Source organism: Methylobacterium sp. 22177 (assembly GCF_052045615.1).
In the GTDB taxonomy this organism is placed as follows: domain Bacteria; phylum Pseudomonadota; class Alphaproteobacteria; order Rhizobiales; family Beijerinckiaceae; genus Methylobacterium; species Methylobacterium radiotolerans.
Window position 1 is genome coordinate 56784 of the sequence record NZ_JBQEPK010000006.1, and the last position, 54943, is coordinate 111726.

Sequence of the window (54943 nt, forward strand, 5' to 3'; positions counted from 1 at the left end):
GCTCATCGCCCATGTCCAGATCGCCGACGACCCCGGGCGGCACGAGCCCGGGACCGGCACGATCGCCTTCGACCCGATCTTCGCCGCCCTGGAGGAGGTCGGCTATTCCGGCTTCGTCGGCTGCGAGTACCATCCCGCGGCCGGCACCGAGGCGGGGCTCGGCTGGATGAGGGCGGACGCGGCGTAGGCCGGGGGCTCAGAACCGGGCCGCGACGCCGCCGATGATCGTGCGCGGCTGCCCCGGCGTCGCGTAGCGGTTCTGGAATGCCCGGTCGTAGAACGTCGCGTCGAACACGTTGTCGACGTTCAGGTAGATCCGCACGCCCGGCGCGATCTGGTAGTACGAGATCAGGTTGACCAGCGTGTATTGCGGCAGGTTGAAGGTCGCGAGCGCCGTCCCCGCGGCGCGACGACCGACGAAGTCGAGGCCGCCGCCGAGCCCCAGACCCTTCAGCTCGCCGCTCTGGAACTCGTAGACCGTCTGGAACGCGAGGCTGTTGGCGGGCACGTTGGCGATGCGCGTGCCGACCGGAAGGGTGTTGTCGCGGGCGACGGCCGCGTCGACGCGCGTGTAGGTCCCGATCACGCGCCAGCCCGGTGCGAGGTAGCCCGCCGCGGTCAGATCGAAGCCGCGGCTGCGGATTGCGCCGGTGGCGACGCTGAAGTTCGGATCGACCGGGTCGGTGCTGAGGACGTTGGACCGCCGGATCTCGAACAGGGCGGCGGTGGCGTCGAAGCGGCCGTCGAGGAGGCTGACCTTCGCGCCGGCCTCGTAGCCCTCACCCTCCTCGAACGCGAAGGGCCGGCCGCTGCGATCCGTGCCGATATTGGGCCGGAAGGAGCGGGCGTAATTGCCGTAGACCGAGACCGTGTCGGTCAGGTCGTAGAGCAGGCCGAAGCGCGGCGTCGCCACCAGGCCCTGCAGGCTGGTGGTGCCCTTCGTGAGGTTGTTCGTCGAGACCAGCCCGAGATCCTCGACCCGCACACCCAGGAGCGCGTGGAGGCGGGGCGTCAGGTCGATCTGGTCCTGCACGTAGCCGGCGTAGCTCTCGGTCTTCTGCAGGAAGTTCGTGACCCGCGCGGTGATCGGCGGCAACGGCTGGCCGTAGCGCGGTGCGAGCAGGTCGAGGAGGAACGGGTTCGTCGCGACGTTCGAGCGGTTGAACACCTCGCGGTAGCGGTAGCTGTCGTATTCCAGCCCGAGCAGGAGCGTGTGGCGGAACGGGCCGGTCTCGAATTTGCCCGCGAGATTCGCCTGCAGGTCGAGATCGGACCACGTCAGGTCCCGCCATTCCAGGGTTCGCCGCTGGGTCCGGCCATCCGGCAGCAGGCCGATGGCGCCGACCCCGTAACCCGACAGGTTCCCGCCGAGCACCTGCGCGCCGGCGTTCAGCACCCAGTCCTGGTCGAACCGGTGCTCGACGCGCAGCTGGCCGAGGGCGTTGTCGACATGGGCCGGCGGCAGGCCCGGCTCGCCGATGAAGCGGCTGCGCGGCAGGGCGCGCACGTTGCCTCCCAACGGCACGATGCCGCGGTCGAAGGTCTGCGCCGTGCTGATGAAGTCACCCTCCAGGGTGATGGTCGTGTCCGCATTCGGCTTCCAGGCGATGACCGGGGCGAGGGCGTAGCGGTCGCTGGTGACGAAGTCCCGGAAGCTGCCGTTGTCCTCGACGGCGCCGGTGACGCGCGCCAGCACCTGCCCGCTCTCGTCGAGGGCGCCCGTGGCGTCGAAGGTGCTCCGCTTGGCGCCGAAGCTGCCGTACTGCGTGCCGATCGTGAGGGAGCGCGCCGCGAGGGGCTGCTTGGTCACGATGTTGAAGGTGCCGCCGGGATCGCCGCGGCCGTACAGGAAGGCCGAGGGGCCTTTCAGCACCTCGATGCGCTCGATGGAGACGATGTCGGGGCTGTTCGGGTAGCCGCGATTGATCGGGAATCCGTTGCGGTAATACTCGCCGGTGGCCACGCCGCGGATCGTGAACTCGGTCAGGCCGAGGCCGCCGAAATTGTTGCCGCGGCCGACACCCGCGAGGTCGAGGGCCGTGTCGATCCGCGTGGCCGCGGCGTCCTCCAGCACCTCCTGCGGTACCGCCACGATGGTCTGTGGCACCTCGCGCACGGGCGTGTCGGTCCGCGTGGCGCTCACCGCGCGCGCGACCCGGTAGCCGTCGACGCGGGTATTCCCGTCGCCGATCCCCGCCACCGAGAGTTCCTCCAGCTGGATCTCCTGGGCGCTGTCAACGGCAGTTTGTGCCGAGCCTGAGGACGGAAGAAATACCGGAGCGAGGATCAGGGAGATCTTGACTGCGCGCCCGGAAACGCCGCGCGAAGCCCGTGTGCAAGGATTTGCACAGTTACGCCGTACCACGATGTCGACCATTCTGTTTCGAGTGGCGCCAGATACGGTAGAGAAACACTCACGGTCAAGCTTGCTCTCGAGGTCATCCCGAAGGCTGGATTTCGAATAACTATAATCTGCGCGGGATCGACATCGCGCCTATGGTCTGGCGGGAGCCCGGACTCGTCGGTGCGAGACTGCGCTGCGGGCCTCCCGATCCCGACGGGCCGCGGTGAACGCCGTCGCACCGTCAACGGTTCGGGCCAAGCCCGCGGCGGGCCGCCTCGCGCTGTGCGGCCGGCCGCGGCGCCCCGGAGAGCGGCGCGAATCTGTCGCCGGACGCCGACGCGGACCCGAAGCGGTTCAGTGCCGGACGGCCCGAGCCCGCCGCGTCGCGCGGGAATAGTCCACAGGATCGTGCGCCACCGGGGCGGCGCCGGACCCGCTCCGGGTCACGCGTCGCCGAACAGCCGCGCCCGGCGCTCCAGCACGGCGGGCCAGACCTCCGGATTGACGAGGCGCGGCGGCGTCTCGCCGCGGAGCAGGCCGACGATCTGCTCGGCCCCCCAGGCGGCCACGTTGCGCCGTGCCTCGTGGGTGACGCCGGCGGTGTGGTAGGTCGCCACCACGGTGTCGAGCTGCAGCAGGGCCGCGTCGAGGGGCGGCGGCTCCGGCGACCAGACGTCGAGGCCCGCCCCCGCGAGGTGGCCGGCGGTCAGCGCCGCGGCGAGCGCGGCCTCGTCGTGGACGCCGCCGCGGGCGGTGGTGATGAACAGTGCCCCCGGCCTCATCGCCGCGAAGCTCTCGGCGTCGAAGCTGCCGCGGGTCGTGTCGTCGAGGGGGCAGTGCAGGGACACGATGTCGGACTCGGCGAGCAGTCGCGCCCGGTCGACCGGCTCCGCGCCGCGGGCCCGGATCTCATCGCCCGAGAGCAGGGGGTCGTGGGCGAGGACCCGCATGTCGAAGCCGCGGGCCAGCTTGGCGACCTCCCGGCCGGTATGGCCGATCCCGATCAGGCCCAGGGTCGCGCCGCCGATCTCGTGGCCCATGAGCGATTCGCGGGTGAAGCCGCGCGCGGTCCGGAGCAGCCGGTCCGAGACGCAGATCTTGCGCGAGACGGCGAGCATCAGGCCGATCGCCAGCTCGGCCACCGAGCGGGCATTGCCGCCCACTTGGTTCACCACCGCGACGCCGGCCCGGGTGCAGGCGGCGGCGTCCACCGTGTCGAAGCCCGCCCCGGCCGACGAGACCGCCAGGAGGTCGGGGCATTCGGCGAGCAGCGCGTCGGTCACGTGCCAGCGGCGCGGCAGCTCGTCCCGCGCCGGCGAGACGTGGAGGACGTGGGCCCGCGCCAGCAGCGCGGCCAGCACGTCATCCGGCCCCTGCAGGTCGCCGACCTGCAGGTCGATGTCGGGCTCGGTCCCCAAGCGCGCGTCGAAGACCGGGTTGATCCAGACGTTGAATCGGCAGACGCGCTTGCGGACCGCCACGCGGGATCAGCCCTTCACCACCGCGTCGATCGCGTCGATGACGTGGTCGATGTTGTGGGTGTTGACCGCGGCCACGCAAATCCGGCCGGTCTCCAGAGCGTAGACCTCGTGCTCCTCGCGCAGGCGGGTGGCTTCGGCGGGGCTCAGGCCCGTGTAGGAGAACATGCCCTTCTGCGCCTTGATGGCGTCGAAGCCGCGCTCGGGGTGGCGCTGCTGCAGGCTGTCGGCCATCCGCTCGCGCATGGCGCGGATCCGGTCGCGCATCTCGGCGAGCTCCCGCTCCCAGTCGGCGCGCAGCTCCGGATCGGTCAGCACGATCTCGACGATCGCCGCACCGTGGGTGTGCGGGTTCGAGTAGCTCGCCCGGACGAGGCGCTTGGCGAAGGCCTCGACCTTGGCCTTCGCGGCCGGGCTCTCGGCCACGATGGTCAGCGCGCCGACGCGCTCGCCGTAGAGCGAGAACGACTTCGAGAACGAGGAGGCGACGAGGAACTCCTGGCCGGACTCCGCGAACAGGCGCACCGGCTCGGCGTCGGCGTCGAGGCCGTTGCCGAAGCCCTGGTAGGCGATGTCGAGGAACGGGATCAGGCCGCGCTCGGCCATCAGGGGCACGAGGTCGCGCCACTCGTCGAGGCTGAGATCGGCGCCGGTCGGGTTGTGGCAGCAGGCGTGCAGCACCACGATCGAGCCCTTCGGCAGATCCTGGAGATAGGCCTTCATGGCCGGGTAATCGGCGCCGCCGGTCTCGGCCGAGAAGTAGGGGTAGTCGACCACGGTGAAGCCGGCCTGGCTGAACAGGGCCTTGTGGTTCTCCCAGCTCGGGTTGCTCACCGCCACGGTGGCGCCCGGGTAGAGTTTGGCCAGCAGGTCGGCGCCGGTCTTCAGGGCGCCGGTGCCGCCGATGCTCTGGAGCGTCGCGGCCCGGTTCTGGGACAGGATCGGCGCACCCTTGCCGAACAGCAGCTCCTGGACGGCGTCGCGGAACGGCTTCGTGCCCTCGATCGGCCGGTAGGTCTTGGGCAGGCCCTTCTCGATCCAGCGCTTCTCGGCGGTCTGCACGGCGCGCAGGCGCGGCACCTTGCCGTCCGCGTCCGTGTACACGCCGACGACGAGATTCAGCTTCTTCGGGCTCGGGTCGGCGTTGAAGGCCTCGAACAGGCGCATGATCGGGTCGAGCGGCGCGTCCTGGATGCCGGCGAACAGCGAGGTCATGATCGTCAATCGTCCCAGAGGGTCTCGGCCGGCCACGCGTGGAGAGGTGCCGGCACGCCCGGCGACGGGCCGGGCCGATGCCCTTATTCCGCACATCGCGCCCGCCCGCCAGCGCTTCCGCGCGCATCAGCGTCCCGATCCACTCAACCATCCGGCGCCGATCCGCCGCCAGCGCCCTTCCGGTGAGGGCTCCGACGGTCCTAGAGTGCCGCCATGATCCGTCGCCTCGTCCCGTTCCTCGCCTTTCTCTGGACGGCCGCCCCGGCCGTCGCGCAGGCGCCGGTGCGGATCGGGCTGTCGGCGCCGCTGACCGGTCCGGACGCCGCCTACGGCCAGGGGCTCCGGCAGGGCGCCGAGCAGGCGGTGGCCGACCTCAACCGCGCCGCGGGCGGGCGCCCGCGCTGGGTCCTCGTCCCGGCCGACGACGGCGGCGAGGCCCGGCAGGCCGCCGCGGTCGCGAAGAAGTTCGCCGCCGACAACGTGCGCCTCGTGGTCGGGCCGCTCGAATCCGGGGCGGTCGCGGCCGCGGCGCCCGTCTACGAGGAGGCGGGTGCGGTCGTGGTCGCGCCCGCGGCGGCCTACGGGCCGCTGACCGGGCGGAGCCTGTGGAACCTGTTCCGCCTCGGACCGAGCGACGCGCAGCAGGGCCGGGCTGCCGGGGGCTATCTGGCGAAGGCCTTCGCGGGGCGCCGGGTCGGGATCGTCAGCGACCGCTCGACCTTCGGCCGCGGCCTCGCCGACGCGGTGGCGGCACGGCTGAAGGAGGCCGGCACGCCGGAGGTGCTGTTCGACGGCTTCCCCCGGGGCACGCGCGACCTCGCGGACCTCGTCGCGCGGCTGAGGGCGGCGCGCCCCGACGCGGTGTATTTCGGCGGCCTCGCGCCGGAGGCCGCGACTCTGCTCCACGCCATGCGCGAGGCCGGCCTCGGCGCGACGCTGGTGGCGAGCGACGGCATCCTCGACCCGGCCTTCGCCGCCGCGGCCGGCGGGGACGGGGAGGGCACCGTCATGACCCTGGTTCCCGACCCGCCGCGCCTGCCAGAGCCGCGCGGCTCCCGCCCGGCGCCGCGGTCCCCCGAGGCGGAGAGCGTCGCGGCCGGGGCCTACGCCGCCGTGGAGCTGCTGGCGCAGGCGACCGAGCGCGCCCGCGCCGCCGACCCGAAGACCGGCCGCATCGCCGATGGCCGCAAGGTGGCGGAGGCCGTGCGGACGGGGCCGTCCCGGACGCTGCTCGGATCGGTGGCCTTCGATGCGCGGGGCGACCGCTCCGGAGCGCCGATCGCCCTGCGGATCTGGCGCCGGACGCCGGACGGGCGCCTCGACTACGCCGGCAACGACGCGGAGCCGTGAAAGCCGGCGAATCGTGTCGATGACGGAAGGTGTTCGGCCTCCGTGACTTGCGGCCGGTTCCCGCGGGGACTACATGCGGGCGGTGCTGCTGAGCTGGCGCGGGCGGTCCCCCGGATCGGATCCGCGCCCTGCGGCGTTTCCCGAGCTCGATGACAGCCGAACACGCATTGCCGGAACGCCTGCTGCCGGACGGTCCGACTGGAGAAGGTGCATGGCGAAAGAAGAATTGATGCAGTTCGATGGTCTCGTGATCGAGATCCTGCCGGATGCGCGCTACCGCGTGCAGCTCGACCAGGGCCACGAGATCGTGGCCTACACGGCCGGCAAGATGAAGAAGAACCGCATCAAGACGCTGGCCGGCGACCGGGTGACGGTCGAGATGTCGCCCTACGACCTCGAGAAGGGCCGCCTCGTGTTCCGCCACAAGGACGAGCGCTCGTCCGGACCCCGTCCGCCGGTGCGCGGCGGCCAGTTCCGCCGCCGTTGACGGCCGGGCGCGCGAGCCGGACTTCCTCGGCCGCGCCCGCCTACCTGCTGCTGACCGTCACGGCGCTCCTCTGGGCCGGCAACGCCGTCACCAGCCGCTGGGCGCCCGGTCACGTCTCGCCCCAGGTCATCACGACGCTTCGCTGGGCGGTGGCCTGCCTGGTGCTCATGCCCTTCGCCGGGCGCCGGCTCGCCGCCGCGTTGCCGCTGCTGCGGCCGCACTGGCTGCGCATCCTGCTGATGGGCGGCCTCGGCTACACGGCCTTCAACTGTCTGTTCTACGCGGCCGGCGTCCATACCGGCGCGATCAACCTCGCCCTGTTCCAGGGCGCGATCCCCGTGCTGGTGATCGTCCTGAACCGGCTCGCCTACCGGGTCCCGGTCGCGCCGGGACAGGTGCTGGGCGTGGCGCTGACCCTGGTGGGCGCCGGCCTCGCCGCCACGCACGGCGACTTCTCCGTGCTGACGAACCTCGCCTTCAACCGCGGCGACGTGCTCGTCTTCGGCGCCTGCCTGCTCTACGCGGGCTACACGATCTTCCTGCCGACGCGCCCGAAGGTGCCGGCCCTGGCGTTCTTCGCCGCGATGGCGATCGCGGCGTTCGTCACCTCGCTGCCGCCGCTCGCCGTCGAGTGGGCGACCGGCCACGCCGTCTGGCCCAACCGCGAGGGCTGGCTGATGGTGGCCTTCGTCGGCCTCGGGCCGTCGCTGCTGGCGCAGCTCTTCTTCATGCGCGGCGTCGAGATCATCGGCCCGAACCGCGCCGGCCTGTTCGTCAACCTCGTGCCGATCTTCGGCGCGATCCTCGCCGTCCTGCTGGTCGGCGAGCCGTTCGGGACGACGGAGGCCGCCGCCCTGGCCCTGGTGCTGGCCGGGATCGCCTGCGCCGAGCGCCTGAAACCGGCGCCCGTCGCGGCGGCGACTCCGGAAGCCGCCTACTCGCAGACGCGGACGCGGCGGATGTAGACGTCGCCGTAGGCATCGTAGGTCCGGCGGCGCTCGAAGTGGCAGACCGGGCCGTAATCCTCCTCGACGTAGACCGGCGGCGGGGCGCGGTAGACCGGGCGGCCCGGGTAGTAGCCGTTGTTGGCGGACGCGATGGCGCCGCCGACGGCCAGGCCGCCGAGCACGCCGAGGGCGGCCGCGCCGCCGGCGCCGATGCCGTCGCGGGCCTGGGCGGCCGGCGCGAGCGTGGCGAGGCTCCCGACGACAAGGCTCGTCGCGAGAAGGTACTTCATGACATCCCCCTGAAAGCAGGCGATTCGTGCCGATCGATCGGCACAGAGCTGCTACCACACCCGAGCTTTGGGGCGTTTGTTCGGCCGCACGTGCCGGCTTGACGTGAGGTGCTCCGCCGCACCAAACCCAGGGGCGAGCGAGAGGAGCGGCGACCGTCATGGTGACACGGGGCTTCGTCGGACGCAGGCAGCCGCCCGAGACTGGCGCGCGCCTGCCGCCGGGTCAGTATCTGACCGACGACTTCCCGATCCTCCAGATCGGTCCCAACCCGACCGTCGACATGGCGACGTGGCGGTTCACGCTGCGCGAGGGGTCCCGGCCGATCAAGGCGTGGAGCTGGGCGCAGTTCGAGGCGCTGCCCCGCACCACCTGGCACGGCGACATCCACTGCGTCACCAAGTGGTCGAAGTTCGACACGACCTGGGAGGGCGTCAGCTTCGACGACATCCTGGCCGATGCCGGGATCTCCGCGCCGACGGGCTACCTCCTGGCGGAATCCCACGACGACTACACCACGAACGTGCCGGTGGCCGACCTCGTGGGCGGCCGCGCCCTCGTGGCGACGCGCTACGAGGGTCAGCCGATTCATCCGGATCACGGCGGCCCGGCGCGGCTGTTCGTGCCGCACCTCTACTTCTGGAAGAGCGCCAAGTGGGTGAAGGGCCTCCGGTTCACCCAGACCGACACCGCCGGCTTCTGGGAGCTGCGCGGCTACCACATGTACGGGGATCCCTGGCGTGAGCAGCGCTACATCGGTGACTGAAACGGTGGCTGAAGCGGTGCCTGGCGCGGTGACGGACAGGGAAGCGGACCCGGCGATCGAGCCCATCGTCTTCCGCTGGCACGAGGCGGAGATCGCCGCGATCGCGCCGGTCACGCCGCACGTGAAGAGCGTCCGGCTGCGCTGCGGACTCGCCGAGGCCTACCGGGCCGGGCAGCACGTCGATGTCCGGCTCACCGCGGAGGACGGCTACCAGGCGCAGCGCAGCTACTCCATCGCCTCGGCGCAGGACGGCAGCGGCACCCTGGAGCTGATGATCGAGGGCCTGCCGGACGGCGAGGTCTCGGGCTGGTTCTCGCACTGCGCCGAGGTCGGCGACCGGGTCGAACTGCGTGGGCCGATCGGCGGCTCGTTCTCCTGGGACGGACCTGACGGCGGGCCCCTGCTCCTGGGCGGCGGCGGCTCCGGCGTGGTACCGCTCCTGGCGATGCTGCGGCGGCGGGCGCAGAACTGGCGGGCGATCCCGGCGGCGCTGATCTACTCGGCCCGCACCCGCGCGGAGGCGATCGCGGTCGCCGAGCTGGAACGGCTCGCCGAGACGGACCCCAACTTCTCCCTGCATCTCGCCACGACGCGCGAGCCCGGCGGCAGGCGGATCGACGCGCCCCTCGTCGCCGACGCCCTCGCGCGGATCGGGGCACCCGGGAAGGTGTTCCTCTGCGGCTCGAACCGCTTCGTGGCCGCGGCCTCCGACCTGATCCTGGCGCAGGGCGTCGCGCCGGGCCTGATCCGGACCGAACGCTTCGGCGCCTGAAGGCGCCGCGATCTTCCGCATCGGAGGGGACGTCGGCGCGGTCGTCCCGCGAGCGGAGCGATCCGGACGGTGCCACCCCCGTCGAGGCCGCGCTGCCCTGGATCGCTTCGCTGCGCTCGCGATGACGGAGAGGGGCGCGTCCACCGAGGGTACAAACGAACAGCCTGTCAGGGGCTGAAGATCAGCACGAGGTAGACGAAGAACAGCACGAGGTGCACCGCGCCCTCGAGCACGGTGGTGCGCGAGCCCGAGAAGGTCTGCGCGCTGAGGATCAGCGTCACGGCGAGCAGGGTCATCTCGGTGGGCTTGAGGCCCAGCACCACGGTCTGGCCGGTGAGCAGCCCGATAGTCAGGATCGCCGGCACGGTGAGGCCGACCGTCGAGGTGGCCGCCCCCAGGCACAGGTTGATCGCCCGCTGGAGCTCGTTGCGGGCCACCGCCTTGAGCGCCGAGATCCCTTCCGGCGTGAACACGATGGCGGCGATCAGCACGCCGCCCAGCGCCGTCGGCGCGCCGAGGGCGGCGATGCCGTGGTCGAGGATCACCGCGAGGCTCTTGGCCAGGATCACGATCGGCACGACGTTGGCGAGCAGCAGGCCGATATGCTTGGCGACGCTGCCGCCCGAGACCGGATCCGCGCCGTGCGACGGCTCCGTCGCCTCGGGGACTTCCGCGTCGATGAAGAACTCGCTGTGGCGCCCGGTCTGGATCAGCAGGAACACGCCGTAGAGGGCGAGGGTGAACACCGAGAACGTCACCGCCTGCAGGGTCGTGAGGGTCCCGTCGCTGGTAGAGCTCGTGAAGTTCGGGATGATCAGCGCGATGGTGGTGAGCGGGATGATCACCGACAGGAAGGCCGAGGCACCCTGGAGGTTGTAGCGCTGCTGGTGGTGGCGCAGGCCGCCGACGAGGAGGCCCAGCCCGACCACGCCGTTCAGCACGATCATCAGCACCGCGAACATCGTGTCGCGGCCGAGCGTCGGCGCGTCCTTGGCCGACAGCATCACGGCGGAGATCAGCGCCACCTCGATGATGACGATGGCCAGGGTCAGGACCAGGGTGCCCAGGGGCTCGCCGAGGCGGTGCGCCAGCTCCTCGGCCTCGTGCACCACGCCGAAGGCCGCCCAGACGATCACGCCGAGCAGCCACGCGAACAGGCTCCCCGCGAACAGGGGGTCCGACAGGTCTCCGAGCCAGCCCTTGCCGAACCACGCGAAGGCGAGAACCGTCGCCCAGGCTACCGCCACCCGCAGAGCTGCCATCATGATGAACGTCTACTCCGGCCGGATCGCGTCGGGGCTGCGATGTACGAGACTCGACCGTGCCTTAGCAGGTCGCAGCACCGGTGTCGGCCTCGGTGTCGGCCTCCCGGCCGCGCGGCGACCGGGTGGGCGGCCGATCGTCGGGCGGGAATCGTCGTGAGCCGCACCCGCCGCGCCGCGGATCGAGCGCGCGCAACCGCCCCATGCTGCAACGGGAGTGGTCAGTCGGCGCGCTTGGCGCTACCTTCCAGGCACCCGAATAAAGTCCGGCGCCTGATTCCCCCGCCGCGCGATGGCGCGCTGCCGGGCGCGGCACGGCCGTTGAGAGTTCCCGAAGCTTGCCTTTCCCGACCCTGCCCGCCCCCCTCGCGCGGGCCTTGAGCGACCGCGGCTACGCCGACCCGACGCCGGTCCAGGCCGCCGTGCTGGAAGCCGCCGCCGGCTCCCGCGACCTCCTCGTCTCGGCCCAGACCGGGTCCGGCAAGACCGTGGCCTACGGCCTCGCCATGGCCAGCATGCTGATCGGGGAGGCCGACCGGCTGCCGCCTCCGGCGGCGCCCCTCGCCCTGGTGATCGCCCCGACCCGGGAACTCGCCCTGCAGGTCCAGCGCGAGCTGTCCTGGCTCTACGGCCCCGCCGGCGGCCGCGTCGCGGCCTGCGTCGGCGGCATGGATCCGCGCCGGGAGAGCCGGATGCTCGCGGAGGGAACCCACATCGTGGTGGGGACGCCGGGCCGCCTCCGCGACCACCTCGAGCGCCGCAACCTCGACCCGACGGCGCTGCGCGCCGTGGTCCTCGACGAGGCGGACGAGATGCTCGACCTCGGCTTCCGCGAGGACATCGAGTTCATCCTCTCGGCGACGCCGCCGGAGCGGGCCACGTACCTGTTCTCCGCGACCCTGCCGAAGGGCATCGAGGCCCTGGCCGAGCGCTACCAGCGCGACGCCCTGCGGCTCGCCATCAAGGGCGAGACCCGCGGACACGCCGACATCGCCTACCGGGCGGTGCGGATCATGCCGCGGGAGACCGAGCACGTGGTGCTCAACCTGCTGCGCGAGGCGGACGCCAAGACCGCGATCGTCTTCTGCAACACCCGCAACGCCGTCCGGCACCTCCAGGCCAGCCTGACCGAGCGGGGCTTCTCCGTTGTGGCGCTCTCGGGCGAGCTGGGCCAGGGCGAGCGCAACGCCGCGCTCCAGGCCCTGCGCGACGGTCGCGCCCGCGTCTGCGTCGCGACCGACGTGGCCGCCCGCGGCATCGACCTGCCGTCGCTCAGCCTCGTCATCCACGCGGACCTCCCGCACGACGCCGAGGTCATGCAGCACCGCAGCGGCCGCACCGGCCGCGCCGGCCGCAAGGGGACCTCGGTGCTGCTGATCCCCAATTCCCGGCGGCGCCGGGCCGAGCAGATGTTCGCCATCGCGAAGGTGAGCCCCGAATGGTCGGGCCCGCCCTCGGCCGACGAGATCCGTCGGCTCGACGGCGAGCGCATGCTCTCCGACCCGCTCTTCGCCGAGCCGCCGGCCGAGGAGGACGTCGCGCTGGCCGAGACGCTGCTCGCCGGCAAGAGTCCGGAGGAGCTCGCCGCGCTCCTGGCCCGGGTGTACCGCACCCGCCTTCCGGCGCCCGAGGAAGTCAGCGATCCGGGCGAGGGCCGCGCGCCCCGCGGCGAGCGGCCGCCCTACGACCCGATGGACCCGGAGCGGATCGCCGCCATGGGGCCGGCGGTCTGGTTCCGGCTCAACCTCGGCCGCCGCGACAACGCCGACCCGCGCCGGCTGCTGCCGATGCTGACCCGCCGGGGCGGCATCGGGCGCCAAGAGATCGGCGCCATCCGGATCTTCGACCGCGAGACCAAGTTCGAGGTGCGGGGCAACGCGGCGGCGCGCTTCGCGGAATCCTTCGCCCGCAACGGTTCGCCGGAGATCCAGGTCGAGGCGCTGGCGGGCGACGGGGCGCCGGCCGAGCGCAGGGGCCCGCCTGCCGGGCCGAAGGGGTTCGCGAGCCCGCGCGCCGGCAAGCACCAGCGGAAGGTCGAGCGCACCGGGCCCAAGGGCGACAAGGCCGGGCGCCAGACGGGCCGGGCCTGAGCGCCGGGCCGCGTGAGCCGTCCGGCCCCGTTATCGGGGCCGGCGCGGCGGATCAGAAGACGTTCTTGACGGCGTCGCCGAGGGCGTCGACGCTCTCCTTCAGCTTCCGCCCGGCCGGTGCCAGGGACGGAAGCTTGATCCCGAGCACCTCGGTGTCCTCCGCCTCGGCCGGCTCAGCCTGGGCGACGGTCGCGGTCGGGACACCCTTCGCCTTGTCGGCGGTCCGCGTCGGCGCCGGCGTCTTGCGGGCCGCCGCCTTGGGCGCGGGCTTCTCGCTGCGCTCGGGCTTGTCGGACCGCTCGGCCTTCTGGGTTCGCTCGGCCTTCTCCGCACGCTCGGTCTTCTCAGCGCGCTCCGCCTTCTCCGCCCGCTCGGCCCTGTCCAAACGTTCGGTGCTCTCCACCACAGGCGCCGGCTTCGGTGCGGCCGGCTCGACGAGCTCGCGGGCGCGGACCGTCTCGGAGGCCCGGGGCGTCTGAAGCGCGGCCGTGCGGACCGGCACCAGCGGCGCGACTTCCCGCGCGGCCGTGACAGGCGTGACGGGAGTCGGGACCGGGATGCGCTGCGTCGGCGCGACGGGGGCCGCGGCGACCTTCGCGGGCTGCGGAGCGGGCGCGGGTGCCTTCGGGGCAGGCGTGATCGCCGCGAAGGCTTCCGGCAGCGACACCATCCTGAGCGCCGGCGTCTCCGGCTTGGCGGGCTGCGCCGGGGCGGCGGCCGCCTGGACGGAGCCCTTGATCGCGGGCAGCCCGTCCTTCAGCTCCGGCCAGTCCGCGGCCTGCCGGGACGCGACGATCTTGACGGGTGTCGGGGCCGCGAGCCCGGCCATCACCGTCGAGGCGGCGACGCCGAAGCCGACAAGCGCGCTCGCGCCGGCCACGCCGAACAGCACGACCTTGAGGTTCAGCGACGGCCCGGGCTTGGCCGGCGACATCCGGTCGGGCCGAGTCTCGGACGGGTCGAGGTTGAGATCGATCATAGGCCGGGGTCCCTGACACGATACACGCCGCGCGCGACCGGGCTCCCCTTCACCGGCCGCCACACCCCGAGGATTCGAAGGTGGTTCGACTCTCGTGGCGATAGAGGAGCTGCAATACGGCGCAATGATGTCGGTCCGAATTGCCTGCCCAGCCAGTCCTGGCGCGGCTATCCACAAGATTACGCCGTGCCGCTTAAGATTCGGTGTTCGGGCCGTCGGCGCCGGCGCGGGCGGTGCGGCCCGAGCGCGTTCGGGCCGGCAGCCCGCGCGCCGCCCGCCGCGGGCACGATGGACTTCGCCGGCGCGGTCGCTATGCGTCACCGCGTGGATACCCGCCCGAACCTGCCCCCGCGTTCCGAGACGGCCGCCGCGCCGGACGGTCCCCGGCTCCGCCGCTGGCCCTGGTCGGCGTGGTCCACCCGCGCGCGGCTCGTCGCGGTGGTCCTGCTCATCGACGCCTTCGCGGCCGTGATTTCCTGCGCGGTCATCGTGCTGAACGCCCGGTCGGCGGTGCGCGTCGAGACCCGCGCGTCACTCGCCACCGTCGAGTCTCTGGTGGCCGACACGATCCGCCTGTCGGACACGGCCGCGCCCGACACGCTGCTCCAGACCCTCGACCTGCGCTTCAAGGTCCTGCGACACGTCCGGGTCGCGGTGCTCGACGCGGACGGCGACCAGGTCGGCCGGCCGCTGCCGCCCCCGCGCGCCGACCGGGAGGCGCCGCACTGGTTCGCCGACCTGATCATGCCGCCGATCGAGCGCCACGTCCTGCCGATCGTCGTCAACGGGCATCGGCTCGGCACGGCGCAGATCACCACGCAGCCGATGGACGAGATCGACGAGATCTGGGGCTACGCCCGGGCGCTCTCGCTCACCACTTTGGCGATCAACGCCGCGATGCTGATCGCCCTCTACATCGCGCTGGGCCGGATCCTCGCGCCGCTGCGGCGGCTCGGCGCCGGCCTGACCCAGCTGGAGCATCACGACTACACCGCCCGCCTGGAGCCGCCCGGCGCGCGGGAGCTGGCGGTGATCGCCGAGCGGTTCAACAAGGTCGCCGAGGCCCTGGGCGAGGTCCGGGCCGCCAACGGCCGCCTCAACCGCCAACTCCTGACCGCGCAGGACGACGAGCGCCGCCGGACGGCCCTGGAGCTGCACGACGAGTTCGGCCCGTGCCTGTTCGCCCTGGAGGCGAACGCGGCCTCGATCGGCCGCATCGCCTCCGGTGCGGCCGAGCCGAGCCGCGAGAAGCTCGCCGCCCGGGCGGCCGAGATCAGCGCCATCGTCGGGCAGGTCCAGACCGTCAACCGGGAACTCCTGAACCGCCTGCGACCGCACGGCCTCGGGCAGGCGCCCCTGGCGACCTGCCTCGACCTGCTCCTGCGCGGCTTCGGGCAGCGCCATCCCGGCATCACCTTCGCGGGCCGGTTCGACGGGCTGGCCCGGGGCTACGGCGACCTCGTGGACCTCACGGTGTTCCGCTGCGTGCAGGAGAGCGCGACCAACGCCGTGCGGCACGGCGCCGCGACCCGGGTAGAGGCGGAGGCGGCCGAGACCGGCGGCCGGATCGACCTCACCATCCGCGACAACGGCACCGGCATCCCGCCGGAACACGGCACCGGCCTCGGTCTGTCGGGGATGCGCGAGCGTGTGGAGGCCCTCGACGGCACCTTCGCCCTTGACAATGCCGGCCCCGGGGCGATCGTCCGGATCACGATCCCCGTTCCGCCTGACCGGGGCGACGAGAACAACACCGCGCCGAGCGCATGAACGCCATCGCATCCCAGATCGACGCCGCCGCCACCCGCCTGCCGGTCCTCGTCATCGATGATCACCCCATCGTCCTGCAGGGCTGTCGACGGGTGCTGGAGGATTCCGGCGTCGAGACCATCGCGGAGGCGACGACCGTCGTCGGCGGCTACCGGATCTTCCACCGGCTCCGCCCGCCGGTCGTAATCTGCGACCTGACCTTCCAGGGCAGCGGCATGGCCGGGCTCGGCCTGATCCGGCGCATCCGGGCGGTCGCACCCGAGACGCGCATCCTGGTCTTCAGCATGCACAACGACCCGGTGATCGTCGCCCGCGCCCTCGAGGCGGGGGCCCTCGGCTACGTCCTCAAGGACCACGCCTCGGCCGAGCTGTTCGAGGCCTTCGCCAAAGTCCGCGTCGGCGAGGTCTACCTCGACCGGCGCCTGGCGACCGAGGTGGCGATGCTGCGCGCCGATGCCCGCCGCGCGCCGGAATCGCAGCTGACCCCCCGCGAGCAGCAGATCCTGGCGCGCCTCGCGCAGGGGCGCTCCTACGGGGCCATCGCGGCCGACCTGTCGGTGAGCTACAAGACCGTGACCAACGCCTGCTCGCAGATGCGCCAGAAGCTCGGCGTGCGCACCCTCGCCGAGCTGATCCACGTCGCCGTCACCCACGCGCAGCGGCAGGGCTAGGCCGTGGCGTCCCCCGGACTGGCGGGCACCCTGGGCGCCTTCTCCCAGGAGGCCTGGGCGCGCAACGCCGCGGCCTACGAGACCATCCGGTCGATGCCGTTCAACGCCGAGCTCGCCGCCGGCACGCTGCCGCAGGACCGGTTCCGGCACTACATCGTGCAGGACGCGCACTACCTGATCGGCTTCGGCCGGGCGCTGAGCCTCGCCGCCGCGAAGGCGCCGGATCCGGACACGATCGTGCAGTTCTCCCGCGCTGCGCAGGAGGCGATCGTCGTCGAGCGCGCCCTCCACGGCGGCTTCTTCCGCGACTATGGCATCGGGCCGGAGACCTTCGCGGCGACGCCGCTGACGCCGGCCTGCGACCACTACGTCTGCTACCTCATGGCCACCGCCTACGCCGAGCCCTACGCGGTGCTCTGCGCGGCCCTGTTGCCCTGCTTCTGGATCTACAAGGCGGTCGGCGACGATATCTTCGCGCGCGCGGCGCCCGACAACCCGTACCGCGCCTGGATCGACACCTACGCGGGCGACGAGTTCGCCGCGGCGGTCGCGGCCATGATCGCCGCCACCGACCGCGCGGCGCTGGACGCGTCGGAAGGCGAGCGCGCGCGGATGCACCGGGCCTTCACGCAGGCCACCCGGCTCGAGTGGCAGTTCTGGGACAGCGCCTACCGCGACGCGGCCTGGACCCTGTGAGCCGCCCGGCGCGCCCGTGACCGCGCCGGAGACCCGCCGCGATCTCGTCGCGGCCGCGCTCGCGGCCGCCCTGGCCGCGCCGCTCCGTCCGGCCCTGGCGGCCACCGTCGGCGGTCCGGCGCCGGTCCCGCCGGACCGTCCCGTCCGGATCGCCATGCTGGTCTATCCCGGCCTGACCGCGCTCGATCTCGTGGGGCCGCAGACCTTCCTCGCGGGCCTCGCGCCCGGCAGCCTCCACCTCGTCGGCGCGGAGGCCGGTCCGGTGACGAGCGACACCGGCCTCACCCTGGTGGCGACCCACGGCTTCGCGACCTGCCCGGCGGATCTCGACGTCCTGTTCGTTCCCGGAGGCGACGGCACGCCCGCGCAGATGGGCAACGCGGCGCTCCTGGCGTTCCTGCGCGACCGCGCCGCCCGGGCCGGCTGGATCGCCAGCGTCTGCACCGGATCGCTGATCCTCGGCGCGGCGGGCCTGCTGCGCGGCTACCGCGCGACGTCGCACTGGTGCGTGCGCGACGCGGTTCTGCCGCTCCTCGGCGCCCGGCCGGTGGCGGAGCGCGTCGTCTTCGACCGCGACCGCGTCACCGCGGCCGGGGTCTCGGCGGGGCTCGATCTCGGGCTGGCGCTCGCCGCGCGCCTGCGCGGGGACGCCTACGCGCGCACCGCGCAGCTCGTCGCCGAGTACGCCCCGGCGCCGCCCTTCAGCGCCGGCACTCCCTTCGAGGCCGGGCCCGCGACCGTGCGGGCGGCCGAGGCGATCCTCGCCCCGCTGGTCACGGGGGCGGAGGCCGCAGCGCGTCGGTGAGCGCCGCGCCGGCGATGCAACCGCGCCACGGTCCGGCGCGACGTGCGGCGGCGTGCTTGACGGCGCGCCGCCGGGGCCCGAACTGTTGCGGTGCACGATCCCCCGGAGCCGCCATGTCCCTGATCGCACGCCTGCGCGCCTACGCGGCCGAGGCTCTCGGCGTCGGCACGCAGGAGACCGTGGACGAGACGCATCTCGCGGCCACCGCGCTCCTCGTCCACGTCGCCCGCGTCGACGGCATCCTGGCGCCGGCCGAGAGCGAGCGCCTCTCGCGCCTCGTGCAGGGCCACTACGCCGACGGTCCGGACGCGGCGCGGGCGCTGATCGAGCGCGCCGCCGCCATGGACGCGGAGGTGCGCGACGTGGCGAGCCTCGTGGAGATGATCCCGCACGAGGCCGACCGGTCCGAGCGCGAGGAGCTGCTGACCATGGCATGGTCGGTCGCGGCGGCGGACGGCCACGTCGACGAGTTCGAGGAGGCCCTGGTCGAGCGCCTCGGCCGCCTGCTCGGCTTCGACGAGGCCGCCGTCGCGGCGGCCCGGCGCAGCGGACAGCAGGGCGTCGCGGCCGCCTAGCCCCGGCCGCCCGCGATGATCGCCAGTCTGGCCCTGATCCTGCTCGCGCAGCTGCTGGGCGAGGCCCTCGCCCGCGGCGCGGGCGTTCCGATCCCGGGCCCGGTGATCGGCATGGGCCTGATGTTCGCGTTCCTGCTGCTCCGCGACAACGCCCGCCTCGGACTGCCGCGCGTGCTGCCGAAGCCGCTCACCGACGGCACGCTCGAGACGACCGCGCGCGGGCTGCTGATGAACCTGTCGCTCCTGTTCGTTCCCGCGGGCGTCGGCGTCGTCGGCCGCCTCGACCTGCTGCGCGCCCAGGGCGCCAAGCTGGCGCTCGTGCTGGTCGTCTCGACGGCGCTGTCGCTGCTGGTCACCGTCCTGGTCTTCCGCGCCGTCGCCGCCCTGGTCGAGCGCCGCGGCACCGACGGGGAGTCCTGACGCGTGGGCGGCGACTTCTCGCTCTGGGTCTACCTCGCCAAGACGCCGCTCCTGTGGCTCACCGTGACGCTGACCGCCTACGTCCTGGCGGACCGGATCGCCGCCGCGACCGGCCGGCACCCGATCGCCAACCCCGTCCTCATCACGGTCGTCCTGGTCGGGGCGGTCCTGGCCATCACCGGCACGCCCTACGGGGCCTATTTCGAGGGCGCGCAGTTCGTCCACTTCCTGCTCGGACCCGCCACCGTGGTTCTGGCGATGCCCCTCTACGAGCGGCGGGCGACCGTCCTGCGTGCCCTCGCGCCCATGCTGGCGGCCCTCGCGGCCGGCTCGGCCACCACCCTCGCCGTGGTGATCGGCCTCGCGCGGCTCCTCGACATCCCGCAGCCGATCCTCGTCTCGCTGGCGCCGAAATCGGTGACCTCGGGCGTGGCGATGGGCATCGCTGAGGCGCTCGGCGGCGACCCGACGCTCACGGCGATCCTGGTGATCCTCACCGGCATCATCGGGGCGATCCTCGTGACGCCGATGATGAACCTCCTGCGGATCAGCGACATGCGCGCCCGCGGCTTCGCGGCCGGGCTCGCGGCCCACGGCATCGGGACGGCCCGCGCCTTCCAGGTCAGCGAGGTCGCCGGCACCTTCGCGGGCATCGCCATGGGGCTCAACGCCTTCCTGACGGCGGTCCTCGCGCCCCTGGCGCTGCACCTGCTGTTCTGAGGCTCAGGCGTCCAGCCGGTCGGCCACCGCCTCGGCGAGCGACAGGCTGGAGGTCAGGCCCGGGCTCTCGATCCCGAACAGGTGCACGAGCCCCGGCAGGCCGTGCTCGGCCGGCCCGTCGATCCGGAAATCGGCCGCCGCCTCGCCCGGGCCGGTCAGCTTCGGCCGCAGGCCCGCGTAGTCCGGATACAGCGCGCCGTCGGGCAGGCCGGGCCAGTAGCGCCGGATCGCGCCGTAGAAGGCCTCCGCGCGCCCGGGATCGACCCGGTAGTCGAACCCGTCGACCCACTCCACGTCGGGCCCGAAGCGGGTGCGGCCGGCGAGGTCCAGGGTCAGGTGGATGCCGAGGCCGCCGTCGATCCGGGGCGCCGGGTAGATCAGGCGCGAGAAGGCCGGCTTGCCGGTGCAGCCGAAGTAGTTGCCGCGAGCGAGGCGCAGCGTCGGCACGCGCTCGGCCGGGTAGCCCTCCGTGCGGGCGGCCAGGGCCGGCGCGCCGAAGCTCGCGGCGTTGACCACGGCGTCGAAGGCCATCGTGCCGGGCTCGGCTCCGCCGAACGCGGCCTGCCACTGACCGGCCCGCCGGCTCAGGTCCTCGACGGGCGTGCGCAGGGCGAGCGCGCCGCCGTGATCCTCGATCTCACCGAGCAGGGCGAGCATCAGCGCGTGGCTATCCACGACGCCGGTGCGCGGCGAGTGCAGCGCCACGGTGCAGGCGAGATTCGGCTCCAGTTGGCGGGCGGCGCTCCCGTCGAGGAGTTCGAGGCCCGGGACGCCGTTGGCCTCGCCCTGGCGGCGGATCGCCGCGATCTTCTCGGCCTCCCCGTCGTCGGACGCGACGATCAGCTTGCCGCATGCGCGATGCGGAACGCCGTGACTCGCGCAAAAGTTGTATAGCTGCCGGGCGCCCTCGACGCAGTGGCGCGCGCGCTCGGATCCGCCCGGGTAGTACATGCCGGCGTGGATCACCTCGGAGCTCCGGGACGAGACTCCCGTGCCGAAGGCGTCCTCGGCTTCCGCCACGATGACGGCGTGCCCGCGCAGAGCGAGCGCCCGCCCGATGGCGAGCCCGACGACGCCGGCTCCGACGACCAGGACCTCCATGTGTTCGCGTTCTCCAGCGCGCCCGGACGGGCAGGTGAGTCCTCAATACCGCACTTGAGCCGGAACAACGACGCGCCCGTTGATTCGTCGTTGACCCTAAATCTCAATCCTAAGTAGAAATATCGGCGCGATAAATGCGCGGCTCGGTTGTAGCGACGGCGGACGGGCGCATAATGAGCCCATCCGCCGCCTCCGGCCGGAGCCGAGAACGTCTCAGGGACATGCACCGGCCGTCGGCGGCGAAGAGCCCGACGGAAACCGACGAGCGCCACATCCGAAACACGTAGAATCGAGGTGACGACCATGCAGATGACATCGCCGAGCGTCGAACTCGCCGCAAAGATCCTGAGCGCCTACGTCACGCGCAACAGCGTCCCGGCGGGAACGTTGCCCGACCTGCTCTCCGAGGTACACCGCTCGATCACGGCTCTGGACCAGCCGGCGGAGCCGCAGGTCCGGCGGCCGACCGAGGCGCAGATAAAGGCCTCGATCCGGCCCGACACGCTCATCAGCTTCGAGGACGGCAAGCCCTACAAGGCGCTGCGGCGCCACCTGACGATGCGCGGCCTCACGCCCGAGGCCTACAAGGCCAAGTGGGGCCTGCCCGTCGATTACCCGCTGGTCTCGGCCGCCTACAGCGCCCGCCGCTCGACGATCTCCCGCCAGATCGGTCAGGGCCAGCGCCTGCGGATGCAGCAGGCCGCGGAGTGACGTCGCGTCGGTCGCCGGCGCGCCAGGCCGGTGACCGACCCTCACGGCCAGGGCGGGGTCTGCGCCTCGGCGGCGGCGGTCGCCACTTCCTGGATCAGCAGGGCCACGAGCCCGGACCACCCGGTCTGGTGCGACGCGCCGACCCCGCGGCCGCTATCCCCGTGATAGTATTCGTAGAACAGGACGAGATCGCGGAAATGCGGGTCTTCCTGCTCGATCCGGCTGTCGCCGTAGACCGGCCTGCGCCCGTCCGGGCGACGGGTCGAGAGGCTGATCAGGCGCCGTGATAGGTGGGCGGCGATCTCCCGGAGCGCGTAGGTCCGGCCCGACCCGGTCGGCGCCTCGACGCGGAAGTCGGGGCCGTAATAGTCGTGGAAGCGGTTCAGCCCGGCGATGAGCAGGTAGTTGACCGGCATCCACACCGGGCCCCGCCAGTTCGAGTTGCCGCCGAACAGGCGCGAGCGCGACTCGGCCGGCTCGTAGGCGAGCCCCAGGTCCCGCCCGTTCCACGCGAAGCAGAACGGCTCGTCCGCGTAGACGCGGGACACGGCGCGCAGCCCGTAATCCGACAGGAACTCGTTCGGGTCGAGGGCGCGGTGGAGCAGGGCCTTCAGCCGGTGCCCGCGCAGCAGCGACAGCAGCGCCGTCTGACCCTCGCCGGGCTCGTTCCAGCGCGAGACCAGCGCCGCGAGGTCCGGGCGGTTCTTGAGGAAGAACACCATCCGGCTGCGCAGGGACGGCAGCCGCGCGAGGTCGCACTCGTTGATCACCGCCACCGCGAAGATCGGGATCAGGCCGACCATGGTCCGGGCCCGGATCGGGAGGCGCTGCCCGTCGCGGGTCTCGATCACGTCGTAGAAGAAGCCGTCCGGCTCGTCCCACACGCCCGCGCCGGTGGCGCCGGCGATGAGGAGGAAGTGCTCGAAGAACTTCTCCGCCATGTCCTCGAAGGTCGGGTCGTCGAGGGCCAGCTCGATGGCGATCCGCATCAGGTTCAGCGCGTAGGTCGCCATCCAGGCGGTCGCGTCGGACTGGGTCAGCGTGGCGCCGTCTCCCACCGGCTTCGACCGGTCGAAGATGCCGATGTTGTCGAGGCCGAGGAACCCGCCCTGGAACAGGTTGCGGTCGTCGGAATCCTTCCGGTTCACCCACCACGTGAAGTTCAAGGTGAGCTTGTTGAAGATCCGCTTGAGGAAGGCGTGGTCCGGCTTGCCGGTGAGGGCCCGGTCCAGCTCGAACACCCGCCAGGCGGCTAGCGCGTGGACCGGCGGATTGGCGTCCCCGAAGCCCCATTCGTAGGCCGGCAGCGCGGCGTTCGGGTGGGTGTAGGCCTCGTCGACCAGGAGCAGGAGCTGGTTCTTGGCGAAGTCGGGATCGATGAGCCCGAACACGATCGCCTGGAGAGCGAGATCCCAGGAGGCGAACCAGGGGTACTCCCAGGCATCCGGCATCGAGATGATGTCGTTGGCGCGCAGGTGTGCCCAGTCGCTGTTGCGGCCGTGCCGCCGCTCCGGCGCCGGAGCGGGCTGCGCCGGGTCGCCGGCGAGCCACTCGCGCACGTCGTAATGGTAGAGCTGCTTCGACCAGAGCATGCCGGCGAGCGCCTGCCGCTGCACGAGCCGCATCTCTGGGTCGGCGATCGGCGCCTGGAGCGCCCCGTAGAAATCGTCGGCCTCCGCCGCGCGGGCGGCGAAGACCGCGTCGAAATCCGCGAAGGGCTCGCCCGGCGCGGTCTCGGCGCGCAGGCGCAGGCGCACGCTCCGCGTCTCGCCCGGGCCGAGATGCAGGTCGTAGCGGGCGGCGCACTTCGTGCCGGACAGCGCGTTGACGGCGGCCCGGTCGCCGCCCACGACGCGGCGGTCGATGCCGTCCTTGTAGAAGCCCTCGGCGGGGCCGCTGCCGAACAGCCGGTGCGTGTTCGTCTCGTTCTCGGTGAACAGCAGGTCGCCCGCGCCCTCGGCGAAGAAGCGGAAGGTCGGCATCTCGGGGTGGCGCGCCCAGACCGAGCCCTCCGACCCGGCCATCAGTTCCGGCCTCGGCGTGCCCTGCTTCCACGACCACGTGTTGCGGGCCCAGAGCTGCGGCAGCAGCGTCAGGTCGGCGGCGTCCGGGCCGCGATTTGTGGCGGTGACCCGCATCAGGATGTCGTCGGGCGCGGCCTTGGCGTAGGCGATCTCGACGTCGAAGTAGCGGCCCTGGTCGAACAGGCCGGTATCGAGGAGCTCGAATTCCGGGTCGTCGAGGCCGCGCCGCGCATTCTCCTCGACCAGGGACTCGTAAGGGAATGCCGCCTGCGGATACTTGTACAGCATCCGCATGAAGGCGTGGGTCGGGATTCCGTCGAGGTAGTAGTAGAGTTCCTTGACGTCCTCGCCGTGGTTGCCTTCCTGGTTGGTCAGGCCGAACAGCCGCTCCTTCAGGATCGGGTCGCGCCCGTTCCAGAGCGCCAGGGACAGGCACCAGTTCAGGTGGCGGTCGCCGAAGCCGCCGATCCCGTCCTCGCCCCAGCGATAGGCGCGGGACCGGGCATGGTCGTGGGGCAGGTAGTCCCAGGCGTCGCCACCCGGGCTGTAATCCTCCCGCACCGTGCCCCATTGCCGGTCGCTGAGATACGGCCCCCAGCGGCGCCACGCCGGATCGGAGCGTGCCTCCACGAGACGGCGTCCCTCGGTGGTCTCGAAGAGGTTCGGCGGCACGCCGTCGGGCTTGGTCATACGCGCGCTGCTCCTGCCCCCGCGGATCCGTACGGGATAGAGCCGCGCCGCCGGCAGGGAAAGTCGTCGTCCCGCCGGCGCCGCGTCGCCGCGGGGGGAGCGTCAAACGATGCGGGATCAGACGATGCGGATCGACAGGTCCGGCAGGCCCGCGATCGAGCCCGCGAGCACGTCCCCGCGGACGACCGGCCCGACATTCTCGGGCGTCCCGGAGAAGACGATGTCGCCGGCCTTGAGCTCGAAGGCCCGCGACAGCTCCGCGATCTGCTCGGCCACCGACCAGATCATCTCCGACAGGTCGGCGTCCTGCCGCACGGTGCCGTTCACGGCGAGACGGATGCGGCCGCGGGTTGGATGCCCGGCCCGGACGACGGGCAGGATCGGCGTGATGGGCGCGGAACGGTCGAAGCTCTTGCCGATCTCCCACGGCTTCTTCTGGTTACCCATCCCGCGCTGGAGGTCCCGGCGGGTCATGTCGAGGCCGGTGGCGTAGCCGTAGACGTGGTCGAGCGCCTGCGCGGCCGGGATGTCGCGGCCGCCCGACTTCAGCACGGCGACGAGCTCGATCTCGTGGTGGTAGTTCTGGGTCAGCGACGGGTAGGGATGCTCGGCGACGCCGCCCGCCACGACCTGCACGGCATCCGCCGGTTTCTGGAAGAAGAAGGGCGGCTCGCGCGACGGGTCGGAGCCCATCTCGCGGGCATGGGCCGCGTAGTTGCGGCCGATGCAGTAGATCCGGCGGACCGGGAAGACCTGCGCCTCGCCCAGGATCGGGATGGTGGCCTGCGCGAGCGGGAACAGCGGGTCCGGCTGCGCCTCGGCGGCCGCGGCGGGGCCGAGGCCCGCGGCGGCGCCGGCGGCGACCGCCCCGAGCACGCGGCGTCGATCGATCGTTGCCATGCCTCTGTCCCTTCACCGCGATCCGTGCGCCGCATGCGGGCGATACGACCGGGCGGGACCGGCCGCCAGCGGTCCGCGGCCGGGATGGAAAGGCTCAGGCGGTCCGTGTCACCCGGATCCCCTCCGCCGCAGCCGCGACGCGCAGCCCGGTGTAGTCGGCAATCGTGGGATGATTGGTCCTCACCGGCTCGTGATGGGTGGCGGTGACGACCACGACGGCCGCATCCGCGGCCTCGGCCGCACGGATGCCGGCCGGGGCGTCCTCGAACACGAGGCAATCCGCCGCCGCGACGCCGAGGCGTCCGGCCGCCAGCAGGAAGCAGTCCGGCGCGGGCTTGCCCCGCGCTACGTCCTCGGCGGCCACGAGAAGGTCGGGGACCGGCATGCCGGCCGCCGCGAGGCGGCGCTCCGCCAGCCGCCGGGGCGCCGAGGTGACGATCGCCCAGCGGTGGCGCGGCAGCGCCTCCAGGAAGGCCCGCGCCCCCGGGATGGCCACGATGTCGTCGACATCCGCCATCTCGGCCTCGGTGATCGCGGCGGCCTCGGCCACGGGATCGACGCCCGGCAGGTTCAGCCGCCGGATGGTCTCGACCGACTGCACGCCGTGGATCGTCGGCAGGAAGGACGCCGCGTCGAGGCCGTGCGCCTCGGCCCAGCGCGACCAGATCCGCTCCGCGGAGGCGATCGAGCTGATGATCGTCCCGTCCATGTCGAACAGGAGCGCCGCCAGGGGGCGCGACGGGAGGGCTGACTCGGGCATGGGCGAGGGCTAGGCCGGCGCCGCCGTCCCGGCAACCGGCCCGCGCGCATGGCCGCGTCTCGCGGGCGGCCGGGCCTCCGGGACGCCTTCGCCCGGGGTCGCCGCGGGCCCGCCCGCTTCACGGGCCGATGCCTTTGGTGTAGCGCGGGTGCAACCCCGGGCCGTCGGCGGCCCTGCAGAAGCGAATATCGACCGACCATGCCGAGCCGCATCGACGCCACCTTCGCCCGCGCCCGCGCGGAGAACCGGTCCGTCCTCGTCACCTACGTGATGTCCGGCGATCCCGATCCCGAGACCTCTCTGGAGGTCCTGAAGGCGCTGCCGGGCGCCGGCGCCGACATCCTGGAATTCGGCCTGCCGTTCACCGACCCGATGGCGGACGGCCCGGCGATCCAGGCCGCCGGCCTGCGGGCGCTCAAGGCGGGCCAGACCGTGTCGGGCACCCTCGACCTCGTGCGCCGCTTCCGCGCCGGCAACGACACCACGCCCGTCGTGCTGATGGGCTACTACAACCCGATCCACACCTACGGCGTCGACCGCTTCCTCGACGACGCGGTGGCGGCCGGCGTCGACGGGCTGATCGTCGTCGATCTCCCGCCCGAGGAGGATGCCGAGCTGTGCCTGCCGGCCCTCGGCAAGGGCCTCGCCTTCATCCGCCTCGCCACGCCGACGACCGACGAGCGGCGTCTGCCGGCCGTCCTCGCGAACACGGCGGGCTTCGTCTACTACGTGTCGATCACCGGCATCACCGGGACGGCGACACCGGATTTCGGCAAGGTCTCCGAGGCGGTCGCCCGCATCCGCCGCCACACAGACCTGCCCGTCGTCGTGGGCTTCGGCGTCAAGACCGGCGCGCACGCCGCGGCGATCGCCAAGGGCGCCGACGGCGTCGTGGTCGGCTCCGCGCTGGTGGACGCCCTGGTGCGCTCCCTCGACGGCGAGGGCCGGCCGCAGGCCGGAAGCGTCGGGGCGGTGACCGAGCTGGTGCGCGAACTCGCCGCGGGCGTGCGGTCGGCGGGCGTCGGGCGGGCCGCCTGACGGGCGGGCCGGGCACCCCTGGCGGCGGCGCGCGCCGCACCTGATATCTGCGCGGGCTTGAAGCGGACGGACGCGAGTCGATGGTCGAACCGATGAACTGGATCTCGGAGGTGGTGCGCCCCCGGATCAAGACCTTGTTCAAGCGCGAGACGCCCGAGAACCTCTGGGTCAAGTGCCCGGACACGGGGCAGATGGTCTTTCACAAGGAGGTGGAGGCCAATCACTGGGTGATCCCCGGCTCCGAGCATCACCTGAAGATGGGCGCCCAGGCGCGCCTGAAGATGATGTTCGACGAGGGTACCTGGATCGACGTGGCCCTGCCCGAAGTCGCCCCCGACCCGCTGAAGTTCCGCGACGAGAAGCGCTACGTCGACCGGCTCAAGGAGGCCCGGGCCAAGACCGGCCTGCAGGACGCGTTCAAGATCGGCTTCGGCCGGGTCGGCGGCCTGCCGATGACGCTGGCCGCGCAGGAATTCGGCTTCATGGCCGGGTCGCTGGGCATGGCGGCGGGCGAGGCCTTCGTGCGCGGCGCCGAGACGGCTCTGGAGAAGCGCACGCCCTACGTGCTGTTCGCGGCCTCCGGCGGCGCGCGGATGCAGGAGGGCATCCTCTCCCTGATGCAGATGCCGCGGACCACCGTGGCGGTGCGCCGGCTCAACGCGGCGCGGCTCCCCTACATCGTGGTGCTGACGAACCCGACCACCGGCGGCGTCACCGCCTCCTACGCGATGCTGGGCGACGTCCACCTCGCCGAGCCGGGTGCCCTGATCTGCTTCGCGGGACCGCGGGTGATCGAGCAGACGATCCGGGAGAAGCTGCCGGACGGCTTCCAGCGGGCGGAGTACCTGCGCGAGCACGGCATGGTCGATCAGGTCGTCCACCGGCACCAGCTCAAGGAGACGATCGCGCGTCTCTGCAGTCTCCTGACCAACGTGTCCCAGGCCGGCGCACCGGCCGCGGCCTCCGAGGCGGCCTGAGCCCGGCGATGGCCTCGTCCGACGCCCTGATGGCGCGCTTCCTGGCGCTCCACCCCCGCACCATCGACCTGTCGCTCGGCCGCATCGAGCGGCTGCTCGCGCGGCTGAACCATCCGGAGCGCCGCCTGCCGCCCGTGATCCACGTGGCCGGCACCAACGGCAAGGGCTCGACCATCGCGTTCATGCGGTCGATCCTGGAGGCCGGCGGCTTGGCCGCCCACGTCTACACCTCCCCGCACCTCGTGCGATTCCACGAGCGGATGCGCATCGGCGGGATCGGCGGCGGGCACTTCGTGGACGAGGACCGTCTGGCCGACGCCTTCGCGCGCTGTGAGAGCGCCAATGCCGGCGAGCCGATCACGATGTTCGAGATCACCACGGCCGCGGCGTTCCTGCTCTTCTCGGAGAGCCCCGCCGACGTGCTGCTCCTGGAAGTCGGCCTCGGCGGCCGGCTCGACGCCACCAACGTGATCGACCGGCCGGCCTGCGCGGTGGTGACGCCGATCGGCCGCGACCATGCCGAGTATCTCGGCGACACGGTCGAGTCGGTCGCGACCGAGAAGGCCGGGATCTTCAAGCGCGGCTGCCCGGCGGTGATCGCCGCCCAGGACTACGCCGAGGCCGACGCCGTCCTCTGCCGGCGCGCGGAAGCCGTCGGCGCCGGGCCCGTGCTGGTCGGTAATCAGGACTTCTCCGTGCACGAGGAGCGCGGCCGGCTCGTCTACCAGGACGAGACCGACCTGTTCGACCTCCCGCGGCCGCGCCTCGCCGGGCGCCATCAGCTGGTCAACGCCGGAACGGCGATCACCGCGCTGCGCGCCGCCGGGTTCGGCGATATCGGGACGGCGGCCCTAGAGCGGGGGCTGACCGAGGTCGAGTGGCCCGGCCGGCTGCAGCGTCTCGGGCGCGGCCGACTGGCCGCCCAGCTCGATCCCGGCACCGAGCTCTGGCTCGACGGCGGCCACAACATCGACGGCGGCCGGATCCTCGCCGCCGCCATGGCGGATCTCGGCGAGAAGAGCGACGTGCCGCTCGTCCTCGTGGTCGGCCTGCTAGGCACGAAGGACGCCGACGGCTTCCTGCGCAACTTCGTGGGTCTGGCTCGGGCCCTCGTGGCCGTTCCGATCACCGGAACGATGGCCGCGCGCCCGGCCGAGGAGGTCGCGCGGATCGGCGAGGAGGTCGGCCTCTCGACCTACGCGGCGCCGAGCATCGAGGCGGCCCTTGCCCTGGTGCGGGACATCGCCTTCGAGCGCCCTCCGCGGATCTTGATCTGCGGATCGCTCTACTTGGCCGGCATGGTTCTCGCCGCCAACGACACGCCGCCGGTCTGAGTCGTCTCCAGTCTGGCGACTCCCCGCACGCCGGCTGTATCTAGTGGCCGGCACGCCGGACACCTGTGCAATTCGGATTCTGCATTCGAAAATCCGTCGAATCGCCGCAATCGCCCGGATGGAGACCCGCCCACGGCCACGCTTTCCTCCCGCTGTGGCAGCTAAGCTACATCCTCGCGGGGCCCGATCGCATAATTTCCCCCTCGATCGGGCTTATGCTGGGGATCACAGTAATGAAGAAGCTTCTCACCTCTCTCGCGGCGTTCACCGCGCTCACGGCTGCCGCTTCGGCCGCCGATCTGCCGCGCCGCGCCGCGCCGCCGCCGGTGTTCACCCCCGTTCCGGTGTTCACCTGGACCGGTGCCTACTTCGGTATCAACGCCGGCTACGCGTTCGACGCCAGCAGCAACTCCACCCGCGGCTTCGTCCAGACGCCCGGCAACCCGGTCGCTCTGGTGCCGGGCGGTCTCGTCCCCTACCAGGCCCTGCTGCCGAACGGCTCGTCGCTGATCTACAGCAACGACAGCCGCGAAGGTTTCTCGGGCGGTGGCCAGATCGGCTACAACTGGCAGCTGACCCCGGGCTCCGGCGCCGTGATCGGCTTCGAGGCTGACGCCCAGTACCTCGACTTCGGCCGTCGCGCCCGCTTCGCCACGAACGCCGCGGCGATCAACCCGGGCTTCATCCCGGTCAACGGCACGCTCAACACCATCGACTTCTTCGGCACTGTCCGCGGTCGTCTCGGTTACGCCTTCGACCGGACCCTCGTGTACGCCACGGGTGGTTTCGCCTACGCCACCGGCACGGATGACGGCGCTCGCGTCGGCCTGCAGAACTTCGCCGGCCGCCGGAACGACTTCAAGACCGGCTGGACCGTCGGCGGCGGTGTCGAGTACGCCCTGCCCACCGACTCGTTCCTGAACTTCTTCCGCTCCTCGGCCGTGACGCTGAAGGTGGAAGGCCTGTACGTGAACCTCGACAACAACAACGGCCGCGCCCAGGCGCCGCTGGTCGGCGCCGCGATCTCCCCGGTCGGCCTGGTGCCGGTGTACTCGCTCGCCGGCGCCAGCCGGAACGAGAACGCCTTCGCCGTCGTCCGCGCCGGCCTGAACTACAAGTTCGGCTCGTACTGAGACCGGACGCGGGATCCCGGACTTCGCTCCGGGATCCCTCAAGAACAATCTTGGGCTCGAAACCGAGAAAGCCCGGCCTCGCGGCCGGGCTTTCTTTTCGTCGTTCAGGGCCTCGAAGGCGCTTCAGGCAGTCTGGGCGCCGATCCAGCGCGACAGGTCGCCCTTCGGGGCGGCGCCGACCTTCTGGTCCACCCGCTCGCCGTTCTTGAAGAGCAGCAGCGTCGGGATCGAGCGGATGCCGTACTGGGCGGCGATCTGCGGGTTCTCGTCGACGTTGACCTTGGCGATCTTCACCTTGCCCTGCAGGTCGGTCGCGATCTCCTCGAGGGCCGGGCCGATCTGACGGCACGGGCCGCACCACTCCGCCCAGAAATCCACCACGACGGGCTCGGCGGACTTGAGAACGTCCTGCTCGAAGCTCGCGTCGGTTACTTTCACCGTCGCCATAAAGTCACCTTTCGGAATCCGCCGCCCGTCGGGCGGCGTCGAACGGGCAGAGGCCCGCGCGGTCCCGTCAGAATTGGCGACGGCCCGGCGCGCGGTCAAGAAGTCCGGTCCCCGGGGGCGGGCTCCGGCGGCCGGGACGGGGCGCCCTGTCGACACACGGGCGCGCCGCGATGTGCGCTGGCGCATGCGGGCCGCCCCCGGGCGCCCGGCCGGGGGCGACGCGTCACGCTTCGATGCCGATCCGGTCCAGGGCCGCCGCGACGTCGTCGGGGTCCAGGGTCCGGATCACGGGGCCCGAGGTCCAGACGAGGAGCGGGCGGATCGTCCGGCCCGGATAGATCTGCGCGAGGAGGCGCGCGTAGAGGGCGATCTGGCCGGCCTCCGCGGCCGGCAGCGGCGCGCCGGGCTCGGGCGGGCGGCCGGTCTTGAAGTCGGCGAGGTGCACCGCGTCCGCCGTCACGGCGAGGCGGTCGACGCGACCCTGAACCACCCGGTCCGTACCGCCGGCCCGGACCCGCCCCGAGAGCGCCACCTCCGCGCGGGCGTCCGGCGCGAAGAGCGGCGCCAGCTCCGGGGCGTCGACGATCCGGAGGACCGACCGGACGATCGCGGGCGCGGCCGCGCGCGGCAGCCCGGGCGCCCGGGCCCGCACGAAGGCGCGCCCGGCCGTCTCCCGGCGGGCGGGCTCGACCCGGGGCAGGTGCTGCAGCAGGGCGTGGGTCAGGATTCCCCGGCGGCGGGCCTGCGCGTCGGCGAGACGCGGCGGCGGCACGCGCGCGCCGTCCGCCGCCTGCAAGGCGCCGGACGGGTTCAGGGCCTCGAAGGCCGGCTCCGGCGGGACCGGCCCGCGCAGCCAGTCCGGCTCGAGCTCGGCCTCCGGCCCGGACGCGGGCGCCGCCGCGGCGGGAGCGGGACCCGCCGGGGCGCCGTCCTGCCAGAGGGTCGCGGGGCCGTAGGGGAGTTCCAGCGAGCGGCCGGCGCCGAGCGCCGCCTCGAGGCCCGCGTGGATCATCCGGCACCACGCCGCCTCGGTCTCGCGCTCGTGGCCGCGGAAGGGCGCCACGATCAGCCGGTCGGCCGCCCGGGTCATGGCGACGTAGAGCAGGCGGTTGTGCTCCTGCCGCGCCTTGGCGAGCAGGGCCGCGCGCGCCGCGTCGGTGGCGGCGCAGTCCTGGGTCCGCCCCCCCGACCAGACCGGCGGCAGGGCGATCTCCGTCGCCGGGAGCGGGAGCAGGGGCGGGTCGTTGCGGCCGAGGGGCTCGCACCCGTCGAGGATCACCACGACCGGCGCCTCCAGGCCCTTGGCGCCGTGGACCGTCATGACCCGGACCTCGTCGCGGCCCGATTCGAGGTCGCGCTTGACCGTGTGCCCGGCCTCGGCCCCGACGTAGCGGGCGAGGAAGCCGCCCAGCGACGGGGCGTCCTCGCCGGTCTCGGCCTGGGCGGCGGCGGCGAGGAACACGTCGATGGCGTCCCCGGCCTCGCCGCCGAGGCGGGCCACCAGCTTGGCCCGGCCGCCCTGCGGCCCGAGGAGCCGGGCGTAGAAGCCGAACGGGCCGTGGAGCCCCGCCAGCGCGATCCAGCCCGACAGGGCCTCGAGCCCGCGCCGCGCGGCCGCGTCGCCCGCTTCGGCGTGGCGGTGCAGCGCATCCTCCAGGGTCTCGGCGAGGTCGCGGCGGGCCGCGATCCGCACCAGGTCGTCGTCGGTGAGGCCAACGAGCGGCGTCTTGAGGGCGGTCGCGAGGGTCAGGTCGTCGGCCGGCAGGAGCCCCGCCCGGCCGGCGGCGACCAGGTCGGCCACGGCGATGTGCGCGGAGACCTCGAGCCGGTCCTGCCCGGCGACCGGGACGCCGATGCCCTTCAGGGCGCGGATCACCTCCTCGAAGGCGGGCCCGCGCTTCCGGACCAGGATCAGGACGTCCCCGGGGCGCCAGATCCGGCCGGTCGCGTCCCCCGTGGTGGTCCAGGCGCGCACCGCCTGCGCCACCCGGCGGGCGGTGACGATCGCGGGAGCGCTGGTCTCCGGCGCGTCGACGGGGGCGGTCCAGGCATCCGGCTCCGCGGCCGGCTCCGGCTCGGCGATCGGCCACAGCTCCACCGCGCCGGGCGCGCCCGGCCGGGCACTGGCATGCACGGTCGTGCGCACCGTGTCCTCGAACGAGAGCCCCTCGTTGTGCGCGTCGAGAGCGAAGACCGCGTCGACGGCGCGCAGGACGAGGCCGGTCGAGCGGAACGACAGGGTGAGCGGCACGTCCTCGAAGGTCAGGCCGGCTGAGCGCGATTCCGCGATCCAGGACGCGCGGGTCAGGGCGAATTCCCGCGGCTCCGCGCCCTGGAAGCCGTAGATCGACTGCTTGGGATCGCCCACCGCGAAGCGCGTCCGGCTGCCGATCCGCGCGCCCTCGCCGGCGGCGAATTCCTGCGTGATCGCCCGCAGGATCGCCCACTGCTCCGGGTTCGTGTCCTGCGCCTCGTCGACGAGGACGTGGTCGATCCCGCGGTCGAGCTTGTACAGGACCCAGCCGGCGCCGACGCGCCCGAGCAGGTCCAGCGCCTTGTGGATCAGGTCGTCGAAGTCGAGGGCGCCGAGGCGCGCCTTCTGCGCCTCGACGCGGCGGTGGATCTCGGCGGCGATCTGGAACAGCGCCTGCGTGCGGGCATGGGCCCGGGCGGCGCGCAGGCGGTCGAACAGCGGCTCCAGCCGGTCCCGCTCGGCGAGCAGCGCAGCCTTGGCGCCGGCCGGCACGCCCTTGGTCCCGAGGCTGCTGTCGGCCTTGGGCTCGTCCTTCTGGGTGAAGAACACCGACCGGTAGAGGGCGAGCGCCTCGGCCCGTTCGGGAAGGTCCGCCGCGCGCACCCGCTCGGCCTCGGCGGCCTCCAGGGCGTCGGCGAGCTTCTCGTCGTTGGCCTTGCCGGTGCGGAGCGCCGCGACCAGCGCGGCGCGCTCCTCCGGACGGCACCCGGGACCGCCCTCGAGGATCGCGGCCTCGATCCGCTCGGCGGATTCCTCGGCCGCCAACCCCAGCGCCCCGTGCAGCCGACCGAAGGCCCGCTCCAGGCCGGCGGCGTCGCCGATGAAGCTCCGCGCCCGCATGGCCGCCCGGATCGCCGCCCGCAGGGTGTCGCCCGTGGCTTCCGGCGTGACCCGCGCGAGGGCGGCGCTCAGCGGCGTGTCGCCGTTCGCGACGGCGTCGGCCAGGACGTTGGCCATCTCGATGTCGAACAGTTCCCGGGCCTTGGCCTCGTCGAGCACCACGAAGCGGGCCGGCACGTTCGCCTCGAAGGGGAACATGTGAAGCAGCCGCTCGCACAGGGCGTGCAGCGTCTCGATCTTGAGGCCGCCCGGCGTCTCGACCGCCCGGGCGAAGAGGCGGCGCGCCAGCCGCAGGCGCTCGGGCCCGGCGCGCTCGCCGGTGAGTTCGGCGAGTTCGGCGGCGAGGGTCTCGTCGTCCAGCGTCACCCAGCGACCGAGGAGCCGGAAGACGCGGATCGCCATATTGGCCGCCGCGGCCTTGGTGAAGGTCAGGCAGAGGATCCGGCCGGGCGGCGCCTCGTCGAGGAGCAGCCGGACCACCCGGTCGGTGAGGACCTTGGTCTTGCCCGCGCCGGCATTGGCCGAGACCCAGGCCGAGGCGCGCGGGTCGGCGGCCCGACGCTGGTTGGCGCGGGTCAGGTCATCGACGACGAAGGGGGCGGGGGCGTGCGAGGTGGCGCTGCTCAACGGTCCGGTCCGGCTCGGCTGCCGGCTCTCTCTACAACAGAAACGCGCCCGCGGACCGGCCAAGGCGTCACACCGGGCCTTGCGGGATTGCTCCCGGCGCGGCGCCGTCCCATGGATGCAGACGATCCCTCCCGCGCATGCCGAACACGCCCGTGACCCAGCCGACATCCGAGCCGGCGCGCCCGCCGATCCGCTTCCGCGGCCGCTCCTTCATGGCCACCGTCCTGGCGCCGATACCCCCGGTGGCCGACTGGTTCGGCGACCTCGACGCCCTCAACCGCCGCGCGCCGAACTTCTTCGCCGGCCGGCCGGTGATCCTCGACCTGTCCGGATTGCGGCTCAACCGGGAGGATCTCGACGGTCTGCTCGCCGAGCTGGCCGCCCGCAACATCGCGGTCCTCGGGATCGAGGGCGCGGCGCCGTCGCTGCTGGATTCCGGAACCCCGCCGGCCCTGTCGGGCGGGCGGCCTGCCGGGGAGGTCGCCGCCCCGGACGAGTCGGCCGCGGACGCGCCGGCGCCGGCCGAGCCGCAGGCCAAGGAGACGGCCCGCTCGCTGATCCTCGACGCGCCCGTGCGCTCCGGCCAGACCGTGCTGCATCTCGAGGGCGACGTCACGGTGCTGGGCGCCGTGGCGTCGGGTGCCGAGGTGATCGCGGGGGGCTCCATCCACGTCTACGGCGCCCTGCGCGGTCGCGCGATCGCCGGCGCGGCCGGGAACCCGACGGCGCGGATCTGGTGCCGGCGGTTCGAGCCGGAGCTGGTGGCGATCGACGGCCTCTACCGCGCCGCCGACGACCTCGACCCGGCCTTCCGGGGACAGGCCGTGGAGGTGCGGCTGCTGGAAGACGCGATCAAGCTCAACCTGTTCGAGCGGGGGTGAGAAGCTTCCCGACGGCCCCTCCCGTCTCCGCGGCGCGCTCGGACAGGTGGTGCTCCCCTCGCGAGAGCCGCGATGGGGCTGTGAAACGTCCTCCGCTGCCCCGATACCAGGATCCCGGCAGAATTTGCCGACCGGATCAGAAACTTAACCCTTCGGTAACCATACCCGCCGTCAATGGTCCGGTAAGGACTCTTAACGGGCGGACATGAGCGACACCCTCCCCGAGCCGATCGATCCGGAGACCGCCCGCGCGGCGGCTCCTTCCGCGCCCCGGCCGCTCAGCCTGCGCGGACGGGCCTTCAAGGCCCTGGCCCTCTGCCCCGAGCCGCCGCTTCCGGAGTGGCTCGCGGGACTCGACGCGGCGCTCAAGCGCTCGCCGACCCTGCTGAAAGGCCGGGCCGTCATCCTGGACTGCGCCCAGCTCAAGCCCGAGCCGGACGCGCTCGAGACGCTCATGAACGAGCTCAAGGCCCGCGGCATCGCGGTCCTGGGCATCGAGGGTGCCGACGCGGTCGCGGACGGTCTGCCGCCGCTGCTGGTCAAGGGGCACCCGTCCGAGAAGGTCGAGATCCCGAGCGTCCCGGCCGAGCCGGAGCCGCAGGTGGTCACCTCGATCACCGTCGAGGGCTCGGTCCGCTCCGGCCAGAGCGTCATCAACCCGACCGGCGACGTCACCGTGATGGGGTCGGTCTCCTCCGGGGCCGAGATCCTGGCCGGCGGCTCCATCCACGTCTACGGCGCCCTGCGCGGTCGCGCGATCGCCGGAGCCGCGCGCAACCCGCGCGCACGAATCTACTGCCGCAAATTCGAGCCCGAGTTGCTGGGGATCGACCGCCTCGTGCGGACGGCGGAGGACATGGGCACGGCCCTGCGCGGCAAGGCCGCCCAGGTCTGGCTCGATGGCGGCAACATCCGAATGGCAAGCCTGGATTAAGGGAGATCGACGCGTGGCAAAGGTTCTCGTCGTCACATCGGGCAAGGGCGGCGTCGGCAAGACGACGACGACCGCGGCCCTCGGAGCGGCCCTGGCCCAGGGTGGTCAGAGCGTGTGCGTCGTCGACTTCGACGTCGGCCTGCGCAACCTCGACCTCGTCATGGGTGCCGAGCGCCGGGTCGTCTACGACCTCATCAACGTGGTCAACGGCGACGCCAAGCTGCCGCAGGCCCTCATCAAGGACAAGCGGCTCGAGACCCTGCACCTCCTGCCGGCCTCGCAGACCCGCGACAAGGACGCGCTCACCGACGCGGGCGTCGCCCGGGTGATGGAAGAGCTGCGCGAGAAGTTCGACTGGGTCATCTGCGACTCCCCCGCCGGCATCGAGCGCGGCGCCCAGCTCGCCATGCACCACGCCGACGTGGCGGTGGTCGTGACCAACCCCGAGGTCTCCTCGGTGCGCGACTCCGACCGGATCATCGGCCTCCTCGATTCCAAGACCGCCAAGGCGGAGAAGGGCGAGGACATGGAGAAGCACCTGATCCTCACCCGCTACGACCCGATGCGGGCCGACCGCGGCGACATGCTCAAGACCGAGGACGTGCTCGACATCCTGTCGATCCCGCTGCTCGCGATCATCCCGGAGAGCCAGGAGGTGCTGCGCGCCTCGAACCTCGGCTGCCCGGTCACGCTGAACAACCCGCTCTGCGCCCCGGCGCGGGCCTACGCCGACGCGGCCCGCCGGCTCAAGGGCGAATCGGTCCCGATGAGTCTGCCGGTCGAGCGCAAGTCCTTCCTCGACAAGCTGTTCATGCGGAGGGCGGCGTGAGCATCCTGGGACTGTTCCAGAAGCGCAGCTCCGGCGCGGTCGCCCGCGACCGCCTGCAGCTGATCCTCGCCCACGAGCGCGCGGAGTCGGGTCGCCCCGACCTCGTGATCCAGCTCCGGGAGGAAATCCTGGCGGTGATCGCCAACCATGTCGCGGTGGAGCCCGACAAGGTGAAGGTCACCCTGGAGCGCGGCGAGGGTGTCTCGACCCTCGGCCTCGACATCGAGCTGCCGCTCGGCGCCTCGGGCAAGCTCGACGCCAAGCTGGCCGCGAAGCTCGCGGAGGTCGCCGCCAACAAGGGGGGCGCCAAGCCGGCCTCCTCCAAGAAGGCCGCTTGAGCCGGGCGGGGACCGTCCCCGCCGGCACGGAAGACTCGAGCCGCGCCCGGTCCGCCGGGTGCGGCTTCGTCGTGCCCGACACGAAGTCCGGCCTCGGCTCTCGACCGGGTGCCCCGTCGCGCCATCTCGGAGTCCTGGGGGGTGGTCGGTGAGAGGATCGACATGCCGAGCGCCACGACGGACGACGGGATACGGCTCCATTACGAGGAGAGCGGCGAGGGGACGCCGCTGATCTTCGTCCACGAATTTGCCGGCGACCATCGCAGCTACGAGGCCCAGCTGCGCCATTTCGGCCGCCGCTACCGCGCGGTCGCGTTCAATGCCCGGGGCTACCCGCCCTCCGACGTGCCGGAGGCCGTCTCGGCCTACGCGCAGGCGCGCGCCGCCGACGACATCCTGGCCATCCTCGATCATCTCGGCGCGCCGAAGGCCCACGTCGCCGGCATCTCGATGGGCGCCTTCGCGACCCTGCATTTCGGCCTGCGGCACCCTGACCGCGCGCTGTCGCTCTGCCTCGGCGGCTGCGGCTACGGCGCGGAGCCCGAGCGGCAGGCCCTGTTCCGCGCCGAGGCGGACGCCACCGCCGAGATGCTGCGCCGCGACGGCATGGCGGCCTTCGCGGAGCGCTACGCCGTCGGGCCGACGCGGGTGCAGTTCGAGACCAAGGACCCGCGCGGGCACGCCGAGTTCAAGCGGATGCTCGCCGAGCACTCGGCCCTCGGCTCGGCCAACACCCAGGCCGGCGTGCAGAAGGGGCGGCCGTCGCTCTACGACCTCACGGATGAGCTGGGCCGCATGACCGTCCCGACCCTGATCGTCGCCGGCGACGAGGACTGGCCTTGCCTCGCCCCGAGCCTGATGCTCAAGCGGGTCATCCCCTCCGCGGCCCTCGCCATGCTGCCCAATACCGGCCACGCCCTCTCGGTCGAGGAGCCCGACGCCTACAACCGGCTCCTCGACGACTTCCTGGCGCAGGTGGAGAGCGGCCGCTGGCCGATGCGCGATCCCCGCGCGACCTCGGCGACGATCACCGGGATCAGGGGCTGAGCGGCTCGCGGGGGATCAGCCGGAACCGGGCCGGCCGGTCCGGCTGGGTCGTGACGACCGCCTGGGGCAGCACCGGCTCGCGCTCGTCGAGCACCAGCCGGAACCGCTGCAGCACCCGCGCCAGGGACAGGACGGCCTCGCTCAGGGCGAACTGCGCGCCGATGCACACGCGCGGACCGGCCCCGAACGGCAGGTAGGCGAAGCGCCGCGGCGCGGGCGCGCCGGGCAGGAAGCGGCCCGGATCGAACGCGTCCGGATCCGTCCAGAGCGCGCGGTGGCGGTGGAGTACCCAGGGGCTCACCATGACGATGTCGCTCGCCTTGACGGCGTGGCCCGCCACGTTGTCCGGGCCGAGCGCACGCCGGACGACCACGAAGGCCGCCGGGTACAGGCGCAGGGTCTCGTCGATCACCGCGCGGGTCAGTGGCAGCCGACCGTCGCTCTGGCATCCGGTCGGATCGGTCAGGTCGGCGGCCCGCGCCTCGGCGGCGACCCGCTCCTGGACCTCCGGCGCGAGGGCGAGCAGGTAGGCCGCCCAGAACAGCGTGCCGGCCGTGGTCTCGTGGCCCGCCAGGATCATGGTGGCGACTTGGTCGCGCAGCTCGTCGGGCGTGAAGGCCGCGCCCGTGTCCGGATTGCGCGCGGCCGCGAGCAGGTCGAGGAGATCGCCCGACCGGGACCGGTCCCGCTGCGCCGCCCGGCGCGCCGCGATGATCCGGTCGAGGAACGGGATCCACCGGCGCCGGAACCGGCCGCGCGACCAGTCGAGGGGCACCGGCCAGCCCGGGGGGATCACGATGTCGAGGAGGTGCGGCCGCCCCATCCGCTCGGCATACTCGGCGATGAACTGGCGCAGCTCGGCGCCGTGCTCGTCCATGCCCACCGAGAACATGGCGCGCCCGGCGATCTCGAGGGCGAGTCGGTAGAAGGACGTGAACAGGTCGACCGGCCCCGCCGCGGCCTCGGCGGCGATCCGCTCCATCCCGTCGGTCACGGCGGCGGCGATATGGGGCACCAGCCCGTCGATCGCCCGCGGCGTGAAGGCCGGCGCCAGGGTCCGCCGCTGGTGCCGCCACGCCGAGCCCTCACTGATCAGGAGCCCGTCGCCGAGGATCGGGCGCAGGATGCGGGTCGTCCCGGTAGTGCGGGCGTAGTTCGCCTGGTTCTCGACCAGGACCCGGCGGATCGCCTCGGGGTCGTTCAGCACGAAACTCGACCGTCCGAGCAGGCCCCGGCGGGTGACCGGCTCCTCGAAGGCGCGCTGGGGGAAGCCCGCCAGCGCGTTGTCGCGGATCGAGCGCAGGTAGGCGGCCAGCGGCAGCTCGCGCTCCGGCGGGGCGCGGTGCGGCGGCACCACGCGCGGCATCCCGGCGAGGCTCGGGATCGTCCGGTCCGGGGTCGCGGTGGCGTCCGAGAATGTTGGCATGGGGTGCCATCCTGTGCCGGAGACGGGCGGCCCTGTAAACCGCCGCCCGCGCCCCGCGCGCACCGGTCACGCTCACGTCATTCGGCCGCCGTGCGCAGGCGCGTCTCGGCGCTCTGGACCGGCAGGCGCGCGGGGAACCGGGCCGGATCCGATTCCGGCGACAGGCTCGCCACGAGGCTGGCCCGGGGCAGGGTGGTCTCGGTCACGTCGAGCAGGGTGTCGACGCCCCGCTCCAGATGCTCGTCCACCCGGTCGATCACGAGGATCTCCGGGTCGCGCAGGATCGCCCGTGCGAGACCGACCCGGACCCGGACGCGCTCGGGGAGCAGCTGCCCGCGGTTGCCGACCTCCTTCTCGAGGCCGCGCCGCTGGATCGGCCGCTCCAGGTCGAATTCCCGGAACACCGCGCGGGCCTCCCGCTGAATCAGCGCCTCGCCATGCATCCGCGCCGTGTCGATGCGGCCGAAGAGCAGATTGTCGAGCACCGTGCTGCGCGGGTTGATCCGGTTCGGGTCGTAGGATTCGACGTCGCACCCGTCGTCGCCGTGCATGAAGCCCTGCACGACGGCCCGCGCGCCGACGATCCGCTTGGCCAAGGTCTCGTCGAGCAGGCCGAAGCGCATCCGCGGCTCGACATAGGCCAGGGCCAGGGCCAGGAAGGCCACGCTGTCGGCCTCGCTCAGGCGCCCCGCGTCGGGCAGGCGCGCGAGCCGGCGCAGGTAGTCCGGCAGCGCGTCCGGGGTGATCAGCGAGAACCGCCGGAACAGCGGGTGGCCCGGCGGCACGTCGGCGAAAATGTCCTTGAGGTTGCTGGCGATAGCCACGCCCATCCGGTCCAGCTCGTCGAGGAGCTTCACCTTGTCCAGCGCTTCGCGGAACAGCGTGACGCCGGCCAGACGGCGCGGTTCCGTCAGCGTCGGGTCGCGGGGGACGCCGAACAGCAGGTTCTCCCCGACGGTGGCCTGCTCGTTGTAGCGGCCTCGGGCGAACGGGATCACCAAGTCGGCGAGGCCCTTCTGGGCGAAGTGCTCGCGCAGGTGCTCCCGCGCCGCGATCATGCGCTGGCCCACCGGCGTGTCATGGGCCACCGAACTCAGGGCGCCGAGCCCGAACCGGTAGAGTTCGTCGCCGAGATCGAGCCGGCCGAGCAGGTCCAGCAGGCGCTCGTCGAGCTCCCCGGCATCCCGGACGCCGAGGCGCTTGAAGTCGATCCAGGGGTCCTCGACGCTGTCGCAGGGATTGCCGGTCTTCACCGCCTCGTTGATCCGCGTTTTGCTGAGATCGAGGCTGTTGGTGCGCAGCGGGTGCACGCGCAGCCCGTAGAGGATGTTGTCGCGCAGCGTCCCGGGGAACAGCACGGGCTGGACGCCCGCATAGGCGATGCGGCGCGCGTGGTGCCGGCGCGGCAGGGTGGAGAGGTCGTGCTCCCCGATCCGGATCGTTCCCCCGGGCGGCGACTGCAACCCGGCCAGGACCCGGACGAATTCCTGCGCGATCGGTCCGGGCGGGACCAGGGCGATCCGCCCCGGCAGACGCACCTCCGCGTCCCCGACCTCGATCAGGGAGCCGCCCTGCGGATCGCGCAGCTGCAGGCCCTCGAGGCGCAGCGGGCTGCCGAGGCGGGGCTCCGCGCGCTCGGATTCGTGCTCCGCCGGCACAAGGCGCTGCGGACCGAAATGCGCCGCCACGGTCTCGTACTTGACCTCGACGTCGAGGCGCTGCTGGTCCCAGTCGATCAGCTCCTTGAGGGGCGGCGGCAGGTCGCGATAGGCGGCCAGGACCGCCACGAGCTGGCCGATGTCGAGTTGCCCCTTGAGGGCGAAGTAGCCGCCGATCGCGTAGAACAGGAACGGCGTCACCTGCGCGAGCAGGTTGTTGAGGTACTTCACCGCGAACTTGCGGCGGTAGATCCGCAGCCGCAGGTCGTAGAGCCGGTAGAGGCGGCCGCCGATCTCCGCCCGCTCCCAGCGGCCGGTGTCGTTGAGCAGCACCGCCTGCAGGCCGTCCAGCACCTCGGCGACGCGGCCGGCGAGGGCGCGGGACGCGATCTGGCGCTGGCGGCTGAGGCGGATGATCTCCCGCCGCAGCCGCGGGATCACGATCATCTGCACGGCGACCATGCCGCCGGCCGCGATGCCGAGCCACATGTTCTGCATCATGATGAAGGCCAGCGCCGTCGCGGCCTGCGTGCCCAGGAAGACCGGCACCACGATCGCGTCGCCGATGAAGGAGCCGATCGGCTCGACCTCGTCCCGGATGATCGTCGCCGTCTCGGAGGATTTCACCTCCCGCTGCGTCTCCGGCGAGAAGCGCAGCATCAGCGAGAACAGCTGGAAGCGCAGGCGGCGCAGCATCCGCTCGCCGAGGATGCCCTTCTGCAGGTTGATCCAGAACTTGAAGGCGCCGTTGATCAGGACGAGGCTGAGGAACAGGGTCGACAGGCTCAGCAGCAGCTCGAACCGGTCGAGCTGGAACCCCTCGAACAGGTGGGTCTTGCCGCCGCCCAGGAAGGCGGGCCACTCGACCGTGAGCTCGAGGAACGGCGCGGTCGCCTCGCCGTGCGCGTAGGCCTTCCCGGTGATCGCGTCGTTGACGATGCGCTTCGGCAGGTCGAGCGAGGCGAAGTAGAACGGGAGCGACGCGAGCACGACGGCGCAGATCCTGAGCTGCGCGCCCTTCGAGTAGCGCCAGATGTACGGGAACAGCCGCGGCTCAAGCGCGCGCATCGTGTCCTTCCGAGGAAAGCCCGCCCCGGCAGCCCGAGGGCCGAATCGCCGCAGCCGGGCACCTGATCCTGGTCGATACGCTACCCGAGGGATCCGGTTTCATCCAATACAACCCGATACGGACGGCTTCGCGCCGATCACGGCGTCATCGTGCCGTCATATAGGGCAGGCGGTGCGGAAGAGAGCGCGCAGATCAGCCCTGCAGCGGCGGCCAGGCCGCGGCCCCGCGCCGGTGCCACCTTCGGAACTGCCCCCAGCAATCCCCGCCACGCGACGCCCCCATGACCTCAGCGGCCTTGCCCAACAGCGCGCGTCCTTATATTGCGACGCAACCACCACGACTCCGTACCTGAACCGGCGCGGACGGCCGCGCCGCGCGGCCGCCAGGGAGCCGGCACAACCCGTTTCGGGCCGCCATGAATCTGCGCAACATCGCCATCATCGCTCACGTCGACCACGGCAAGACGACCCTCGTCGACAAGCTGCTGGCCCAGTCCGGCACCTTCCGCGAGAATCAGCGGGTCGAGGAGCGGGCGATGGACTCGAACGACCTCGAGAAGGAGCGCGGCATCACGATCCTCGCCAAGGCGACCTCGGTCGTCTGGAAGGACACCCGCGTCAACATCGTCGACACTCCCGGCCACGCCGATTTCGGCGGCGAGGTCGAGCGCATCCTGTCGATGGTCGACGGCGTGATCGTGCTGGTGGACGCCGCCGAGGGGCCGATGCCCCAGACCAAGTTCGTGGTCGGCAAGGCGCTCAAGATCGGCCTGCGCCCGATCGTGGCGATCAACAAGGTCGACCGTCCGGACGCCCGCATCAACGAGGTCGTGAACGAGGTCTTCGACCTGTTCGCCGCCCTCGACGCCACCGACGAGCAGCTCGACTTCCCGATCCTCTACGGGTCGGGCCGCAACGGCTGGATGGCCGACAGCCCGGACGCGGACCCGTCGGTCGGCCTCACCCCGCTGTTCGACCTCGTGCTCAAGCACGTGCCGCCGGCCCGCACCGAGGAGGGGCCGTTCCGGATGCTCGGCACCCTGCTGGAGGCCAACCCGTTCCTCGGCCGCATCATCACCGGCCGCATCGCCGCGGGCTCGGTGAAGCCCAACCAGTCGATCAAGGTCCTCGACCGTCACGGCAAGGTCGTCGAGACCGGCCGCGTGTCGAAGATCCTCGCCTTCCGCGGCCTCGAGCGCGCCCCGATCGATGTGGGCGAGGCGGGCGACATCGTGTCGATCGCCGGCCTGATGAAGGGCACCGTGGCCGACACGTTCTGCGACCCGCAGGTCGAGACCCCGATCCAGGCGCAGCCGATCGATCCGCCGACCGTGACGATGTCGTTCATCGTCAACGACAGCCCGCTCGCCGGCACCGAGGGCGACAAGGTCACGAGCCGCATGATCCGCGACCGCCTGTTCAAGGAGGCCGAGGGCAACGTCACGCTCAAGATCGAGGAGGCCGCCGACAAGGACAGCTTCTACGTCTCGGGCCGCGGCGAGCTGCAGCTCTCGATCCTGATCGAGACCATGCGCCGCGAGGGTTTCGAGATCGCCGTGTCGCGGCCCCGCGTCGTGTACGAGCGCGACGAGAACGGCGCACTTCTGGAGCCGATCGAGGAGGTCGTCATCGACGTCGACGAGGAGCATTCCGGCGTCGTCGTGCAGAAGATGTCCGAGCGGAAGGCCGAGATGCTGGAGATGCGGCCCTCGGGCGGTAACCGCCTGCGCCTCGTGTTCCACGCTCCGACCCGCGGCCTGATCGGCTACCAGGGCGAGCTGCTGACCGACACCCGCGGCACCGCGATCATGAACCGGCTGTTCAAGGCCTACGAGCCCTACAAGGGCGAGATGCCGGGCCGGCGCAACGGCGTGCTGATCTCCAACGACCAGGGCGAGGCCGTGGCCTACGCCATGTGGAACCTGGAGGACCGCGGCCCGATGATGATCGAGCCCGGCTGGAAGGTGTACCAGGGCATGATCGTCGGCGAGCACAACCGCGAGAACGATCTCGAGGTGAACGTGCTCAAGGGCAAGAAGCTCACCAACATCCGCACCACGTCGAAGGACGAGGCGGTGCGCCTCACGCCGCCGATCCGGATGACCCTGGAGCGCTCGCTGGCCTGGATCCAGGACGACGAGCTCGTCGAGGTGACGCCGAAGTCGATCCGCCTGCGCAAGGCGATCCTCGACCCGAACGACCGCAAGCGGGCCGAGCGGTCGAAGGAGAACGCCGCCTGAAGCGGTCAACCGTCGCCGATCGTGAACGACAGGCAACCGGGCGCTCAGGCCCGGTTGCTGATGCGGCCCTTATTCCGGGCCGCTCTCGGGCCCATCGAACCCTTATGCCGGGGACGATACCTCGGTGCGGCGGACCCGAGAGGCCCGCGTGAACCCCGTGACACCGATGCCCGTCGCGTTGAACCCGCTTCCGTCGCTCGCCCAGGCCGCCTCCGCGCCGCCCTCATACCTCGTCGGTCAGGACGGCGAGGGGCATTGGGTCGCGGTCGAGACCGGTGGGCGCGCCGGAGGCATCTTCCGCAGCCGCCAGGACGCGATCCGCTACGCCTGCGTCGAGACCGGCTGCCGTCCCGGCGAGGTGCCGCTGGCCTCCGGGCCGATCGCCTTCCGGCTCTCCTGAACCCCGGGACGCCGCGGCGTACCTCGCCGCGGCGCCGCTCGGGCCTGTCGCGTCAGCTGCTGCCGGGATCGGTCTCGTCGTTCTGCGTCCCGCCGGAGGGCGTACCCTGTCCGGGCTTGCCCTCCGTCTTCTCGTTCGGGTCCTTGACCGCGTCGGGGGCGACGTTCTTCGGCGCGTCCGGCTGCGCGCCGGTCTCTCGAGGCTCGGTCATTCCCGGTTCTCCCGCTCCGCCCGGTAGTGCCCGCCCGCGACCTTCGTGTCGGCGGCCGGACCCCGCGAGGCCTTCTGGTCCGAATGCCCCCCCGAGGAGCCGCCGATCGCCGGCGGCGCGCGGCCGGGTTCGCCGGCCGCGCCCCAGCCCTCCTTGGGTTCGGGCCGCGGCGTCTCGCCGGAGCCCATGTCGGTGATCGCCGCCTGATCGGAGGTCTGATGGCCGCCCCCGGCGGGCGGGCTCCCGCGCGACCCGACCTTGTCGTCGGGCTTGCGGGTGACCGTTCCGGATTCGCTCGTCGGCCTGACCATCAGCGCTTCCCGTCGTCCTGGCCGACGGCGGCGGTGGCGCGGTCGATCGCCTCACCGAGATCGGTGCCGGACCGCGCCTCGTCCTCCATCTGGCCGAGCTTCTCGCGCGGCGTCTCGGTGTCGGTGGTCGCCCCAGCGTCGGGGTCCTCCCGCGACGGCCGTCCGGTCTGTTCTGTCATGGCTCGCCTCTCTGCGTCTTCGGGAGACAACGGAGGCGGCGGGGGAGGGTTGCGCGGACCGGGTGACCGACGGCGCGCGGTTCAGGTCTCCGGGCCGACGATCCGGGACAGGACGGCGTGCATGACACGCCGCGCCGAATCCTCCGCCGCCCCGCGATCCGACGCCCGGGCCTCGATCGTCAGGAGATCCCCGTCCCGCAGTATGACCGCGGTGGCGCCCGCGCCGCTGTTCAGCGCGTACACGCTCATCCAGCCGACCGCCGGGCCGGCGGCCAGACCCGAGAGGCGGCAATCCGGATTGCGCTTCACGCAGATCGCCTCGAGCGCCGCGAGGGTCGTCTGGCCGGAGCGGACCCGGGCCTCGGTTCCGTCGGCGAGGCGCCCGATCCGCATCTCGATCGACGGGGCGCCCGTGCAGGCGGCGCAGTTCAGGCCGAGACGCTGCGCCTCCACCTGCGCCGTGGCCCGAGGCCCGAGCGCCGCTCTGGCGGTTTCGGCCAGCCCGGTGAGGTCGTGGACCGCGAAGCCCAGGGCCATCGCCGCCTGAGCCCAGAGGCCAAACACGAGAATCAGAAGGCTGCGCATGGGAAGAAGCATTGTCCGTTCGCCGGTCGGCGTTAACGGAAAGATCCTGCTGCGTCCAGATGCGGTGGGCCGGGGCGATTGTCTCGGCGACGGCAGATCAAATCGACTGTTCTGCTGTGGTTATTGTTCAGAAGATCGATCTTCTGGCCTGCAAGGGCGCGATCAGGCGGTCGAATGAACGAAAATTCGGCCTCGTCGCGTCGACTGTATTGGTGGCCACTCGGGCGAGGGCCGCGCGGATCCGTGTTCGCGCGGACCGGGTGGCCGACGGGAGGGGAGCGGCCCGAAGGCCGCCCCGCTGCCGGCCTCAGCCGATCCCGTCGAAGAGGGCGGACGAGATGTAGCGCTCGGCGAACGAGCAGGCGACGGTCACGATCCGCTTGCCCTGGAACTCGGGGCGCTTGGCCAGCTCCAGCGCCGCCGCGACGTTGCCGCCGGTGGAGATGCCGCCCGGGATGCCCTCCAGACGGGCGAGCGCCCGGGATGTCTCGAACGCCGCCTGGTTGGTGACCTTCAGGACGCCGTCGAGGATGTTGGTGTGCAGGTTGTCGGGGATGAACCCGGCGCCGATGCCCTGGATCTTGTGCGGGCCGGGCTGGCCGCCGGAGATCACCGGGGAATCCTCGGGCTCCACCGCGAAGACCTTGAGGTTCGGCAGGCGCGGCTTCAGCACCTCGCCGACGCCCGTCACCGTGCCGCCGGTGCCGACGCCGGCCACGAACGCGTCGAGCTGGCCGCCCGTGTCGCTCCAGATCTCCTCGGCAGTGGTCTTGCGGTGGATCTCCGGGTTGGCCGGGTTCGAGAATTGCTGCGGCATGACCGAGCCCGGGATCTCCTTCAGCAGCTCCTCGGCCTTGGCGATCGCGCCCTTCATGCCCTGCGCGCCCGGCGTGAGCGCCAGCTCCGCGCCCAGGAAGGCGAGCATCTTGCGCCGCTCCAGCGACATCGTCTCGGGCATCACCAGGATCAGCCGGTAGCCGCGGGCTGCCGCCGTGAAGGCGAGGGCGATGCCGGTGTTGCCCGAGGTCGGCTCGACCAGCGTGCCGCCGGGCTGGAGCTTGCCGGAGGCCTCCAAAGAATCGATCATGTTGACGCCGATGCGGTCCTTCACGCTGGCGATCGGGTTGAAGAACTCGAGCTTCAGCAGAATCTCGGCGTCGACGCCGTGCTCCTTGGGCAGCCGGTTCAGGCGCACCAGAGGGGTGTTGCCGATGGTCTCGGTGATCGAGCCGTAGACACGGCCGTGGCCGACCTTCGCCGGTGCGTTGAGGGTATCGGCCATCGCGGAACTCCTGCTCGTGGTGACGGATCGGACAGATGTCGTGCCCGGGGGCGGCCCCGCCAAGGGATCGCCCTCGCGTGGGAGGCTTGACCGGCCCGGACGGGAGGCTGCGATATCGCGTTGCTGCGGCCGGAGCAATCGGGCTAAGTGCCGTTACCGAAAGTTCTTTCCGGAATTGGGCGAACTTTCGGAGCGGGGTGGAAGACCTTTATTGAGCGGCCCTTTCCTTATGGAATTCTATTCTCCAGCCTGCCCGGCCACGGCCGGCGCTGCCGGACCGTCCCGCGCAATCGGCAGGCGGGGCCTGCCCCTTCGGCCGACTCGTCGGGCCGCTCTGCTGGCGGGCCTCGGCCTGATCCTGGCGCCGCCGGCGCGCGCCGCCGAGGCGCTCCGCCTCGTGCTCGCCACCGCGACGCCCGGCGGCGGCTTCCCGGCCTTCGGGGAGACCTTCGCCGGCGCGATCGCGGCCGCGGACCCGGCCCTGACCGTCGAGCGGCGTGCCACCGGCGGCTCGTCCGAGAATGTCGGCCTCCTCCGCGCCGGCCGCGTCGATCTCGGCCTCGTGCAGGGGGAGTACGCCTATCCCGCCCTCGCCGAGGGCGGCGGCCTGACCGTTCTGGCGCCGATGTACCCGACGCCGGGCCTGTTCGTGGTGCCGGCCGGCAGCGCGATCCGCTCGGTGGCGGATCTGCGCGGGCGCAGGGTCGTCCTCGGCACGCACAAGTCCGGGCTCACCGTCATGGGCCGGAGCGCCCTCGGCGCCTCCGGGCTCGATCCCGAGCGCGACATCAGCCCGATCCTGCTCGACCGGGCCGGCGACGGTCCGACACTGGTGCGGGAGGGCCGCGCCGACGCGCTCTGGGGCGGCGGCCTCGACTGGCCGGGCTTCCGCGCCCTGGCCTCCGATCCCGGCGGAGCCCGCTTCTTCGGACCGTCCGAGGCGGGCATTGCGCGCCTCGCGCAGCCCGGCGCGGCGACGCGGCGTCTCACGGTTCCGGCCGGCAGCTTCGCCGGGCAGGCGGAGCCGATCGAGACGGTCGGATCCTGGAGCTTCGTGCTCGCGCGGCCCGGCCTCGACGAGGAGACGGCCTACCGCGTCGTGAGTGCGCTGGCGCGGACCGATCTCACCACCGCCCGGCCGAGGAACCTCGTCGGCCTCGTCCCGGCGGATCGGGTCAATCCCGGGACCGTCCGCGTCCTCCGCGAGGCCGGCGTGACGCTGCGCTGACGGCGCGGCGGCTCAGCGGAAGGAGGCGACGCGGCGATCGCGCTTCCGCTCGGCGGCGGGCTGGTAGGCGATCTCGGCGTGGTGGGTGCAGTACGGCAGGCCGGTGATGGAGCGGGCGCCGCAGAAGCGAAATTCCGGTGTCGTCGGGTCGCCGAGGGGCCAGCGGCACATGGATTCCCGGAGGTCCATGATGGTGACGCGCTCCGACACCGCGAGGGCCACGGGCGCGGGCGCCGCGGCCGGCGCGGGCGCCGGGAATTCCGGGGCCGGACGGTGGGCCAGGATCGCGACCGGCTCGGGCGCCTGGGTCTCGACCACCGCGATGGCGGTCTCGATCTCGACCGTCTTCGACGGCGGGACGGCGGTGGCGGTTTCCTCGCCGCCGCGGGCGCGGCCGGCCAGACCGAGGCGGTGGACCTTGCCGATGACGGCGTTGCGGGTGACGCCGCCGAGTTGCGCCGCGATCTTGCTGGCGCTCTGCCCGTCTTCCCACAGGCGACGCAGCATCGCCACGCGATCGTCCGTCCAGCCGAGACCCGCTTCCATCATCCCCTCCGCCCCCTGCGGCTCGGCTGCGTTCCCGAAGGCACGTCCGTGTGTTCCAGGCCGACAGGCGCCGTATCCTCGGCCGGCCCTCTCGCCACGCAGACCGCGCCCTCGCGCACCGGCTGCCGCATCGCGTGCGACACCCTGTCTCGCCAGGCCACGGGGGAACCCTAGCGCGGCGCTCGCGAACCTTGCAAGGGCGCGCGGCCACCGGGCACCAGCCGCCGCGCCGCCTGTCCACCGGCAATGGCCCGAACCGGCACGGCCCGGTACGGCGCCGCACCGTCCCGCGCGCGCCCGCCACGGCCACGCTCGCGCCCCGATCGCGTGGGAGCGTGACCCCACCGCAACAGCGCGGCCTTATCGTTCCGTCGAAGCCGGCTAAGACGGAACAGGCGATACGGCCAAGCTCGTTCCGTGTGGCAGAGTGGGCGTGTTTCGCGGTTCGAGGAAGTGACGATGGGTTCTCGTCAGGTCAGCCTGCGCATGGCGGTGGCGTTCGGGCTGGCGGCGCAGGTCGCGGCCTGCGGCAGCGTTCCGCGGACTCCCTACAGCGCCGAGCAGGCGGCGTTCGCCACCGTGCCGGGCATTCCCGGCGCGCGCGTCTTCGCGGACGCGTCGGTGGACACGATCGCGGCCCTCGCCGCCAATCCGGAGCGGCGCCTCAAGGGCTTCACCTACCTGGCCCTGTCGGGCGGCGGCGGCGACGGCGCCTACGGGGCGGGCGTGCTCAACGGCTGGACGGCGTCCGGCAAGCGGCCGGAATTCACCCTGGTCTCCGGCGTCTCGACGGGGGCGCTGATCGCGCCCTTCGCGTTCCTGGGCTCGGCCTACGATCCTTACCTCACCGAGTTCTACACGAGCGGCGTCGCCGGCGAGCTCGTGGCCTCGCCGAATCTGGCCAACGTGCTGTTCGGCTCCGGCCTGTTCGGCGACGGGCGCCTGCGCAACCTCATCGACCGCTACGTCACGGACGATCTCCTCAAGGCCGTGGCCGAGGAGCACGCCAAGGGCCGGCGCCTGCTCGTCGTGACGACGAACCTGGATTCCCAGCGCGCGGTGATCTGGAACATGGGCGCCATCGCGGCGAGCGGGGTGCCCAATGCCCGCCAGCTGTTCCGCGACGTCCTGGCGGCCTCGGCCAGCATCCCGGCGGTGTTCCCGCCCCAGTTCATCGACGTCTCGGCGGGCGACGCGCGCTTCCAGGAGATGCACGTCGACGGCTCGGTGGTGACACCGGTCTTTACCCTGCCGCAGACGCTCCTGCTGCGCGACGGACGGATCCGCACCGGCGGCAAGGCCGAGATCTACGTGGTGATCAACGGCCGCCTGGAGCCGGACTTCGAGGTCACGAAGGACAACACGCTCTCGATCGTGGAGCGCTCCTTCACGACGGCGAGCCGCGCCCGTTCCCGCGCGACGCTGACGGCGACCTACGCGCTGGCGCGCACCAACGGCATCGGCTTCAATCTCACCTACATCGACGAGAACGGACCCAAGGCCTCCGCCGCGAAGGGCTTCGACACCGCCTACATGCGCGCCCTGTACGAGGCCGGTTACGAGAAGGGCCGGACAGGCGCCTTCTGGCAGCACTCGATCCCCGCCGCGCCGGTGCTGAAGGAGACGGCGAGCGCCGTGGCCAACTGATCGCCCGACCGTTCCGCCGCGCGCCCGACACGGGCGCGCGGCGAACGGCGCGGCTACTTGCCCAGGATCTTCGTCACGAGGCGGCCGAGGGGCGTCGCCGTGCTGGCGTTCCGGTCGTCCCGGTCGACGGGTCGGTTCTCGTTGCCGAGGATCTTGGTGACGATGCGTCCGATCAGGTTCATGGGTCGGCCCTCCGGTATCGCGCCCAAATGGCGCAGCTTCCCCAACAACGGGTCAGGCGCGGGCCGCGTTCCAGCCCGGCGCCCGATCGGGCGCCTCAGACCTGCATGAGGCGGATGTTGTTGGTGTTGCCGGCGGTGTGGAACGGGATGCCGGCGGTGACCACGATGATGTCGTTCGACCGCGCGAAGCCCTCGTCCTGCGCGTGGTGGCAGGCCTTCGAGGTCATCTCCTCGTAGCTGTCGACGTCCTCCGTCAGGACGCTGTGCGCCCCCCACAGCAGGCTCAGCCGCCGCGAGGTCGCGACGTTGGGGGTCAGGGCCAGGATCGACGCGGCGGGGCGCTTGCGCGCGACCCGCGCGGCCGTCGTCCCGCTCGCCGTGTAGGCGACGATCGCGGCGGCGTGCACGGCCTCGGCGAGGTCGGCCGTGGCGGTCGCCACCGCGTGGGGCGGCGTCTCCTCCTCGCCCGGCTCCGAGGCCGCGACGATCGAGTGGTAGAGCTTGTGCCCCTCCACGCTCCGGATGATCCGATCCATCATCGCCACCGCCTCGACCGGGTAGCGGCCTGTGGCGGATTCCGCCGACAGCATCACGGCGTCGGCGCCGTCATAGATGGCGGTGGCGACGTCCGACGCCTCCGCCCGGGTGGGCGCGGGGGCGTTGACCATCGAGTCGAGCATCTGGGTCGCCACCACGACGGGCTTCACGGCGAGCCGGCAGGCCCGGATCAGCTCCTTCTGCCGCCCCGGCACGTCCTCGTGCGGGATCTCGACGCCGAGGTCGCCGCGGGCGACCATCACGGCGTCGGAGAGCCGGATGATGTCGGCGATCCGCTCCAGCGCCTGCGGCTTCTCGATCTTCGACATGATGCCGGCCCGATCGCCGATGATTCCCCGCGCCTCGATGACGTCGGACGGCTTCTGGACGAAGGACAGGGCGACCCAGTCGACGCCGAGATCGAGCCCGAAGGCGAGGTCCGCCCGGTCCTTCTCGGTGAGCGGCGACAGGTCCAGCAGCGTACCCGGCAGATTCACGCCCTTGCGGTTCGAGATCGGCCCGCCGGTGACGACCTCGGCGGTGATCGAGGTCCGCTCGGGCCCGGTGATCCGCACCCGCACCCGGCCGTCGTCGATGAGGAGTTCCTGGCCCGGCACGACGGCGTCGAAGATCTCCGGGTGGTGCAGCGGGATCGCCTGCTTGTCGCCGTCGGCGCCCTCGAGGACGAAGCGGACCGTCTCGCCGGCCTCGAGATCGAGCCGGCCGCCCTGCAGCGTGCCGATCCGGATCTTCGGCCCCTGCAGGTCCTGCAGGATGCCGATCGGCCGGCCGACCTCCTTCTCGAGGGCGCGGATGGCGCCGTGGACCTTGGCGTGATCCGCCTGGACGCCGTGGCTGAAATTGAGCCGGAACGTGTCGACGCCGGCGAGGAACAGGGCGCGGAGCTGGTCCGGGGCGGAGCTGGCGGGACCGACGGTGGCGACGATCTTGGCGTGGCGGTGACGGCGCATGCGGGTCTCGGCCTCCTGAGGCTGCCTCTGGGAATCGAGCCGGGCGCTCGCTCGCGCCGACGGCGCTCACATCGGTCCGCGACGGCCCCGCGGCGAGACCCCGCGGCGCGCGGCGGGCGATTTTTCGCGCGGCGGGCCGATTCCGCGGGCGGCTATCTGGCCGCCTCCCGGGCGATCCCGGCAAGGCCGGCGTCGAACACGCCCGTGATGTCGGCGACGGTGTCGGCGTCGCTCATGCCCTCGGCGTCGAAGGTCGCGCTCCAGATCACCGTGGACCCCGCGCCGTTGGGACGGACCGCCAGCGTCGCGTTGTAGGCGCGCACCGGCAGGGGACCCTGGATGAAGCTGTAGCTGTAGCTCATGCCGGTCTCGTCGCGCGCGGTCTCGACCTCGGCGATCGTGCCCCGGCCGCCCTGCACCACGAGGCCGCGGATCTGCGCGCGGATGCCGTCATCGTCGTCGTCGCCCGACAGGATGCAGCGCTGGACCTGCGGGTGCCAGTTCTGGATCGCGCAGAAATCGCCGACCAGCGCCCAGACCGCCGCGGGCGGGGCCGGGACGTCGCGGCTGCGGGTGACCTCCAGGGCGCTGGCCGGTCCGGCGCCGAGGACGGCCGCGACGATAACCGTCAGGGAAGCGGGCTGCATCACGGGTGGTCTCCGGGCAGGCGGGCTGGTGTGACGCGACTTGGGGCGCTGCCGGGGCCGCGGCGAGCCCCGGGCCGCGTCTCGAAGGTGTCGCTGCCGGCCCGCTATGCTACGCCGCCCTCGTCTGGATCACCGGAGATGCCCATGGACGATCGCGCCGCGCCGAAGCGGCCCGCGACCCGGAGCGGCGCAACGCGCGCGGTCCTGGCGACGGGTGCCGCCCTCGTCTTCGGCACGGTCGTGCCGGCGCGCGGCGCCGGGCCCGGCCCCACCCCGCCGGCCGCACCGCAGTCCTTCGAGGCCTGCCGGGCCGACCTGATCGCCTGGGTCACGGCCCGCGCCGTGCCGCAGGGCCTCGCCGAGGCGCAGCTCGCCCACCTCACGCCCGACCCCGACGTGATCGCCGCGACCCAGAGCCAGGGCGAGTTCGTCCGGCCGATCTGGGACTACATCGAGGCCAGCGTCACGCCGGCCCGCGTCGAGTCCGGTCAGCGCAAGCTCGCCGAGCACGCCGACACGCTCGCGGCCATCGAGGCCAGGTACGGGGTCGACCGCCACATCCTGGTGGCGTTCTGGGGCGTGGAGTCGAGCTACGGCGCCGTGCTCGACAATGCGGCGGTGGTGAAGCCGGTCGTCCGCTCGCTCGCGACGCTCGGCTGCAGCGACCCCAACCGCATGACCTACTGGCGCGACGAGCTGGCGGCGGCGCTCCAGATCCTGGCCTGGAACCAGGCGCCTCTCGACCGGATGCCCGCCGGGCTCACCGGATCCTGGGCCGGCGCCATGGGGCACACGCAGTTCATGCCCAGTGTATACCAGCGCGAGGCGGTCGACTTCGACGGGGACGGCCGGCGCGACATCTGGACCTCGGTGCCGGACGCGCTCGCGTCGACGGCGAACTACCTGCGCAGCCACGGCTGGAGACCCGGCGAGGGCTGGGGCGCCGAGGCGGTGCTGCCCGAGACCTTCGACGCGGCGCTCGCCGACGAGACGACGGTCCGCACCGTCGCGGCGTGGCGGGGGCTCGGCGTGAGGCCCGCCCGCGACCGCGCCCTGCCGGACACGGCCGAGGCGACCCTGATCCTGCCCGCCGGGATCCGCGGCCCCGCCTTCCTGCTGCAGCCGAACTTCGCGGTGATCCTCCGCTACAACACGGCCCTGTCCTACGCGCTGACCGTCGCGCTCCTGTCGGAGCGCCTGCGCGGCGACCCGGGCCTGGTGCACGACTGGCCGCGGGGCGACCGGCCCCTCACCGCCGACGAGCGGCGCGACCTGCAGACCCGCCTGACGGAGCGCGGCTTCGCCACCGGCGGGGTCGACGGCAA

The 54943-nt window shown here is 72.4% G+C and carries 52 protein-coding genes (2 of these 52 only partly in view); 29 read left to right on the forward strand and 23 right to left on the reverse strand.

Annotated features, from left to right (window positions below):
- On the forward strand, nt 1-187 hold the 3' end of the coding sequence (locus ACTJK8_RS08690) for a hydroxypyruvate isomerase family protein (protein WP_234740681.1). The gene continues 623 nt to the left of window position 1, outside the view; only the last 187 of its 810 coding nucleotides appear in the window; its start codon lies off the left edge, out of view; it ends in the stop codon at nt 185-187.
- Nucleotides 188-196: 9 nt separating this feature from the next.
- Here the strand turns inward: ACTJK8_RS08690 and ACTJK8_RS08695 are convergent, their stop codons facing one another.
- The 3 genes from ACTJK8_RS08695 to ACTJK8_RS08705 all read right to left on the reverse strand — a co-directional run bounded on the left by ACTJK8_RS08695 (nt 197) and on the right by ACTJK8_RS08705 (nt 5037).
- Nucleotides 197-2200 (reverse strand): TonB-dependent siderophore receptor, encoded by a 2004-nt coding sequence (locus ACTJK8_RS08695; protein ID WP_440761796.1) that lies wholly within the window; start codon nt 2198-2200, stop codon nt 197-199.
- Between the two features lie 587 nt (nt 2201-2787).
- A complete protein-coding gene (locus tag ACTJK8_RS08700) occupies nt 2788-3825 on the reverse strand; it encodes a hydroxyacid dehydrogenase (RefSeq protein WP_440761797.1) in 1038 nt (345 codons plus the stop codon).
- Between the two features lie 6 nt (nt 3826-3831).
- A complete protein-coding gene (locus tag ACTJK8_RS08705) occupies nt 3832-5037 on the reverse strand; it encodes an amino acid aminotransferase (RefSeq protein ID WP_024829332.1) in 1206 nt (401 codons plus the stop codon).
- 213 nt (nt 5038-5250) lie between these two features.
- Between ACTJK8_RS08705 and ACTJK8_RS08710 the strand changes: the two genes are divergently transcribed.
- From ACTJK8_RS08710 to ACTJK8_RS08720, 3 genes are all read left to right on the forward strand, one after another.
- Nucleotides 5251-6387: a branched-chain amino acid ABC transporter substrate-binding protein gene (locus ACTJK8_RS08710; protein ID WP_440761798.1), complete on the forward strand. Its 1137-nt coding sequence runs from the start codon at nt 5251-5253 to the stop codon at nt 6385-6387.
- A gap of 211 nt (nt 6388-6598) precedes the next feature.
- Complete coding sequence (infA, locus tag ACTJK8_RS08715; RefSeq protein ID WP_012320343.1) at nt 6599-6874, forward strand: translation initiation factor IF-1; 276 nt, start codon at nt 6599-6601, stop codon at nt 6872-6874.
- Nucleotides 6871-7839, forward strand: coding sequence for a DMT family transporter (locus ACTJK8_RS08720; RefSeq protein WP_012320342.1), 969 nt, complete (start codon nt 6871-6873; stop codon nt 7837-7839). Before infA ends, ACTJK8_RS08720 begins: the two co-directional genes overlap by 4 nt.
- Here ACTJK8_RS08720 and ACTJK8_RS08725 read toward each other — a convergent pair.
- The gene (locus ACTJK8_RS08725; protein ID WP_012320341.1) at nt 7809-8111 is read right to left on the reverse strand and encodes a hypothetical protein; all 303 of its coding nucleotides are present in this window, start codon (nt 8109-8111) and stop codon (nt 7809-7811) included. The two genes, ACTJK8_RS08720 and ACTJK8_RS08725, sit on opposite strands and share 31 nt — an antisense overlap.
- Before the next feature lie 158 nt (nt 8112-8269).
- On the opposite strand from ACTJK8_RS08725, the gene ACTJK8_RS08730 reads away from it, so the two are divergent.
- Both ACTJK8_RS08730 and ACTJK8_RS08735 read left to right on the forward strand, forming a co-directional pair.
- The gene (locus ACTJK8_RS08730; protein WP_012320340.1) at nt 8270-8875 is read left to right on the forward strand and encodes a sulfite oxidase-like oxidoreductase; all 606 of its coding nucleotides are present in this window, start codon (nt 8270-8272) and stop codon (nt 8873-8875) included.
- 28 nt (nt 8876-8903) lie between these two features.
- A complete protein-coding gene (locus tag ACTJK8_RS08735; protein WP_244413106.1) occupies nt 8904-9647 on the forward strand; it encodes an FAD-binding oxidoreductase in 744 nt (247 codons plus the stop codon).
- A gap of 167 nt (nt 9648-9814) precedes the next feature.
- Here ACTJK8_RS08735 and ACTJK8_RS08740 read toward each other — a convergent pair whose 3' ends face one another.
- Nucleotides 9815-10912, reverse strand: coding sequence for a calcium:proton antiporter (locus ACTJK8_RS08740; protein ID WP_012320338.1), 1098 nt, complete (start codon nt 10910-10912; stop codon nt 9815-9817).
- Nucleotides 10913-11247: 335 nt separating this feature from the next.
- Between ACTJK8_RS08740 and ACTJK8_RS08745 the strand changes: the two genes are divergently transcribed.
- On the forward strand, nt 11248-12999 hold the full coding sequence (locus ACTJK8_RS08745; protein WP_012320337.1) for a DEAD/DEAH box helicase: 1752 nt from the start codon (nt 11248-11250) through the stop codon (nt 12997-12999).
- A 52-nt stretch (nt 13000-13051) separates the two neighbouring features.
- Here the strand turns inward: ACTJK8_RS08745 and ACTJK8_RS08750 are convergent, their stop codons facing one another.
- On the reverse strand, nt 13052-13978 hold the full coding sequence (locus tag ACTJK8_RS08750; protein ID WP_012320336.1) for a hypothetical protein: 927 nt from the start codon (nt 13976-13978) through the stop codon (nt 13052-13054).
- A 288-nt stretch (nt 13979-14266) separates the two neighbouring features.
- On the opposite strand from ACTJK8_RS08750, the gene ACTJK8_RS08755 reads away from it, so the two are divergent.
- The 7 genes from ACTJK8_RS08755 to ACTJK8_RS08785 all read left to right on the forward strand — a co-directional run bounded on the left by ACTJK8_RS08755 (nt 14267) and on the right by ACTJK8_RS08785 (nt 19635).
- Complete coding sequence (locus ACTJK8_RS08755) at nt 14267-15748, forward strand: ATP-binding protein (RefSeq protein WP_029359211.1); 1482 nt, start codon at nt 14267-14269, stop codon at nt 15746-15748.
- Nucleotides 15745-16419 carry a response regulator gene (locus ACTJK8_RS08760; protein ID WP_012320334.1) on the forward strand — a complete coding sequence of 225 codons (675 nt, stop codon included), beginning with the start codon at nt 15745-15747 and terminating at the stop codon, nt 16417-16419. The genes ACTJK8_RS08755 and ACTJK8_RS08760 overlap by 4 nt, the downstream gene beginning before the upstream one ends.
- Before the next feature lie 3 nt (nt 16420-16422).
- Nucleotides 16423-17115 carry a thiaminase II gene (gene tenA / locus ACTJK8_RS08765; protein WP_440761799.1) on the forward strand — a complete coding sequence of 231 codons (693 nt, stop codon included), beginning with the start codon at nt 16423-16425 and terminating at the stop codon, nt 17113-17115.
- 16 nt (nt 17116-17131) lie between these two features.
- Entirely contained in the window at nt 17132-17920 is a 789-nt protein-coding gene (locus tag ACTJK8_RS08770) for a DJ-1/PfpI family protein (protein ID WP_012320332.1), read from the forward strand.
- Nucleotides 17921-18033: 113 nt separating this feature from the next.
- Nucleotides 18034-18495 carry a TerB family tellurite resistance protein gene (locus tag ACTJK8_RS08775; protein WP_116656578.1) on the forward strand — a complete coding sequence of 154 codons (462 nt, stop codon included), beginning with the start codon at nt 18034-18036 and terminating at the stop codon, nt 18493-18495.
- Nucleotides 18496-18510: 15 nt separating this feature from the next.
- Nucleotides 18511-18915, forward strand: coding sequence for a CidA/LrgA family protein (locus ACTJK8_RS08780; protein ID WP_012320330.1), 405 nt, complete (start codon nt 18511-18513; stop codon nt 18913-18915).
- Between the two features lie 3 nt (nt 18916-18918).
- Nucleotides 18919-19635 carry an LrgB family protein gene (locus ACTJK8_RS08785; RefSeq protein WP_012320329.1) on the forward strand — a complete coding sequence of 239 codons (717 nt, stop codon included), beginning with the start codon at nt 18919-18921 and terminating at the stop codon, nt 19633-19635.
- Nucleotides 19636-19638: 3 nt separating this feature from the next.
- Here ACTJK8_RS08785 and ACTJK8_RS08790 read toward each other — a convergent pair whose 3' ends face one another.
- Nucleotides 19639-20736: an NAD(P)/FAD-dependent oxidoreductase gene (locus ACTJK8_RS08790; RefSeq protein WP_440761800.1), complete on the reverse strand. Its 1098-nt coding sequence runs from the start codon at nt 20734-20736 to the stop codon at nt 19639-19641.
- A gap of 303 nt (nt 20737-21039) precedes the next feature.
- Between ACTJK8_RS08790 and ACTJK8_RS08795 the strand changes: the two genes are divergently transcribed.
- Nucleotides 21040-21447, forward strand: a complete 408-nt coding sequence (locus ACTJK8_RS08795) for a MucR family transcriptional regulator (RefSeq protein WP_024829343.1) — start codon at nt 21040-21042, stop codon at nt 21445-21447.
- Between the two features lie 41 nt (nt 21448-21488).
- Here ACTJK8_RS08795 and ACTJK8_RS08800 read toward each other — a convergent pair whose 3' ends face one another.
- From ACTJK8_RS08800 to ACTJK8_RS08810, 3 genes are all read right to left on the reverse strand, one after another.
- Nucleotides 21489-24161, reverse strand: coding sequence for an MGH1-like glycoside hydrolase domain-containing protein (locus ACTJK8_RS08800; protein ID WP_440761801.1), 2673 nt, complete (start codon nt 24159-24161; stop codon nt 21489-21491).
- 117 nt (nt 24162-24278) lie between these two features.
- A complete protein-coding gene (locus ACTJK8_RS08805; protein ID WP_024829345.1) occupies nt 24279-25061 on the reverse strand; it encodes a fumarylacetoacetate hydrolase family protein in 783 nt (260 codons plus the stop codon).
- Nucleotides 25062-25155: 94 nt separating this feature from the next.
- A complete protein-coding gene (locus ACTJK8_RS08810; RefSeq protein ID WP_024829346.1) occupies nt 25156-25821 on the reverse strand; it encodes an HAD-IA family hydrolase in 666 nt (221 codons plus the stop codon).
- Between the two features lie 198 nt (nt 25822-26019).
- On the opposite strand from ACTJK8_RS08810, the gene trpA reads away from it, so the two are divergent.
- The 4 genes from trpA (at nt 26020) to ACTJK8_RS08830 (ending at nt 30303) form a co-directional block, all read left to right on the forward strand.
- On the forward strand, nt 26020-26859 hold the full coding sequence (gene trpA / locus ACTJK8_RS08815; RefSeq protein WP_012320323.1) for a tryptophan synthase subunit alpha: 840 nt from the start codon (nt 26020-26022) through the stop codon (nt 26857-26859).
- 80 nt (nt 26860-26939) lie between these two features.
- Entirely contained in the window at nt 26940-27836 is an 897-nt protein-coding gene (gene accD, locus ACTJK8_RS08820) for an acetyl-CoA carboxylase, carboxyltransferase subunit beta (RefSeq protein ID WP_012320322.1), read from the forward strand.
- 8 nt (nt 27837-27844) lie between these two features.
- On the forward strand, nt 27845-29170 hold the full coding sequence (locus ACTJK8_RS08825; RefSeq protein ID WP_012320321.1) for a bifunctional folylpolyglutamate synthase/dihydrofolate synthase: 1326 nt from the start codon (nt 27845-27847) through the stop codon (nt 29168-29170).
- A gap of 233 nt (nt 29171-29403) precedes the next feature.
- A complete protein-coding gene (locus ACTJK8_RS08830) occupies nt 29404-30303 on the forward strand; it encodes an outer membrane protein (RefSeq protein ID WP_012320320.1) in 900 nt (299 codons plus the stop codon).
- 123 nt (nt 30304-30426) lie between these two features.
- On the opposite strand, the gene trxA is transcribed toward ACTJK8_RS08830, so the two are convergent.
- Together trxA and addA are read right to left on the reverse strand one after the other, a co-directional pair.
- On the reverse strand, nt 30427-30750 hold the full coding sequence (gene trxA, locus ACTJK8_RS08835) for a thioredoxin (RefSeq protein WP_010682902.1): 324 nt from the start codon (nt 30748-30750) through the stop codon (nt 30427-30429).
- A 223-nt stretch (nt 30751-30973) separates the two neighbouring features.
- Nucleotides 30974-34471, reverse strand: a complete 3498-nt coding sequence (addA, locus tag ACTJK8_RS08840; RefSeq protein ID WP_012320319.1) for a double-strand break repair helicase AddA — start codon at nt 34469-34471, stop codon at nt 30974-30976.
- A gap of 137 nt (nt 34472-34608) precedes the next feature.
- Here addA and minC (ACTJK8_RS08845) point away from each other — a divergent pair, with 137 nt between their 5' ends.
- The 5 genes from minC (ACTJK8_RS08845) to ACTJK8_RS08865 all read left to right on the forward strand — a co-directional run bounded on the left by minC (ACTJK8_RS08845) (nt 34609) and on the right by ACTJK8_RS08865 (nt 38500).
- Nucleotides 34609-35352 carry a septum site-determining protein MinC gene (gene minC, locus ACTJK8_RS08845; RefSeq protein ID WP_012320318.1) on the forward strand — a complete coding sequence of 248 codons (744 nt, stop codon included), beginning with the start codon at nt 34609-34611 and terminating at the stop codon, nt 35350-35352.
- Nucleotides 35353-35557: 205 nt separating this feature from the next.
- Complete coding sequence (minC, locus tag ACTJK8_RS08850) at nt 35558-36286, forward strand: septum site-determining protein MinC (RefSeq protein WP_012320317.1); 729 nt, start codon at nt 35558-35560, stop codon at nt 36284-36286.
- Between the two features lie 13 nt (nt 36287-36299).
- Nucleotides 36300-37115, forward strand: coding sequence for a septum site-determining protein MinD (gene minD / locus ACTJK8_RS08855; protein WP_012320316.1), 816 nt, complete (start codon nt 36300-36302; stop codon nt 37113-37115).
- Nucleotides 37112-37453 carry a cell division topological specificity factor MinE gene (gene minE, locus ACTJK8_RS08860; protein WP_012320315.1) on the forward strand — a complete coding sequence of 114 codons (342 nt, stop codon included), beginning with the start codon at nt 37112-37114 and terminating at the stop codon, nt 37451-37453. The genes minD and minE overlap by 4 nt, the downstream gene beginning before the upstream one ends.
- Nucleotides 37454-37615: 162 nt before the next feature.
- Nucleotides 37616-38500: an alpha/beta fold hydrolase gene (locus tag ACTJK8_RS08865; protein WP_029358940.1), complete on the forward strand. Its 885-nt coding sequence runs from the start codon at nt 37616-37618 to the stop codon at nt 38498-38500.
- On the opposite strand, the gene ACTJK8_RS08870 is transcribed toward ACTJK8_RS08865, so the two are convergent.
- Entirely contained in the window at nt 38490-39926 is a 1437-nt protein-coding gene (locus ACTJK8_RS08870; RefSeq protein ID WP_175654072.1) for a cytochrome P450, read from the reverse strand. The two genes, ACTJK8_RS08865 and ACTJK8_RS08870, sit on opposite strands and share 11 nt — an antisense overlap.
- 77 nt (nt 39927-40003) lie before the next feature.
- Nucleotides 40004-42652 carry an ABC transporter transmembrane domain-containing protein gene (locus ACTJK8_RS08875; RefSeq protein ID WP_440761802.1) on the reverse strand — a complete coding sequence of 883 codons (2649 nt, stop codon included), beginning with the start codon at nt 42650-42652 and terminating at the stop codon, nt 40004-40006.
- Between the two features lie 416 nt (nt 42653-43068).
- Between ACTJK8_RS08875 and typA the strand changes: the two genes are divergently transcribed.
- Together typA and ACTJK8_RS08885 are read left to right on the forward strand one after the other, a co-directional pair.
- A complete protein-coding gene (typA, locus tag ACTJK8_RS08880) occupies nt 43069-44892 on the forward strand; it encodes a translational GTPase TypA (protein WP_287081615.1) in 1824 nt (607 codons plus the stop codon).
- Nucleotides 44893-45058: 166 nt separating this feature from the next.
- Nucleotides 45059-45292 (forward strand): hypothetical protein, encoded by a 234-nt coding sequence (locus ACTJK8_RS08885; protein ID WP_043074132.1) that lies wholly within the window; start codon nt 45059-45061, stop codon nt 45290-45292.
- A gap of 52 nt (nt 45293-45344) precedes the next feature.
- Here the strand turns inward: ACTJK8_RS08885 and ACTJK8_RS08890 are convergent, their stop codons facing one another.
- The 5 genes from ACTJK8_RS08890 to cysK form a co-directional block, all read right to left on the reverse strand.
- On the reverse strand, nt 45345-45503 hold the full coding sequence (locus ACTJK8_RS08890; protein WP_012320309.1) for a hypothetical protein: 159 nt from the start codon (nt 45501-45503) through the stop codon (nt 45345-45347).
- The gene (locus ACTJK8_RS08895; protein ID WP_012320308.1) at nt 45500-45814 is read right to left on the reverse strand and encodes a hypothetical protein; all 315 of its coding nucleotides are present in this window, start codon (nt 45812-45814) and stop codon (nt 45500-45502) included. Before ACTJK8_RS08895 ends, ACTJK8_RS08890 begins: the two co-directional genes overlap by 4 nt.
- Nucleotides 45814-45993 carry a hypothetical protein gene (locus ACTJK8_RS08900; RefSeq protein WP_012320307.1) on the reverse strand — a complete coding sequence of 60 codons (180 nt, stop codon included), beginning with the start codon at nt 45991-45993 and terminating at the stop codon, nt 45814-45816. Before ACTJK8_RS08900 ends, ACTJK8_RS08895 begins: the two co-directional genes overlap by 1 nt.
- A gap of 81 nt (nt 45994-46074) precedes the next feature.
- Nucleotides 46075-46578, reverse strand: a complete 504-nt coding sequence (locus ACTJK8_RS08905) for a hypothetical protein (RefSeq protein ID WP_440761803.1) — start codon at nt 46576-46578, stop codon at nt 46075-46077.
- A 307-nt stretch (nt 46579-46885) separates the two neighbouring features.
- Nucleotides 46886-47860, reverse strand: a complete 975-nt coding sequence (gene cysK / locus ACTJK8_RS08910) for a cysteine synthase A (RefSeq protein ID WP_012320305.1) — start codon at nt 47858-47860, stop codon at nt 46886-46888.
- Nucleotides 47861-48089: 229 nt separating this feature from the next.
- On the opposite strand from cysK, the gene ACTJK8_RS08915 reads away from it, so the two are divergent.
- Complete coding sequence (locus tag ACTJK8_RS08915; RefSeq protein WP_440761804.1) at nt 48090-49088, forward strand: TAXI family TRAP transporter solute-binding subunit; 999 nt, start codon at nt 48090-48092, stop codon at nt 49086-49088.
- Between the two features lie 12 nt (nt 49089-49100).
- Here the strand turns inward: ACTJK8_RS08915 and ACTJK8_RS08920 are convergent, their stop codons facing one another.
- The gene (locus ACTJK8_RS08920; RefSeq protein WP_024829353.1) at nt 49101-49637 is read right to left on the reverse strand and encodes a GcrA family cell cycle regulator; all 537 of its coding nucleotides are present in this window, start codon (nt 49635-49637) and stop codon (nt 49101-49103) included.
- Nucleotides 49638-50093: 456 nt separating this feature from the next.
- Between ACTJK8_RS08920 and ACTJK8_RS08925 the strand changes: the two genes are divergently transcribed.
- Nucleotides 50094-51281, forward strand: a complete 1188-nt coding sequence (locus ACTJK8_RS08925) for a patatin-like phospholipase family protein (RefSeq protein WP_024829354.1) — start codon at nt 50094-50096, stop codon at nt 51279-51281.
- A gap of 53 nt (nt 51282-51334) precedes the next feature.
- On the opposite strand, the gene ACTJK8_RS08930 is transcribed toward ACTJK8_RS08925, so the two are convergent.
- The 3 genes from ACTJK8_RS08930 to ACTJK8_RS08940 form a co-directional block, all read right to left on the reverse strand.
- Entirely contained in the window at nt 51335-51463 is a 129-nt protein-coding gene (locus tag ACTJK8_RS08930; RefSeq protein WP_012320301.1) for a hypothetical protein, read from the reverse strand.
- A gap of 95 nt (nt 51464-51558) precedes the next feature.
- Complete coding sequence (gene pyk, locus ACTJK8_RS08935) at nt 51559-52971, reverse strand: pyruvate kinase (protein ID WP_440761805.1); 1413 nt, start codon at nt 52969-52971, stop codon at nt 51559-51561.
- A 152-nt stretch (nt 52972-53123) separates the two neighbouring features.
- Entirely contained in the window at nt 53124-53618 is a 495-nt protein-coding gene (locus tag ACTJK8_RS08940) for an SRPBCC family protein (RefSeq protein ID WP_440761806.1), read from the reverse strand.
- Between the two features lie 144 nt (nt 53619-53762).
- On the opposite strand from ACTJK8_RS08940, the gene ACTJK8_RS08945 reads away from it, so the two are divergent.
- Nucleotides 53763-54943, forward strand: partial view of a lytic murein transglycosylase gene (locus ACTJK8_RS08945; protein WP_440761807.1) — the 5' portion only. It continues 112 nt past the right edge of the window; 1181 of the gene's 1293 nt are visible here — the first part of the coding sequence; the start codon lies at nt 53763-53765; its stop codon lies beyond the right edge, outside the window.

Excerpts from the sequence above, each read along its gene's own strand:
- ACTJK8_RS08705 (WP_024829332.1), bottom strand. The coding sequence starts at position 5,037 with ATGACCTCGCTGTTCGCCGGCATCCAGGACGCGCCGCTCGACCCGATC.
- ACTJK8_RS08710 (WP_440761798.1), top strand. The coding sequence starts at position 5,251 with ATGATCCGTCGCCTCGTCCCGTTCCTCGCCTTTCTCTGGACGGCCGCC.
- infA (WP_012320343.1), top strand. The coding sequence starts at position 6,599 with ATGGCGAAAGAAGAATTGATGCAGTTCGATGGTCTCGTGATCGAGATC.
- ACTJK8_RS08725 (WP_012320341.1), bottom strand. The coding sequence starts at position 8,111 with ATGAAGTACCTTCTCGCGACGAGCCTTGTCGTCGGGAGCCTCGCCACG.
- ACTJK8_RS08730 (WP_012320340.1), top strand. The coding sequence starts at position 8,270 with ATGGTGACACGGGGCTTCGTCGGACGCAGGCAGCCGCCCGAGACTGGC.
- ACTJK8_RS08740 (WP_012320338.1), bottom strand. The coding sequence starts at position 10,912 with ATGATGGCAGCTCTGCGGGTGGCGGTAGCCTGGGCGACGGTTCTCGCC.
- ACTJK8_RS08750 (WP_012320336.1), bottom strand. The coding sequence starts at position 13,978 with ATGATCGATCTCAACCTCGACCCGTCCGAGACTCGGCCCGACCGGATG.
- ACTJK8_RS08755 (WP_029359211.1), top strand. The coding sequence starts at position 14,267 with ATGGACTTCGCCGGCGCGGTCGCTATGCGTCACCGCGTGGATACCCGC.
- ACTJK8_RS08760 (WP_012320334.1), top strand. The coding sequence starts at position 15,745 with ATGAACGCCATCGCATCCCAGATCGACGCCGCCGCCACCCGCCTGCCG.
- ACTJK8_RS08775 (WP_116656578.1), top strand. The coding sequence starts at position 18,034 with ATGTCCCTGATCGCACGCCTGCGCGCCTACGCGGCCGAGGCTCTCGGC.
- ACTJK8_RS08780 (WP_012320330.1), top strand. The coding sequence starts at position 18,511 with ATGATCGCCAGTCTGGCCCTGATCCTGCTCGCGCAGCTGCTGGGCGAG.
- ACTJK8_RS08790 (WP_440761800.1), bottom strand. The coding sequence starts at position 20,736 with ATGGAGGTCCTGGTCGTCGGAGCCGGCGTCGTCGGGCTCGCCATCGGG.
- ACTJK8_RS08795 (WP_024829343.1), top strand. The coding sequence starts at position 21,040 with ATGCAGATGACATCGCCGAGCGTCGAACTCGCCGCAAAGATCCTGAGC.
- ACTJK8_RS08800 (WP_440761801.1), bottom strand. The coding sequence starts at position 24,161 with ATGACCAAGCCCGACGGCGTGCCGCCGAACCTCTTCGAGACCACCGAG.
- ACTJK8_RS08805 (WP_024829345.1), bottom strand. The coding sequence starts at position 25,061 with ATGGCAACGATCGATCGACGCCGCGTGCTCGGGGCGGTCGCCGCCGGC.
- ACTJK8_RS08810 (WP_024829346.1), bottom strand. The coding sequence starts at position 25,821 with ATGCCCGAGTCAGCCCTCCCGTCGCGCCCCCTGGCGGCGCTCCTGTTC.
- trpA (WP_012320323.1), top strand. The coding sequence starts at position 26,020 with ATGCCGAGCCGCATCGACGCCACCTTCGCCCGCGCCCGCGCGGAGAAC.
- accD (WP_012320322.1), top strand. The coding sequence starts at position 26,940 with ATGGTCGAACCGATGAACTGGATCTCGGAGGTGGTGCGCCCCCGGATC.
- ACTJK8_RS08825 (WP_012320321.1), top strand. The coding sequence starts at position 27,845 with ATGGCCTCGTCCGACGCCCTGATGGCGCGCTTCCTGGCGCTCCACCCC.
- ACTJK8_RS08830 (WP_012320320.1), top strand. The coding sequence starts at position 29,404 with ATGAAGAAGCTTCTCACCTCTCTCGCGGCGTTCACCGCGCTCACGGCT.
- trxA (WP_010682902.1), bottom strand. The coding sequence starts at position 30,750 with ATGGCGACGGTGAAAGTAACCGACGCGAGCTTCGAGCAGGACGTTCTC.
- minC (WP_012320318.1), top strand. The coding sequence starts at position 34,609 with ATGCCGAACACGCCCGTGACCCAGCCGACATCCGAGCCGGCGCGCCCG.
- minC (WP_012320317.1), top strand. The coding sequence starts at position 35,558 with ATGAGCGACACCCTCCCCGAGCCGATCGATCCGGAGACCGCCCGCGCG.
- ACTJK8_RS08865 (WP_029358940.1), top strand. The coding sequence starts at position 37,616 with ATGCCGAGCGCCACGACGGACGACGGGATACGGCTCCATTACGAGGAG.
- ACTJK8_RS08870 (WP_175654072.1), bottom strand. The coding sequence starts at position 39,926 with ATGCCAACATTCTCGGACGCCACCGCGACCCCGGACCGGACGATCCCG.
- ACTJK8_RS08875 (WP_440761802.1), bottom strand. The coding sequence starts at position 42,652 with ATGCGCGCGCTTGAGCCGCGGCTGTTCCCGTACATCTGGCGCTACTCG.
- typA (WP_287081615.1), top strand. The coding sequence starts at position 43,069 with ATGAATCTGCGCAACATCGCCATCATCGCTCACGTCGACCACGGCAAG.
- ACTJK8_RS08885 (WP_043074132.1), top strand. The coding sequence starts at position 45,059 with ATGCCCGTCGCGTTGAACCCGCTTCCGTCGCTCGCCCAGGCCGCCTCC.
- ACTJK8_RS08890 (WP_012320309.1), bottom strand. The coding sequence starts at position 45,503 with ATGACCGAGCCTCGAGAGACCGGCGCGCAGCCGGACGCGCCGAAGAAC.
- ACTJK8_RS08895 (WP_012320308.1), bottom strand. The coding sequence starts at position 45,814 with ATGGTCAGGCCGACGAGCGAATCCGGAACGGTCACCCGCAAGCCCGAC.
- ACTJK8_RS08900 (WP_012320307.1), bottom strand. The coding sequence starts at position 45,993 with ATGACAGAACAGACCGGACGGCCGTCGCGGGAGGACCCCGACGCTGGG.
- ACTJK8_RS08905 (WP_440761803.1), bottom strand. The coding sequence starts at position 46,578 with ATGCGCAGCCTTCTGATTCTCGTGTTTGGCCTCTGGGCTCAGGCGGCG.
- cysK (WP_012320305.1), bottom strand. The coding sequence starts at position 47,860 with ATGGCCGATACCCTCAACGCACCGGCGAAGGTCGGCCACGGCCGTGTC.
- ACTJK8_RS08915 (WP_440761804.1), top strand. The coding sequence starts at position 48,090 with ATGGAATTCTATTCTCCAGCCTGCCCGGCCACGGCCGGCGCTGCCGGA.
- ACTJK8_RS08920 (WP_024829353.1), bottom strand. The coding sequence starts at position 49,637 with ATGATGGAAGCGGGTCTCGGCTGGACGGACGATCGCGTGGCGATGCTG.
- ACTJK8_RS08925 (WP_024829354.1), top strand. The coding sequence starts at position 50,094 with ATGGGTTCTCGTCAGGTCAGCCTGCGCATGGCGGTGGCGTTCGGGCTG.
- ACTJK8_RS08930 (WP_012320301.1), bottom strand. The coding sequence starts at position 51,463 with ATGAACCTGATCGGACGCATCGTCACCAAGATCCTCGGCAACGAGAAC.
- pyk (WP_440761805.1), bottom strand. The coding sequence starts at position 52,971 with ATGCGCCGTCACCGCCACGCCAAGATCGTCGCCACCGTCGGTCCCGCC.
- ACTJK8_RS08940 (WP_440761806.1), bottom strand. The coding sequence starts at position 53,618 with ATGCAGCCCGCTTCCCTGACGGTTATCGTCGCGGCCGTCCTCGGCGCC.